The 56,474-nt window shown below is 73.3% G+C and carries 46 protein-coding genes and 2 pseudogenes; 23 read left to right on the top strand and 25 right to left on the bottom strand.

Going from position 1 to position 56,474, the window contains the following annotated elements:
• Positions 1–218: 218 nt before the first annotated feature.
• Positions 219–3,017, bottom strand: a complete 2,799-nt coding sequence (locus C7456_RS09610) for an autotransporter serine protease (protein ID WP_109723528.1) — start codon at positions 3,015–3,017, stop codon at positions 219–221.
• 194 nt (positions 3,018–3,211) lie between these two features.
• Here C7456_RS09610 and C7456_RS09605 point away from each other — a divergent pair, with 194 nt between their 5' ends.
• The 3 genes from C7456_RS09605 (at position 3,212) to C7456_RS09595 (ending at position 6,848) form a co-directional block, all read left to right on the top strand.
• Positions 3,212–4,396 carry a thiolase family protein gene (locus tag C7456_RS09605; RefSeq protein WP_109723527.1) on the top strand — a complete coding sequence of 395 codons (1,185 nt, stop codon included), beginning with the start codon at positions 3,212–3,214 and terminating at the stop codon, positions 4,394–4,396.
• A 142-nt stretch (positions 4,397–4,538) separates the two neighbouring features.
• On the top strand, positions 4,539–4,958 hold the full coding sequence (locus C7456_RS09600) for a hypothetical protein (RefSeq protein WP_109723526.1): 420 nt from the start codon (positions 4,539–4,541) through the stop codon (positions 4,956–4,958).
• A 282-nt stretch (positions 4,959–5,240) separates the two neighbouring features.
• Complete coding sequence (locus C7456_RS09595) at positions 5,241–6,848, top strand: carboxyl transferase domain-containing protein (protein WP_109723525.1); 1,608 nt, start codon at positions 5,241–5,243, stop codon at positions 6,846–6,848.
• A 3-nt stretch (positions 6,849–6,851) separates the two neighbouring features.
• Here C7456_RS09595 and C7456_RS09590 read toward each other — a convergent pair whose 3' ends face one another.
• The 9 genes from C7456_RS09590 to C7456_RS09550 all read right to left on the bottom strand — a co-directional run bounded on the left by C7456_RS09590 (position 6,852) and on the right by C7456_RS09550 (position 20,766).
• Positions 6,852–7,487 (bottom strand): TMEM175 family protein, encoded by a 636-nt coding sequence (locus tag C7456_RS09590; protein ID WP_109723524.1) that lies wholly within the window; start codon positions 7,485–7,487, stop codon positions 6,852–6,854.
• 136 nt (positions 7,488–7,623) lie between these two features.
• On the bottom strand, positions 7,624–9,489 hold the full coding sequence (locus C7456_RS09585) for a beta-galactosidase (RefSeq protein ID WP_109723523.1): 1,866 nt from the start codon (positions 9,487–9,489) through the stop codon (positions 7,624–7,626).
• A gap of 42 nt (positions 9,490–9,531) precedes the next feature.
• Entirely contained in the window at positions 9,532–10,749 is a 1,218-nt protein-coding gene (locus C7456_RS09580; RefSeq protein ID WP_109723522.1) for a purple acid phosphatase family protein, read from the bottom strand.
• Between the two features lie 126 nt (positions 10,750–10,875).
• Entirely contained in the window at positions 10,876–13,890 is a 3,015-nt protein-coding gene (locus C7456_RS09575; protein WP_109723521.1) for a TonB-dependent receptor, read from the bottom strand.
• A gap of 123 nt (positions 13,891–14,013) precedes the next feature.
• Positions 14,014–15,468: a hypothetical protein gene (locus C7456_RS09570; RefSeq protein WP_109723520.1), complete on the bottom strand. Its 1,455-nt coding sequence runs from the start codon at positions 15,466–15,468 to the stop codon at positions 14,014–14,016.
• A gap of 46 nt (positions 15,469–15,514) precedes the next feature.
• A complete protein-coding gene (locus C7456_RS09565) occupies positions 15,515–17,545 on the bottom strand; it encodes an enterotoxin (protein ID WP_211306301.1) in 2,031 nt (676 codons plus the stop codon).
• Between the two features lie 169 nt (positions 17,546–17,714).
• A complete protein-coding gene (locus C7456_RS09560; RefSeq protein WP_109723519.1) occupies positions 17,715–18,647 on the bottom strand; it encodes a 1-phosphofructokinase family hexose kinase in 933 nt (310 codons plus the stop codon).
• Entirely contained in the window at positions 18,644–19,570 is a 927-nt protein-coding gene (locus C7456_RS09555) for a carbohydrate kinase family protein (protein ID WP_109723518.1), read from the bottom strand. The genes C7456_RS09560 and C7456_RS09555 overlap by 4 nt, the downstream gene beginning before the upstream one ends.
• Positions 19,567–20,766 (bottom strand): SIS domain-containing protein, encoded by a 1,200-nt coding sequence (locus C7456_RS09550; RefSeq protein ID WP_109723517.1) that lies wholly within the window; start codon positions 20,764–20,766, stop codon positions 19,567–19,569. Before C7456_RS09550 ends, C7456_RS09555 begins: the two co-directional genes overlap by 4 nt.
• Positions 20,767–20,830: 64 nt before the next feature.
• On the opposite strand from C7456_RS09550, the gene C7456_RS09545 reads away from it, so the two are divergent.
• From C7456_RS09545 to C7456_RS09525, 5 genes are all read left to right on the top strand, one after another.
• Positions 20,831–21,748, top strand: coding sequence for a class I fructose-bisphosphate aldolase (locus C7456_RS09545; RefSeq protein WP_211306300.1), 918 nt, complete (start codon positions 20,831–20,833; stop codon positions 21,746–21,748).
• 16 nt (positions 21,749–21,764) lie between these two features.
• Positions 21,765–23,018 (top strand): amidohydrolase family protein, encoded by a 1,254-nt coding sequence (locus C7456_RS09540; protein ID WP_109723516.1) that lies wholly within the window; start codon positions 21,765–21,767, stop codon positions 23,016–23,018.
• Positions 23,015–23,815: a transcriptional repressor AgaR gene (gene agaR / locus C7456_RS09535; protein WP_109723515.1), complete on the top strand. Its 801-nt coding sequence runs from the start codon at positions 23,015–23,017 to the stop codon at positions 23,813–23,815. Before C7456_RS09540 ends, agaR begins: the two co-directional genes overlap by 4 nt.
• Before the next feature lie 70 nt (positions 23,816–23,885).
• The gene (locus C7456_RS09530) at positions 23,886–25,574 is read left to right on the top strand and encodes a molecular chaperone HscC (protein ID WP_109723514.1); all 1,689 of its coding nucleotides are present in this window, start codon (positions 23,886–23,888) and stop codon (positions 25,572–25,574) included.
• The gene (locus C7456_RS09525) at positions 25,469–27,025 is read left to right on the top strand and encodes a J domain-containing protein (protein WP_211306306.1); all 1,557 of its coding nucleotides are present in this window, start codon (positions 25,469–25,471) and stop codon (positions 27,023–27,025) included. Before C7456_RS09530 ends, C7456_RS09525 begins: the two co-directional genes overlap by 106 nt.
• Positions 27,026–27,073: 48 nt before the next feature.
• Here the strand turns inward: C7456_RS09525 and C7456_RS09520 are convergent, their stop codons facing one another.
• Genes C7456_RS09520 through C7456_RS09510 form a run of 3 tightly spaced genes read right to left on the bottom strand, consistent with a single transcriptional unit; the run spans position 27,074 to position 29,453 of the window.
• On the bottom strand, positions 27,074–27,373 hold the full coding sequence (locus C7456_RS09520; protein WP_109723512.1) for a DUF6587 family protein: 300 nt from the start codon (positions 27,371–27,373) through the stop codon (positions 27,074–27,076).
• A complete protein-coding gene (gene feoB, locus C7456_RS09515) occupies positions 27,370–29,211 on the bottom strand; it encodes a ferrous iron transporter B (protein WP_109723511.1) in 1,842 nt (613 codons plus the stop codon). The genes C7456_RS09520 and feoB overlap by 4 nt, the downstream gene beginning before the upstream one ends.
• Positions 29,208–29,453: a FeoA family protein gene (locus tag C7456_RS09510; RefSeq protein WP_109723510.1), complete on the bottom strand. Its 246-nt coding sequence runs from the start codon at positions 29,451–29,453 to the stop codon at positions 29,208–29,210. The genes feoB and C7456_RS09510 overlap by 4 nt, the downstream gene beginning before the upstream one ends.
• Positions 29,454–29,655: 202 nt before the next feature.
• On the opposite strand from C7456_RS09510, the gene C7456_RS09505 reads away from it, so the two are divergent.
• From C7456_RS09505 to C7456_RS09465, 9 genes are all read left to right on the top strand, one after another.
• The gene (locus tag C7456_RS09505; RefSeq protein WP_109723509.1) at positions 29,656–30,462 is read left to right on the top strand and encodes an enoyl-CoA hydratase-related protein; all 807 of its coding nucleotides are present in this window, start codon (positions 29,656–29,658) and stop codon (positions 30,460–30,462) included.
• A gap of 258 nt (positions 30,463–30,720) precedes the next feature.
• A complete protein-coding gene (locus tag C7456_RS09500) occupies positions 30,721–32,709 on the top strand; it encodes an acetyl/propionyl/methylcrotonyl-CoA carboxylase subunit alpha (RefSeq protein ID WP_109723508.1) in 1,989 nt (662 codons plus the stop codon).
• A 75-nt stretch (positions 32,710–32,784) separates the two neighbouring features.
• The gene (locus C7456_RS09495; protein ID WP_109723507.1) at positions 32,785–33,087 is read left to right on the top strand and encodes an antibiotic biosynthesis monooxygenase family protein; all 303 of its coding nucleotides are present in this window, start codon (positions 32,785–32,787) and stop codon (positions 33,085–33,087) included.
• Positions 33,088–33,314: 227 nt separating this feature from the next.
• The gene (locus tag C7456_RS09490; protein ID WP_109723506.1) at positions 33,315–34,217 is read left to right on the top strand and encodes a hydroxymethylglutaryl-CoA lyase; all 903 of its coding nucleotides are present in this window, start codon (positions 33,315–33,317) and stop codon (positions 34,215–34,217) included.
• Positions 34,218–34,542: 325 nt separating this feature from the next.
• Positions 34,543–35,808 carry a metal-dependent hydrolase family protein gene (locus C7456_RS09485; protein WP_245889827.1) on the top strand — a complete coding sequence of 422 codons (1,266 nt, stop codon included), beginning with the start codon at positions 34,543–34,545 and terminating at the stop codon, positions 35,806–35,808.
• Positions 35,805–36,293, top strand: a complete 489-nt coding sequence (locus C7456_RS09480; RefSeq protein WP_109723504.1) for a GNAT family N-acetyltransferase — start codon at positions 35,805–35,807, stop codon at positions 36,291–36,293. The genes C7456_RS09485 and C7456_RS09480 overlap by 4 nt, the downstream gene beginning before the upstream one ends.
• Before the next feature lie 82 nt (positions 36,294–36,375).
• Entirely contained in the window at positions 36,376–36,960 is a 585-nt protein-coding gene (locus tag C7456_RS09475; RefSeq protein ID WP_109723503.1) for a YdeI/OmpD-associated family protein, read from the top strand.
• Positions 36,957–37,424, top strand: coding sequence for a GNAT family N-acetyltransferase (locus C7456_RS09470; RefSeq protein WP_109723502.1), 468 nt, complete (start codon positions 36,957–36,959; stop codon positions 37,422–37,424). Before C7456_RS09475 ends, C7456_RS09470 begins: the two co-directional genes overlap by 4 nt.
• Positions 37,421–37,999 carry a GNAT family N-acetyltransferase gene (locus C7456_RS09465; protein WP_109723501.1) on the top strand — a complete coding sequence of 193 codons (579 nt, stop codon included), beginning with the start codon at positions 37,421–37,423 and terminating at the stop codon, positions 37,997–37,999. Before C7456_RS09470 ends, C7456_RS09465 begins: the two co-directional genes overlap by 4 nt.
• 161 nt (positions 38,000–38,160) lie before the next feature.
• On the opposite strand, the gene C7456_RS09460 is transcribed toward C7456_RS09465, so the two are convergent.
• Positions 38,161–38,532: an RcnB family protein gene (locus C7456_RS09460; protein ID WP_109723500.1), complete on the bottom strand. Its 372-nt coding sequence runs from the start codon at positions 38,530–38,532 to the stop codon at positions 38,161–38,163.
• Positions 38,533–38,744: 212 nt separating this feature from the next.
• Between C7456_RS09460 and C7456_RS09455 the strand changes: the two genes are divergently transcribed.
• The 6 genes from C7456_RS09455 (at position 38,745) to kynU (ending at position 45,528) form a co-directional block, all read left to right on the top strand.
• Positions 38,745–39,512 carry an SDR family NAD(P)-dependent oxidoreductase gene (locus C7456_RS09455; RefSeq protein ID WP_109723499.1) on the top strand — a complete coding sequence of 256 codons (768 nt, stop codon included), beginning with the start codon at positions 38,745–38,747 and terminating at the stop codon, positions 39,510–39,512.
• Positions 39,513–39,625: 113 nt separating this feature from the next.
• Positions 39,626–40,189 (top strand): elongation factor P-like protein EfpL, encoded by a 564-nt coding sequence (gene efpL / locus C7456_RS09450; RefSeq protein WP_109723498.1) that lies wholly within the window; start codon positions 39,626–39,628, stop codon positions 40,187–40,189.
• Between the two features lie 328 nt (positions 40,190–40,517).
• Positions 40,518–42,635, top strand: coding sequence for an FUSC family protein (locus C7456_RS09445; RefSeq protein WP_109723497.1), 2,118 nt, complete (start codon positions 40,518–40,520; stop codon positions 42,633–42,635).
• Positions 42,636–42,693: 58 nt separating this feature from the next.
• Positions 42,694–43,728: an amidohydrolase family protein gene (locus C7456_RS09440; RefSeq protein WP_109723609.1), complete on the top strand. Its 1,035-nt coding sequence runs from the start codon at positions 42,694–42,696 to the stop codon at positions 43,726–43,728.
• Positions 43,725–44,237 carry a hypothetical protein gene (locus tag C7456_RS09435; protein WP_109723496.1) on the top strand — a complete coding sequence of 171 codons (513 nt, stop codon included), beginning with the start codon at positions 43,725–43,727 and terminating at the stop codon, positions 44,235–44,237. The genes C7456_RS09440 and C7456_RS09435 overlap by 4 nt, the downstream gene beginning before the upstream one ends.
• 13 nt (positions 44,238–44,250) lie before the next feature.
• A complete protein-coding gene (gene kynU, locus C7456_RS09430) occupies positions 44,251–45,528 on the top strand; it encodes a kynureninase (RefSeq protein WP_109723495.1) in 1,278 nt (425 codons plus the stop codon).
• 13 nt (positions 45,529–45,541) lie between these two features.
• Here the strand turns inward: kynU and C7456_RS17515 are convergent.
• The 11 genes and pseudogenes from C7456_RS17515 to C7456_RS09380 form a co-directional block, all read right to left on the bottom strand.
• Positions 45,542–45,739: pseudogene (locus tag C7456_RS17515) on the bottom strand (integrase core domain-containing protein); the annotation flags it as partial.
• 291 nt (positions 45,740–46,030) lie between these two features.
• Positions 46,031–46,510: pseudogene (locus C7456_RS17510) on the bottom strand (sulfotransferase); the annotation flags it as partial.
• Between the two features lie 101 nt (positions 46,511–46,611).
• Complete coding sequence (locus C7456_RS09420; RefSeq protein ID WP_109723493.1) at positions 46,612–47,874, bottom strand: glutamate-5-semialdehyde dehydrogenase; 1,263 nt, start codon at positions 47,872–47,874, stop codon at positions 46,612–46,614.
• Positions 47,871–49,049, bottom strand: coding sequence for a glutamate 5-kinase (proB, locus tag C7456_RS09415; protein ID WP_109723492.1), 1,179 nt, complete (start codon positions 49,047–49,049; stop codon positions 47,871–47,873). The genes C7456_RS09420 and proB overlap by 4 nt, the downstream gene beginning before the upstream one ends.
• Positions 49,046–49,405 carry a cupin domain-containing protein gene (locus C7456_RS09410; protein WP_109723491.1) on the bottom strand — a complete coding sequence of 120 codons (360 nt, stop codon included), beginning with the start codon at positions 49,403–49,405 and terminating at the stop codon, positions 49,046–49,048. Before C7456_RS09410 ends, proB begins: the two co-directional genes overlap by 4 nt.
• A 12-nt stretch (positions 49,406–49,417) precedes the next feature.
• Positions 49,418–50,713 (bottom strand): argininosuccinate lyase, encoded by a 1,296-nt coding sequence (gene argH, locus C7456_RS09405; protein ID WP_109723490.1) that lies wholly within the window; start codon positions 50,711–50,713, stop codon positions 49,418–49,420.
• An 82-nt stretch (positions 50,714–50,795) separates the two neighbouring features.
• A complete protein-coding gene (argC, locus tag C7456_RS09400; protein WP_109723489.1) occupies positions 50,796–51,776 on the bottom strand; it encodes an N-acetyl-gamma-glutamyl-phosphate reductase in 981 nt (326 codons plus the stop codon).
• A complete protein-coding gene (locus C7456_RS09395; protein WP_109723488.1) occupies positions 51,773–52,375 on the bottom strand; it encodes a GNAT family N-acetyltransferase in 603 nt (200 codons plus the stop codon). Before C7456_RS09395 ends, argC begins: the two co-directional genes overlap by 4 nt.
• A gap of 2 nt (positions 52,376–52,377) precedes the next feature.
• Positions 52,378–53,703, bottom strand: a complete 1,326-nt coding sequence (locus C7456_RS09390; protein ID WP_109723487.1) for an acetylglutamate kinase — start codon at positions 53,701–53,703, stop codon at positions 52,378–52,380.
• A gap of 89 nt (positions 53,704–53,792) precedes the next feature.
• Positions 53,793–55,070: an acetylornithine deacetylase gene (locus tag C7456_RS09385; protein WP_109723486.1), complete on the bottom strand. Its 1,278-nt coding sequence runs from the start codon at positions 55,068–55,070 to the stop codon at positions 53,793–53,795.
• Positions 55,071–55,212: 142 nt separating this feature from the next.
• The gene (locus C7456_RS09380; protein WP_109723485.1) at positions 55,213–56,445 is read right to left on the bottom strand and encodes an argininosuccinate synthase; all 1,233 of its coding nucleotides are present in this window, start codon (positions 56,443–56,445) and stop codon (positions 55,213–55,215) included.
• Positions 56,446–56,474 lie beyond the last annotated feature (29 nt).

Raw genomic sequence — 56,474 nt, 5'->3', positions numbered from 1 at the left:
GGGAGCGGGCTGGCGACGACGCCTCGTGCAGGCGGGCTTCGTTGGCGATGGCTCCGCAAGTGCGGCCCCTCACCCCAACCCTCTCCCCGGCGGGGAGAGGGAGAAGCACCCCCGCCGCGGCGTCAGCTTGTCGCGCATCCTCTCCCCGGGGGAGAGGGAGCAGAGCACCGCCGCAATGCAGGCTTGTCGCGCAGACTCTCCCTTCTGGAGAGAGAAACTCAGAAGCTCAGGCGATAGTCCAGCGTCGCCATGCGCCCGCGGTCGCGCTGGCCGAGGTACTGGTCGTAGCCGAGCTGCAAGGCGCTGCGCGGCGAGGCCGTCCAGGCCAGGCTGGCGCCGGCCACGCCCTCGTAGCGCGACAGGCCGACGCCGCCCAGCGGCGCCCATTGCTCCAGGCCGGTGAAGCTGGCCTCGAACACGTCGCCGCGCATGGCGAACGCGCGCTGCCACGACAGGTGCGTCTGCAGGTCCAGGCGGCCGCCGCCGGCCAGCGTCCAGCGGCGGTCGGTGCGCAGGCCCAGGCCGGCCTGCCAGCGCGCCACGCTCTGCGCGCCGGACTTCAGGCCGAAGCCGTAGCCGCCCAGCTCGCCGAAGCCGTCGCGGCGGATCTGCGCGTACTCGACGTCGGCGTAGGGCGTCAGCCGCAGGGCGCCGAGATCGAGGCGATAGCCGCCCTCGCCGTAGGCCACGCCGTAGCGGCCGTCGGCGTCGCTGCCCACGCCGGCGGCCAGGCCGCCCAGCTGCAGCTCGCGGCGCATGTCCTCGCGATAGTGGCCCACGCCGAAGCGCCCCAGCGCATACCAGTCGTCCTGCACCAGGCCGCCGTAGAGCATGCCCTCGATGGCGCGGCTGCGGCCCTGGTCGGCGCTCTCGGCGAGGCGGCCGAGCCCGCGGCTCTGGTTCACCGCGTAACCGACCACGCCGTTGGCGCCCACGCGGCGGTCGGCGCCGCTCATCCAGCCGTCCAGGTCGTAGCCGACGCCGGCGTAGCCGCTGCGCGACAGGCCGCCGTGGTAGCCGAGGTTGCGCGACCAGCCGGCGACGGCGGCGCCGTCGAGCAGCTCGTCGAAGCGCGCGGACAGCGCGCGCGTGCCGGCGTCGATCGCCTCGAAGATCATCGCCGCGCTGGCCGCGTGCAGCTGGCCGGACAGGCTTTCCAGCGAGCGCTGCAGCGCCGCCGTGGTGGCGGTGCGCTGCAGGCTGGCGGCGCCCAGCAGCATCGCGCCGTCGGCCGTCGCGCCGCCGGCGGCGACCTGCGCGTCGAGCTGCTGGAACGCGCCCTGCACGCGCTGCGCGGCGCCGTAGGAGGCCACGGTGTACGTCGCGCCCTGCACCGCGGTCACCTGCACCTGCTGCACGTCGAGCCAGGCGCTGTTGGCGTCGTAGCCGAGCGAGGCGGTGAGCAGCACCCCGGGCGCCTCGCTCAGGCCGGAGAAGGTGCCGGTGAGGCCGCCCTGCGCGCTCAGCACGTCGGTGTGCGCGCTGACCACGTAGCCCTGCTCGGTGCCGATCACCTGCACGTCGCCGCCGCCGAGCGTGGCCTTGCCCGCCACGCGCAGCGCCGAGCCCAGCGACACCGCCAGCCGGCCGCCGCCCTGCTGCGCGTAGTCGCCGCCGACGCTGACGTCGCCGCCCGCCACCGCCAGCACGCCGCCGTTGGCGACGCTGCCGCCGATGCTGTGCGTGCCCTGCACGGTGCCGCCCGCGCCGATGCTCAGGTTCGCCGCCAGCGACCTGGCGATCAGCGTGCCGCCCTGCACCTGGGTGAGGCCGGTGTAGCTGGCCGGCTGGGTGAGCTCCAGCGTGCCGTCGCCCTGCTTGACCAGGCCGCCGGCGCCGGAGATCGGGTTGTTCCAGCTCGACGTGCCGCTGAAGCTCACGGTGACGTCGCCCCAGTCGAACCTCATCGGCCCGTTCACCGCCTTGCCCACATCCAGCTCGCCGTAGCCGAACACCGGGTCGGGACCCGGCGCGCCGAGGTCGTCGGCGGTGCCGAGCAGGGTCTGCCGCACCAGGTCGTTGCTGAAGTACGGGTAGGCCTGCCACACCAGTGCAGCCGCGCCGCTGACCTGCGGCGCGGCGAACGAGGTGCCCTCGACGATGTAGTAGCTCGGGTTGGCGGTGCTGGCGGTGGCGTCCTTGTCCAGCACGATCACGTCGCCCGGCGCGGCCAGGCAGTAGTCCATCGCCACGCCGCACTTGTTGGAATAGCTGTCCAGCTGCGTCGGGTGGCTGCTGTCCACCGCCACCACCGCCAGCCAGCCCTTCTCCAGGTCCGGCGCCAGGCTGGGCAGCGCGGCGATGGTGCTGGGGTTGCCCTGCGAGTCGTTGCCCGCGGCGAACACCACCAGCCCGCCCCAGTCGTTGACGAACCTGGCGTAGGCGTCGTGGAAGCCCTTGGTGGTGGCCGTGTCGCCGGAGCTCCAGGTGATGCCGCCCCAGGAGTTGTTCATCACCTTGACGCCCGCGGCGATCAGGTCGTCGTTGATGGCGCCGAACGGCGCCGCGTCGGCCGCGCTCACCTGCGAGGGCGGGGTCTTGCCGTCGTCGCTCGGCGCCTTGTCGCCGATGATCCGCGCCGAGACCAGGCTGGCGCCCGGCGCGATGCCGCCCGGGAACTGCGCGAACGCCGCGCCCGCGGCGATCTGCGACACCCAGGTGCCGTGCCCGACCACGTCGTCGACGGCGGTGTTGTTGGTGGCGGGATCGACGTAGACCAGCTCCTCCCGCACCCGCCCGGCCAGCGCCGGGTTGCTGCGCATGATGCCGCTGTCGACCACGCCGATGGTGACGCCCAGCCCGGTGTAGCCCTGCCCGTGCGCCGCGTAGGCGCTGGTGAGGGCCAGCTGCGCGTCGATCGGCGGCTGCGGCGCCGACGGCGTGCTCGGCGGCGGCGAGGACGGCGCGCTGCTGGGCCGGACGTTGCCGCCCCCGCCGCCGCAGGCGGCCAGTCCCAGGCTCGCCGCCACCAGCGCCGCCAGGCGGCGCCCGCGCAGGACCACGCTCGGTTCTCTCATGTCTTCCGCTCCCCGTTCGGCCCGGCCGGCGGCGCCGGCCCTTCCTCCCTTTCCCGGCGCCCATTATTGGCGCGACGAGGGCGGCGCGGAAGCGCCGCCGGGCGTGCGGTTTGCCGGGGTCTTGCCGCCGCTGCGATAATCCTCGGGCTACCGACCGGGCCATCGCGCCCCCCAGGCTTCCCCCGGAGACTCCCATGTCTGATGTCAGCGTCGTCATCGCCGGTGCCAAGCGCACCGCCATCGGTTCCTTCCTCGGCCAGTTCACCGGCGTGCCCACCCCCACGCTGGGCGCCACCGCCATCAGGGCGGCGCTGGAGCAGTCGGGCGTCGCCGCCGGCGAGGTGGGCGAGGTGATCATGGGCTGCGTGCTGCCGGCCAACCTCGGCCAGGCGCCGGCGCGCCAGGCCGCGCTGGCCGCCGGCCTGCCGGCGAGCACCGGCTGCACCACCATCAACAAGGTGTGCGGCTCGGGCATGAAGGCGATCATGCTGGGCCACGACCTGATCAAGGCCGGCTCGGCGGCCGTGGTGGTGGCCGGCGGCATGGAGTCGATGACCAACGCCCCGCACATGGTGCAGGCGCGCACCGGCATCCGCTACGGCGACGGCCAGCTGGTCGACCACATGGCCTGGGACGGCCTGACCAACCCCTACGACGGCAAGGCGATGGGCGTGTTCGGCGAGCTGTGCGCCGACAAGTACCACTTCACCCGCGAGGAGCAGGACGCCTACGCCGCCGAGTCGGTCAGGCGCGCGCTGGCCGCGCAGCAGAGCGGCGCCTTCGCCGGCGAGATCGTCCCGGTGACGGTCAAGGGCCGCAAGGGCGACGTGGTGGTGGACACCGACGAGCAGCCCGGCCGCTCCGACATCGCCAAAATCCCCACCCTCAAGCCCGCCTTCCGCAAGGAGAACGGCACCATCACCGCGGCCAGCTCCTCCAGCATCTCCGACGGCGCCGCCGCGGTGGTGCTGCTGTCGGCCGACGACGCCAGGGCGCGCGGCCTCAAGCCGCTGGCGCGCATCGTCGCCCACGCCACCCAGTCGCAGGAGCCGGAGTGGTTCACCACCGCCCCGGTGGGCGCGATCCGGAAGGTGCTGGACAAGGCCGGCTGGAAGGTCGAGGACGTGGACCTGTTCGAGGTCAACGAGGCCTTCGCGGTGGTGGCGATGGCGCCGATGAAGGAGCTGGGCATCCCGCACGCCAAGCTCAACGTCAACGGCGGCGCCTGCGCGCTGGGCCACCCGATCGGCGCCAGCGGCACCCGCCTGGTGGTGACCCTGCTCAACGCGCTGGCGACCCGCGGCCTCAAGCGCGGCGTGGCGTCCCTGTGCATCGGCGGCGGCGAGGCGACGGCGGTCGCGGTGGAACGGCTGGACTGAACCTTCCGGTTTACCGATGAAAGCCGGTTAACCGGGTTTTTAATCGGTACTGAAGCCGGCTTATAAAGTTGTGGCGCAATTAACCCGAAAGCGCTATTAATAACGCCGCCAAACGGCATTTCCACGGCAAAGGAGATCCACCATGAAGTTCACGCGTACCCTACTCGCCTCTGCGCTTGTCGCGCTGCTGGCGGCTTGCAGCAACGGCGCGCAGGATTCCGCGCAGGACGCCCAGAAGTCGGCTGACCAGGCTCAGCAGGCCGCTGAGCAGGCGCAGCAGGCTGCTGCCGCGACCTCGGCCGCCGCTCCGGCCGCCGAGCAGGCCACCGCCGCCGCCAACGCGGCCGGCCAGGCCGCCGACCAGGCTCAGCAGGCTGCTGCTGCCGCCTCGGCCGCCGCCCCGGCTGCCAGCTCCACCGCCGGCGATGCCACGTCGCAGGCCAAGGACGCTGCGGCCAACGCCGCCGACCAGGCTTCCAAGGCGGCCGACGCCGCCAAGGATGCCGCCGGCCAGGCCAAGGACGCTGCCGACAAGGCCAAGGATGCGATGAAGGGTCACTGATCCCTTCGCGTTCCGGGAAAGACCAAAAACCGGCCGCCTCGCGCGGCCGGTTTTTTTTAATGGCCTGCCGAAGCCGGATCGAAACGGACGCAGCATCCGCTGAATCGGCCGGAATGTCCTGCCATGGGAATCCGGACTCGGCTCGCCCGGATTCCCATGGCAGGCGGACGACTGTCCATGTCCGTCCGCGCGGGCGACGGGCCGCCACTTTGCGGCGGTGCGTTTGGGGCCCCAGCGGGGCGCCGCTATCATTGCGGTTTCCCTTGCACGGCCGTCCTGTCCATGAGCGTAATCGCCTCGCAGATCGATGCCCGTTCGCCCGAGTTCCAGGCCAACCACGCGCAGCTGCGCGCCGCCGTGGACGACCTGCACCGGGAACTGGCCAGGGCGGCCGAAGGCGGCGGCGCCAAGGCGCGCGGGAAGCACGTCGCGCGCGGCAAGCTGCCGCCGCGCGAGCGCATCCGCGCCCTGCTCGATCCCGGCTCGCCCTTCCTCGAGCTGTCGCCGCTGGCCGCGCACGGCATGTACGACGACGCCGCGCCGGCCGCCGGCATCATCACCGGCATCGGCCGGGTCAACGGCATCGAGGTGGTGGTGGTGGCCAACGACGCCACCGTGAAGGGCGGCACCTACTTCCCGATGACGGTGAAGAAGCACCTGCGCGCGCAGGAAGTGGCGCTGGAGAACCGCCTGCCCTGCGTCTACCTGGTCGATTCCGGCGGCGCCTACCTGCCGCTGCAGGACGAGGTGTTCCCCGACAAGGAGCACTTCGGCCGCATCTTCTACAACCAGGCGCGCATGTCCGCGCTCGGCATCCCGCAGATCGCGGTGGTGATGGGCTCGTGCACCGCCGGCGGCGCCTACGTGCCGGCGATGAGCGACGAGACGGTGATCGTGCGCGGGCAGGGCACCATCTTCCTCGGCGGCCCGCCGCTGGTGAAGGCCGCCACCGGCGAGGTGGTGGACGCCGAGGCGCTGGGCGGCGCGGACGTCCATACGTCCGTTTCCGGCGTGGCCGACCACTTCGCCGAGAACGACGCGCACGCGCTCGCCATCGCCCGCGACATCGTGGCCAGCCTCAACCGCAGGAAGGCGATGCCGCTGGCGGTGCGCGAGCCGCGCGAGCCGCTCTACCCCGCCGAGGAGCTGTACGGCGTGATCCCGCAGGACACCCGCCGCCCGTTCGACGTGCGCGAGGTGATCGCGCGCATCGTCGACGGCTCGGAGTTCCACGAGTTCAAGGCGCGCTACGGCAAGACCCTGGTCACCGGCTTCGCACACATCCACGGCTACCCGGTGGGCATCGTCGCCAACAACGGCATCCTGTTCTCCGAGAGCGCGCTCAAGGGCGCGCACTTCGTCGAGCTGTGCAACCAGCGCAACGTGCCGCTGGTGTTCCTGCAGAACATCACCGGCTTCATGGTGGGCCGCAAGTACGAGAACGCCGGCATCGCCAAGGACGGCGCCAAGATGGTGACGGCGGTGGCCTGCTCGCACGTGCCCAAGTTCACCGTGGTGATCGGCGGCAGCTTCGGCGCCGGCAACTACGCGATGTGCGGCCGCGCCTACGGCGCGCGCTTCCTGTGGATGTGGCCGAACGCGCGGATCAGCGTGATGGGCGGCGAGCAGGCCGCCTCGGTGCTGGCGACGGTGCGCCGCGACGGCATCGAGGCCGCCGGCGAGGCGTGGAGCGCGGAGGAGGAAGAAGCCTTCAAGGCGCCGATCCGCGAGCAGTACGAGCGCCAGGGCCATCCCTACTACGCCAGCGCGCGGCTGTGGGACGACGGCATCATCGACCCGGCCGACACGCGCCGCGTGCTGGGGCTGGCGATCTCGGCCTCGCTCAACGCGCCGATCGAGCCGCAGCGCTACGGCGTGTTCCGCATGTAGGGCCTAGGCGGCGACGGCCTGGCGCCGCCGCGCGCGGCGGCGGCCCTGCGCGGCCAGCAGGCGCGTCAGGAACGGGATCAGCGCGTAGCACAGGTAGCTGAGCGGCGGCGCCGTCCAGGCCACCAGCAGCGCCGCCAGCGCCGCGCACGGCAGCGCGAGGGTGCGCCAGCGCGCCGCGGCGATCTCCGCGGGCTCGACCTGCGGCCGCACCCGCGGCGCGCGCAAGGCCCGGGTGAACAGCCAGCGCTGCAGCAGCCCGGCCAGCAGCAGGCTGGCCGCGTAGAAGAGCGCCGGCACCCGGCCGTTCACGTCGCCGCTCATCAGCGCCGTGGCGAACGGCATGAAGGCGATCGACAGCAGGAACAGCAGGTTCGGCCAGACCAGGCCGTCGTCGTGGCCCTGCAGCATGCCGAACACGCGATGGTGGCTGGCCCACAGGGCGCCGATCACCAGGAAGCTCAGCACGAAGCCGAACAGGTGCGGCAGCAGCCCGTACAGGGCCTGCAGGTAGGCCTGGTCGCCGCCGCCGGGCAGGTGCGGCACGTGGATCTCGATCACCAGCAGGGTGATGGCGATGGCGAACACCGCGTCGGAGAAGAACGTCAGGCGTTCGAGCTGCTGGGCGTGATGGTCGCTCATCGCGGCCGTTCCCCTTGCGAAAGATGGCGCTGGCCCTCCCCGCGACGGCCATGTGGCCGGCAGTCTAGGCCGAAGCCCGCCGCGACGGCCAGTCCTGGCCGCTGCGCCGGCGCGATGCGGCCCGCATGGCCCCGGCTCAACCGTGCAGGCGGCCGGCGCCGCGGATCGGCGCGGCCCCGGTGCGGTGCAGGTCCAGCACCAGCACCTCGTTGTCGCCGGGCCGCAGCCAGCAGCCGGGGCAGTACAGCCGCTGCTGCGGGCCGATGCGCCAGAAGCGCCCCAGCAGGTGGCCGTTGACCCACAGGTAGCCCTTGTCCCAGCCGCTCATGTCGAGGTAGACGTCGCCGCCGCGCTCCAGCGCCAGCGTGGCGCGGAAGAAGCGGCCCGGCCGCGCCGTGCGGCCCGCGGCGGCGGCGGCGCGGCGCAGGTGCTCCGCGTCCAGCGGCAGCGGGAACGCCTGCCAGTCGCCGAGCGCGCGGCCGTCCAGCGTGACCGGGCCGGCCAGGCCCTTGCGGTCCTGCATGAAGTCGCCGTAGCCGACGTGGCCGCAGCTGTCGATGAGGATCTCCAGCGTGGCCTCGCCCGGCGTCGCCGGCAGGTCCAGCCAGTCCTCGCGGCGCAGCCGCGCGTGCTTCACCCGCGAGACGTGGCCGACGCAGCGGCCGTCGAGGAACACCGTGGCGTAGTCGCGTACCGCCGGCAGCGCCAGCCGTCCACCGCGCGGCAGCGTGACGCGGCGGCGGTACAGCACCAGGCCCTGCGTCTGCCCGGTCAGCAGCTCGTTGGGCAGCGGCGTCGCCGCGTGCACCGGCGCGGGCAGCGCGTCCCACAGCGAGGCCGCCGGCTGCGGCACGAAGTCGGGCAGCACGAGGCGCGGCGGCGGCTCCGGCAAGGCCGGCGGCGCATGTCGCGTGGCCGCCGCGATCGCCGCGCGGAAGGCGTGGTAGGCGGGCGTGGCGCCGCCCTGCTCGTCGATCGGCGCGCCGTAGTCGTAGCTGGTGATCACCGGCTGGAAATGGCTGCCGTCGCCCTTGGCGTTCGCCCCCGCGCCGAAGCCGAAGTTGCTGCCGCCGTGCACCACGTAGAGGTTGAACGAGCGCCCCTCGGCCAGCAGCCTGCGCAGCGTGGGCAGGTAGTCGGCCTGCTGGAAACGGGCCTCGCCCCAGTGCGTGAGCCAGCCCGGGTAACCCTCGCCCACCCACACCGGCGCCTCGCCCGCGATCGCCTGGCCGCCGGCGAAGTCGGTGTCGCCGTCCAGGCCCAGCGCGGCGCCTTCGAGATAGGTTTTCGCCGCGCGGATCTGCGCGAGCCCGTCGGATACCGAGAACGGACCGGCGACGCCGCGCTCGGTCCACATCCGGCGCAGCGTCTCCGGGTACGCGCGGTCCCTGCCGAAGGAGGCGTACTCGTTCTCCACCTGCACCATCAGGATCGGGCCGCCGTTGGCCGCCATCAGCGGCGCCACGCGCGGGGCGACCGCGTCCAGGTAGCGCGCCACGGCGTCCATGTAGCGGCGGTCGCCGCGGTCGCGCACGCGGAGGTCCGGCGTGCGCAGCAGCCACGGCGGCAGGCCGCCGAAGTCCCATTCGGCGCAGACGTAGGGGCCGGGCCGCAGGTACACCCACAGGCCCTCCTGCCGGCACAGCTCGATGAAGCGCACGAAGTCGTTGCGGCCGGCGATGTCGAAGACGCCGGGCGACGGCTCCAGCGCGTTCCACATCAGGTACAGCGCGACGGTGTTGAGCCCCATCGCCTTCGCCATGCGGATGCGGTGCGTCCAGTACTCGGCGGGGATGCGGACCGGGTGCATCTCGCCGCTGCGGATCTGGAACGGCCGGCCGTCGAGCAGGAACTGCCGCCGGCCCAGCGCGAAGCGGCGCGGCCGGCCGTCGGGCACGGGCTCGGCGGCGCGCCGCGGCGATACGGCGCCGACCACCGGCGACGCGATGCCGGCGGCCAGCGGCGCCAGCACGGAGAACTTGAGGAAATCACGGCGCCGCATGCGGCCTCCTCCATCCAGCCTCGCGGGAACGCACCGCCAAGGCTACTTGCGCCGGCGCGGCAATTCGAAGGCGTCGACCACCCTGCCCGCGGCGTCCGTCACCTTCACCTTCAGCGTGCGCGCGTCGGCCTCCACCCAGGCGACCTGGTCCTGCCCCACCACCAGGATCGGGAAGTCGTTGCCGCGCTCGCCGGGCCGGATGTGCATGAAGCGGTGCTCGTGGCCGGCGATGAACAGGTCCACCCTGGCCCGGTTGGCCAGCCGCGTCCATTCGGCGTTGTCGCCGCCGGTCCAGCCCCAGTCGGGCTGGTGGCCGAGCACCACGGTGAACGGCGCGCCGCGCGTGCGCGCCCCGGCCAGCGCCGCGCCGAAGCGGGCCAGCCCCTCGCGGCGGTAGTCGCGCAGGTCGTCGAGGCCGGCGTAGACGTTGGTGTCGTCCGGCTTGTCCTCGCCGGTGTCGACGGCGACCAGGTGCAGCGGGCCGTCGTCGCGCACGAAGTCGTAGCGGTCGTCCTGCGCGTGCAGGTAGGGCCCCAGCGCGCGGGCGAACGGGCCGCGGTACTCGTGGTTGCCGCGCACGTAGAGCAGCGGCACGGTGCCGCCGAGGTCCCCGGCGGTCGGCGCCAGGAACACGTCCTCCAGCTGCTGCTCGCTCGCCGCCCAGTTCACCGCGTCGCCGAGGTGCGCCACGAAGTCCTCCGGCGTCCTGCGGACCGCGCCCAGCAGGGCGTGGATGCGCGGCACCTTCTCGTGGGTGTCGGTGACCACCGCGAAACGCGCGGTGGCGCGCGCCGGGTCCAGCGTGGTGAAGCGGCGCACCTCCCCCTGCACGGTATTGCCGCGCTCGGGCCAGTACGGCCGCACCGCCACCACCCGGCGCGAGACGACCTGGTACTGGTAGGTGTGGCCGGGCTCCAGGCCGTCGATCACCACGCGGTGGAAGCCGCCCACGTCCACCAGTCCCTCGTGCCCGGCGATGGCCGTGTGGTCCAGCCCGTGCTCGCCGTAGCGCACGATGCCGTCGGCGTCGCCGTCGGTCATCCATTCGACCACCACCGAGCGGTCGGACACGTCGAGCAGCAGCGGCGGCATGGTGATCGCCGGCGTGCTGTCCCACACCTTGTAGGGCGCGTCCGCCTCGTCGTCGTGGAAAGGCCGGGTCTGCTTCGTGGCGGCAAGCGCGGGCAGCGCCAGCAGCAGGCCGGCGGCGGCCAGGGCGAGACGCGCGCGCCGCGGCGCGGCCTTGGGAAACTCGTGCATGGGTCTGGACCCTCCTGCGTTGCGGATGCCGAGGGCGCACGTCTTCCGCCCGCGACCAGGCCATGCGGGCGGAGCGTGCGCCCGGAGCGGCCCGCGCCGTGCGCGGCGCGGGCCGGCCTTCCCGGCTCAGTAGTCGTAGGTGACCGACAGCCGCGCGTAGCGCGGCGCCTGGGTCACCCGCGCCGTGCCGTACAGCGGGTTGGGCGAGCCGCTGGAGTCGCGGTAGTAGCTCGGGTAGATGTTGACCACCTCCTGCGCGTCGAGCACGTTGAACACGTCCAGGTGGAAGGCGAGCCGGTGCGCGGCGAAGTCCGGCGCGTACTGCACGCCCAGGTCGAGCTGGCGCTGCCACGGCAGGCGGCCGGTGCTGCCCGGCGGCGTCGGCTGGCCGTCGCAGAAGTGGTAGGACGAGCCGTAGCCGGCCGGGTCGACGTTGCCCGGGTACAGGCCCAGGCAGACCTTGGGCTGGCCGGAGACCAGCCGGAGGGTGCCGGACACCAGCCACTCGGGCGTGAGCTGGTAGTAGCCGAAGGCCTTGAACTGGTGGCGGTGGTCGTTGCCCTGGTCGCCGTTGCTCCACAGCATGATCGGGCCGTTGTCCCAGTCGGCCGATTCCTGCGGGCCGTCGGACTGCACGTCGGACTGCGTCATGCCCTCGGTGTTGCCGTAGCTGCGCGAGAAGGTGTAGTCGAAGCGGCCGTACCAGCGGCCGTCGAACGGGTGCTCCAGGAACAGGTCCAGCGCGTAGTAGTTGCGCTTCATCTTCGGGAAGCCCAGCTCCTGCCGCGTCATCGGCACCTCGCGCAGCCGGCCGGCGTCGTCGGTCACGATGAAGGTGTTGCCGGTGCCCGCGTTGATCAGGTGGCAGCCGTTGTTGTCCGGCCCCAGCGTGATGCCGAGCTGCGCGGCCTTGGCCACGATCGCGTCCAGGTCGCAGAAGTCGTCGATCGAGCTGCGCAGGATGCGCCGCGTGGCCTTGGCGCCGTACACCCAGTCGGTGCCCAGCATCTTGCTGAAGCCCAGCATGTACTCGTCCTGGTACATCGCCTTGAGGTCCTTGGCCACCACCGTCTTGGGATCGGGCAGCTGGCCGAAGTTGCTGTTGGCCGACACCGGGCCGGACATCGCGGTGAGCCCGGTGGGCGTGCCGTCCGCGGCGATGCCGCCGTAGGTGAAGTACTGGGTGGTGCTGAGCTCGGCGCTGCCGGCGCTCAGCGCGGGCTCCAGCGGCGAGGCGAGGAAGTAGCGCCCCGCGTTGCCGTACACCTTGAAGCTGGCGTCGCCGTTCACGTCCCAGGCGAAGCCCAGGCGCGGCGCCCACTGGTTGCGCTGCTTGATGTACGCCTTGCCGGCGGCGTTGTAGTTGGTGAACTGGTCGTCGCGCAGGCCCAGCGACAGCAGCAGGCGGTCGGTGACCTGCCAGTTGTCCTCGACGAACTGCGCGTGCTCGGTGGTGCGCACGTTGTTGAGCGCGTAGTCCACGTCGCGGGTGACGTAGTAGCCGTCCGCGCCGTTCGGGTAGTCGGCGGTGGCGCCCACGCCCAGGCCGGTGTTGAGCGGGTTGTGCGGGTTGTCCGTGTGCTGGTAGGTCCACGAGTAGCCGGGGCCGGAGCTGATCGAGCCCTGCTTGAGCGCCGCCGCGGTGAGGTTGTCGATGCCGGCGGTGAGCGTGTGGTCGCCCAGCTTGTACTCCAGGCTCAGCCGCAGGTTGGTGGTGCGGTTGCCGCGGCCGGGGGAGGTGATGGTGTCGACCGTCTGGTTGGTATAGCGCGGCGTGCCGCCGTTGAGCGCCGGGTTCTGCTGGTCGGGGCTGCCGATGTAGACCAGGCCCGGGTCGTAGCCGGCCACCTCGCTGTAGGCGGTGGTGTGCATCTTGCCGTACAGCGCGGTCAGCGTGAGGTCGTCGGTGAGGTAGCCGGTGTACTTGGCGGTCCACAGGTTGCCGCCGGTCTTGGTGTTGGCGGCGTGGCCGAACAGGTCGCCGCGCTGGAAGTCCTGGTAGTCGTAGCGGTAGGTGTCGGCGCTGTACTCGCGCTTGCTGGAGGCGCCGGTCAGCTCGAGGATGTTGCTGTCGTTGATGTTCCAGTCGAGCTTGGCGTACCACTTGGGCATGTCGTAGCGGTAGTCCGTGTACGGCGCGGTCGCGGTGACCGCGCCCAGCGTGTGGCCCTGCTGCTTGGCGATCTCGCCCGAGGCGAAGAAGAACAGCCTGTCCTTGACCAGCGGGCCGCCCAGGTAGGCGTCGTAGGTGGTGACCCAGTAGTTGCCCTCGCCGCGCGCGTCGTACAGGTCGCCGTACTTCTCCACCTGTCCCGCGGTGGTCGGCAGGCCGTTCCCGTAGTACAGGGTGGTCTGCCCAGCGCGCGCGGAGGCCGGCTCCCAGCTGGCCTGGCCGCCGAAGTGCCACTCGTTGGTGCCGCGCTTGCCGACCATGTTGATCACGCCGCCGTCGGAGCGGCCGTACTGCGCGCTGTAGCCGCCGGTGTAGACCTCCTCCTGCTCGATCGAGCCGTAAGGCAGGGTGATGCCGCCCTCGGACTTCAGCGGGTCGGTGGTGTTGAAGCCGTTGATGTAGTAGGCGTTCTCGTTGGCGCCGGCGCCGCCGAAGCTGACCAGCGAGCCGCCGGTGGCGGTGGTGAAGCCGCCGGTGTTGCCGGCCGCGCCGGGCGCCAGCTGCGCCACCGCCTCGGCCGAGAAGCCCAGCGGCAGCTTGCGCAGCTGCTCGGCGGTGATCACCGTGCGCGAGTCCACGCCGGTCACGTCGATCGGCGGCAGCGCGTTGGCGGTCACGTTGACGCCGGACAGGTTCTGCGCCGCCGCCCCGGCGAAGGAGACGTCCGTGGCCGCGCCCACGCGCAGGCTCACGTCGTCGCGCGTCTGCACCACCGCGCCGGCGCGCTTGAGCGTCACCGTGTACGTGCCCAGCGGCAGCTGGGTGGCGACGTAGCGGCCATGGCTGTCCACGGGCACCTCGCGCTGCAGGCCGGTGCTGCCCTGGATGGTCACCGTGTCGCCCATCCCGGCGGGGACCTGGCCGGCGATGCTGCCGGTGGTGGACTGCGCCAGCGCGCCGCCGCTGGCCAGCGCCGCCGCGATCAGCAGGCACAGCCTCGTCCTGCCCATGGAATCGTGTCTTTTCATGTCTACCGTTGCTCCCCGTCTGTCCGGATCTGAGAAATCACCAAGGCCGTCCCGCGTTCCTCCGCCGTCCCTGCGTCTTCCTCGCCGGCGCGCGCCGGCGGCCCGCGGCTCCGCCGCGACCCTTCAAGCCGTCCGGTTCCACTCCACCCAGGCGGCGCTGCCGCGCGGCAGCGCGAGGCGGCAGCGGCCGTGCGCGTCGGCGGTCGCCGTGCCGTCTTCCGCGAAGCTCACGCCGCGGCGGCTGTCCAGCGCGTCCGCGCGCAGGCGCATCACGCGGCCGGCCGCGCCGGCGGGCAGGCCGCTCACCGTCACCGCTGCGTCGCGCGCGGCGTCCTTGTTGAGCAGCGCCGCCTGCAGCGCGTCGCCGCGTCGCGCGGCGTAGGCGGTGAGGTTGGCGCCGCCGGCGTCGAGGCGGCCGGACAGCATGCGCGCGCCGGCGAAGCGCTGCGCCAGCTGCAGGCCGTGGTACAGCGGCCGCGGCTGGAAGCCGAGCGCGACGTCGCCGGCGATCGCCGAGTAGCGCGAGGCCGCCGCGTCGCGGCGGTCCTGCAGGTCGCCCGCCACGGCCGCGTTCGCGGCGCGGCCCAGCGAGGCCTCCACCGACCGCAGCGTGCCGCCGTGGAAATGGATGCCGGCCACGCCGCGCTGCGCCAGCGCCAGCATGAAGTCCGCGCCCCACAGCGCCGAGGCGAACACGTTGCTGACGCCGTCGCGCCCGCCGAAGTAGTAGGAGTTGGCCTCGGTGAGGCGCAGCGGCAGGCCGCGCGCGTCCGCCGCGCGCACGATCCGCTCGACCTCGGCGTAGAAGCCGGCGTCGCCGGACAGCAGGTCCGGGATCGAGCCCTTCGGCGCGGCGTCGCGGTAGTAGTGCCGGCTCAGGAACACGCTGGCGTCGCCGTGCCGGCGCGCGTGCTCGATCACCCAGTCGGTGTTGGCGCCGGTGTCGGGCCCGGCGGCCGGCAGGCCGGCCGCGCGCAGCGCCTGCGCGTAGGGCGTCCACGCGGCGTCGAAGGCGGCGTAGTCCGCCTCGTAGTTGTTCGCCTCGTTGCCGATCTGGATCGCCAGCAGGCGGTCGCCCACCGCCTGCCGCACCGCGCGGGCCAGCTCGACCGCCATCGCCGGCACGCCGATCTTCAGGTTCACGCCGAACACCAGCGTCCAGCCGGTGGCGCGCAGGAAGCCGGCCAGCGCCTCCAGCGCCTGCGGCTGCAGCGCGAACGGCCGCTGCGGGCCGCCCTCGTGCACCGGCTGCGGCGGCAGCGCGCCGCGGTAGCCGCTCCAGCTGGCGTAGTCGCTGGTGTTGCCGCCGATGCGCAGCACGCCCTGCGGGTTCAGCGCGCGGAACAGCCGCACCAGTTCGCGGTTGTCCGGCGAGAAGAAGGCCGGGTCGGCCAGCTGCAGCGTCTCGTAGCTCAGGCTCGCCAGCGTGGGGCTGACGGCGCGGCCCGGCCGGTCCGGCTGCATGGCGAAGCGTGCCTCGGCCGGCGCGGCGGCCGCGCGCGCGAACCCGCCCGTGGCGGCCGCCAGCGGCAGCAGCGCGGCGGCCTTCAGCAGCTGGCGTCTGCGCGGATCGAACATGATTCTCCCCTCTGCGTCTCGGATGGGCGCCGCCGGCGGCCGGCGGTCAGTCGTGCGGCACCAGTTCCAGCGTCAGCACCTGGAACGGCGCCAGCTCGATCGTTTCCGGACGATCCGCGTCCAGCTCGCGCGCGGGCTGCGCCGCGTCGGCGCGCCACGGGCTGCGCGCGCGGAAGCGGCGCGCGGCGCCCGGCGGCAGCTCCAGCTGGCGCGCGAGGTCGATCACCGCCAGTTGCGGCCTGTCGCCGGGGTTGCGCAGGGTGAGGATGGCCTTGGCCGGGGTCCACGCCGCCCAGCCGTAGACGTCCAGGCGTCCGGGATCGCCGCCCACCCAGTGGGTGTCCTTGAGCACCTGCGCGTTGGCGCGCGACCACTTCGCCGCCTCGGCCAGCATGTCCCAGTCCGCCCCGCCCAGCAGCGACGGGGTGATGTACAGCTCCTGCAGCTGCGTGCCGCTGCCGAAGTACGAGTGCACCTCGTTGGCGAAGTCGTGGCCCGGGTCGGTGTCGAGCCGCTTGTTCTCCTTGGCGTAGATGACGCCGTGGAGCATCAGCGAGTTGAGCGGGAACAGCGGCCCCTTCACCACGATGTTGCGGTAGGTCTCGCGGTCGCGGTAGGTGATCCAGCGCTCGCGCTCGGTGCCCACGCCGGCGTGCCAGTCGTCCTCGCCGTCGCGCCAGATCGAGTCGGCGTAGCGCAGCCAGAACGGCGAGGCCAGCGTGCCGGTGGTGAGGTTGATGTAGAGGTCCGGCCTGGCCTTGCGCAGGTCGTCGATCAGCGCGATCGCCGCGTCGAAGTCGCTGCCGAAGCGGCTGCCGGGGAACACCTTGTCGGCGTTGCCGGTGCCGTCGAACTTGAACTGGTTGACGCCGTCCTCGCGCACCAGCTGCAGCGTCACGTCGTGGAAGCGCTGGTAGTACTTCGGGCCGGACAGCGCCAGGCCGCCGTCGATGACCTCGTAGCCGGCCGCCCGGCCGTTCTTCACGCGCTCCTGCTTGGGCGGGCCGTAGCCGCCCCACGGCGACAGCCACATGCCCGGCGCGGCGCCGTACTTGGCCGCCGCGTCGCGCAGCGGCGCGAAGCCGCGCGGGAAGTCCTTGCTGAAGTTCCAGCTGCCGCTGCGATCGTCCCAGCCGTCGTCGAACAGGAAGGAGTCGAGCTTCACCCCGCGCTTGACCGACAGCTCCTCGCCGAAGGCGTGGATGCGGTCCAGCGCCTGGCGCTCGGTGTACGGCGTGAAGTAGCCGATGTCGTACCAGGAGTTGTAGTGCAGGAAGGTGCGGTAGGGATGCGCGCGCTCGCGCTCCACGTAGGCGAGGAAGTCGCGGCGCAGCTGGTTGTCGTGGGTGGCGCCCACCACCGCCGAGTAGGTCATCGACTGCCCCCTGGGCAGCGGCAGCCCGCGCTCGATCCACAGCTGCACGCGGTTGCCCCAGGCGTTGCTGGAGGACAGCGGGTGCTCGAAGCCGAAGTAGTCGGGGCCGCTCACCACCGGCGAGCCCGGCACGCTGCCGACCACCTCGGCCTCGTCGGCCTTCGCCTGCAGCAGGTCCACGCGCGCGATGTCCTCGTCCTGCCTGAGCGCGGTGACGGTGACGATCTCGCGCAGGTAGTCCGAGCCCTCGCGCTGCACCCACTGCCAGTCGATGCGCAGGCGGCCGTCGGCGTCGCCGAAGCGGGCGGTGATGGCGCGGCCCGGCAGCCGCTCCGACGCGCGCGAGGCGTGCGGGTCGGCCTTGAGCCTCGTTTCCTTCGGCGGCGCGAGCAGGCGCAGCCGGGAGGCGTCGAGCCTGCGGCCGTCGCGCCAGGTGAGCACGAAGGGCTCGGCGACCGGGATCGTGCGGCGGTTGACGCGGTCGGTGACGGCCATGTCGGCGAACCGGCCGTCGGCCAGCCGCCACTGCACGGCGATGGCGGCGTTGCCGAAGTCCCGCGTGGCGGCGAACGCGGGCGCGGCGAAGGCCACGGCCATGCCGCCGGCCAGCGCCAGCGCGGCCCACGGCCGCGGCGTGGCGGCGCCTTGCGTCCGCCGTGCCTGGATGCCGCCGCTGCGACCTGCGCCTGCCCTTGCGTTCATGCCGTCGACCTCGCTGAAGATGCCCCGGCCGCGCTCCGCGCGGTGCGGGAAAGGTGGGGTTGGAGCGCCGCGCTCCGCGCGGCTCGTGGTGCCGTGGACGGGCCGCCCGGCGCCATTCCCGCGAAAGCGGGAACGGCGGTCGCAAGCTGCGTGGCCGCCCGCCGGTTTCTCATGCGGCCAGCCTTCGCAGGCGCACTTCGCCGAGCAGCGCGTCGACCCGCGCGCGCCGCGCGTAGCCGGTTTCCTCGTCCATCGCGTTGGCCGCGCCGCAGGCCACGCCCAGGCGCAGCGCCTCCTCCAGCGGCTCGCCGCGCTTGAGCGCCACCGCCAGCCCGGCGAGCAGGCAGTCGCCCGAGCCCACCGCGTTGACGCTGCGCTCCAGCACCACCGCCGCGTGCCACGCCTGGCGGCCGTCGAAGCCCACCGCGCCCTCGGCGCCCAGCGTCACCACCGGCTGCGCGACGCCCTGCGCGTGCAGCGCGCGCGCCACCGCGGCGGCGGCCTCCGGCGCGTCGATCCGGCAGCCGCACAGCTCGGCGGCCTCGTCGCGGTTGGGCTTGAGCAGACGCGCGCCGGCGGCCGCCGCGTGGCGCAGCGCCTCGCCGCTGGCGTCGACCAGACAGGGCAGCCCGGCCGCCGCGGCCTGGCGCACCATGCGCGCGTAGGTGTCCGCGACGAAGCCGCGCGGCAGGCTGCCGGACAGCACCAGCAGCGCGCTCTCCTCGGCGCAGCGCCACCAGGTGCGCAGCAGTTCCTCCTGCGCGGCGGGCGCCAGCGCGGGACCGGGGCCGAGGATCTCGGTGACGCGGCCGTCGGCCTCGCGCACCGCGATGCAGCTGCGCAGCGGCGCCTCGATCTCGACGCCGTGGAACAGCACGCCGCGCCCGGCCATGCGCCGCGCGATCAGGTTGCGGTGCGCGGCGTCGGTCAGCCCCACCAGCTGCACGCGCTCGCCCAGCGCGGCCACGGTCTGCGCCACGTGCAGGCCCTTGCCGCCGGGGTACAGCTCGGCGCGCGCGGCGCGCTGCACCGCGCCGGGCGCCAGCGCGTCCAGCGTGAACAGGTGGTCGATCGCGGTGTTGAAGCCGGCGACGGTGATCATGGCGTCTCCGCCAGCAGCCGCCGCACGTCCTCCACCGTGGCCTGCGCGGCGGTGCCGCCGATGCCGCGGGTGGACAGGCCGCCGCAGGCCGCGCCCCAGCGCAGGCACTCGCGCAGCGGCAGGCCGCGGCGCCAGGCGTGCAGGAAGCCGGCGTCGAAGGAATCGCCGGCGCCGGTGCTGTCCACCGCCTCGACGCGGAAGGCCGGCACCGCCAGCGGCGCGCCGTCCTCGTCCAGCGCGAGGCAGCCCTCGCCGCCGAGCTTGACCACGGTGCGGGTGACGCCGTTCTCCAGCGCCTTCAGCGCGCGCGCCGCCGTGGGCTCGCCGCCGACCGCGCAGGCTTCCAGCGCGTTGGGCAGGAACACGTCGACCAGCGGCAGCAGTTCGAGCAGTTCCGCGCCCCAGCGCTGCGCCGGGTCGAAGCCGGGATCGAGCGAGGTGGTGAGGCCGAGCGCGCGGGCGCGCGCGAACAGCGCGCCCAGCCCCGGCTGCAGCGCGCGCTGCAGGTAGTAGGAGGACACGTGCAGGTGGCCGGCCCGCGCCAGCAGCGCGTCGTCGATCTCCTCCGCGCGCAGCGCGGCGATCGCGCCGGGATAGGTCACCAGCGCGCGGTCGCGCGCGTCCGACAGCGCCACGGTGATCCCGGTGCGCAACGCGGCGTCGCGGCGCACCGCGCCGGTGTCGATGCCGGCCGCGCGCAGCGCGCCGACGCAGTAGTCGCCCCAGCCGTCCTGCCCGGCCACGCCGGCGAACAGCACGCCGTCGCCCAGCCGCGCCAGGCCCATCGCGCAGATCATCGAGGAGCTGCCCGGCCCCTGGCGGAAACCCTCGGCGAGGATCTCGCGCCCGAACGCGGGCAGCCCCGCGCACCCGGTGAACACCAGGTCGGCGTTGATCTCGCCGGCGACCAGCACGGGTTTCATGCGCCGTCCCCCGCCGCGTGGATCGCGAAGGACTCCACCACGCGGGTGAGCACGCCCTGCGAGGGCGCGTCCGGGCGCTGCTCCAGCGCCAGGCAGCGGAAGAACGCCAGCAGCTGGCCCACCACGACGTGGATCATCTGCTGCTGCGCCTCCTCCAGCGCGTACAGGCCGGGCAGCTCGACCGCGACGCCGCCGGGCCCGAGCACGTCGCCGGGGATCGACTCGCCCACCACCACGCGCGCGCCGCCCAGCGCCTTGCGGTTGAGCTCGCGCAGCAGGTCGTACTCGTAGCCGCGCACGCTCGGCTCGCCCGACAGGTAGGCCACCGTCAGGCAGTCGTCGTCGAGCCAGGACATCGGCCCGTGGCGCAGGCCCAGGAAGGTCTCCGGCAGCACGCGCATCGCGCCGCCGGACATCTCCAGCATCTTCAGCGCCGACTCGCGCGCCGCGCCCAGCGCCGCGCCGCTGCCCAGGTACACCGCCGCCGCCGACGGCGCGCGGGCCACCCGGGCCAGCGCGTCGCCGTGGCGCGCGAACACCGCGCCGGCCACCGCCGCGGCGGCGTCGGCCACGCGCGCGTCGGCGTCGCCCGAGGCGACGTGGCGCAGGCCGCTGCCGGCCAGCAGCAGGTTGGTGAAGCTGCTGGTCATCACCAGGCTGCGGTCGTTGGTGCGCTCGTCCAGCAGCAGCACGTGCATGCGCGGCTCGTCGCGGTAGCGCGTGGCCAGCCGGCCCTGCGCGTTGCAGGTGATCGCCAGGTGCGCGTAGCCCGGCTCGGCGGCCAGCACCTGGTCGACCACGCCGGTGCTCTCCGGGCTGTCGCCGGAGCGCGCGATCGACACCAGCAGGCCGCGCCCCGGCGGCAGCACGCCGCGGCGCGAGGTCAGCAGCGTGCCGGCGGGGATCGCCAGGCACGGCACGCCCAGCGCCGCCTGCAGCACCGGCGCCAGGCACTCGCCCACGTACACCGAGCTGCCCGAGCCGGTGAACACGATGTGCGCCGGGCGCGCGGCGAGCAGGCCGCGCAGCATCGCGTCGGCGCCCTCCTCCGCCAGGCGCGCGGCGGTGCCCTGCCAGGTCTGCGGCTGCTGCAGGATTTCGCGCAGCGTGTCGGCGTAGCCGCGCCGCGCCTGCTCGGCGGCGGGCGCGTCGTGCAGCTGCGCGAGTTCAGGCGAGAGAGGGCATTTGACAGGCATGGGCGTCTGTTGAAAGATGACGGAAAACGAAACACATCGAAACTTTCATCCAAAGGTATTCGAAATGAAAGACAACTTGCAAGCCGCCCCCGCCAGCCGCTCCGTCCTGGCCTCCCTGCCGCTCCCGCACGGCAAGCGCACCCGGCTGTGGCGCCTGCTGTACGGCCACGGCCCGCGCAACGGCACGCTGCTGGTGCTGCCGCTGGACCAGGGCCTGGAGCACGGCCCCACCGACTTCTTCCCGCACCCGCCGGCGGTCGACCCGGCCTACCAGTTCGCGCTGGCCGAGGCCGGCGGCTTCTCCGCCATCGCGCTGGGCATCGGCCTGGCCGAGAAGTACATGGCCGGGCACTGCGGCCGCGTGCCGCTGATCCTCAAGCTCAACGGCAAGACCAACATCCCCAGCGACGCCGAGGCCACCTCGCCGCTGTTCGCCTCGGTGGAGGACGCCGTGCGCCTGGGCGCCGACGCGGTGGGCTACACGATGTACGTGGGCTCGCCGCGCCAGCACGACGAGTTCCGCCAGTTCGAGCAGGTGCGCCGCGACTGCGAGCGCTACGGCATGCCGCTGGTGCTGTGGTCCTACCCGCGCGGCAGCGCGATCAACGCCAGGGGCGGCACCAACACGCTGTACGCGCAGGACTACGCCGCGCGCGTGGCGCTGGAGCTCGGCGCCGACATCGTCAAGCTGCACGAGCCCAACGACAGCGTGGCCAACGTGCCGCCGCCCTACGACAAGCTGCAAGAGGACGCCGCCGCCCGCTGCGCCCGCGTGGTGCGCTCGGCCGGCCGCACCATGGTGCTGTTCTCCGGCGGCGAGAAGAACGACGACGACGAGGCGGTGCTGCGCAAGGTGGAGTTCTACATGCAGAGCGGTGCGAGCGGCGTGATGTTCGGCCGCAACATGTGGCTGCGCCCGTTCGACCAGGCGGTGGCGCTGACCCGTCGCGTGCATGACATCATGGCGCGCTATCCGCGCTGAGCGGAGGAACCGACGGATGGACGACGAGCGCGACGAGGACACCGGCAGGGCCGCGGACGAGGCACCGCGCCCGCGCTTCTGCGGCTGCTGCGCGCCGCCGCCGCGCGCCGCCGCGCCGGCCTCCGGCCAGGGCAAGAACCTGCTGGCCACCGCGCCGGACGCCGGCAAGCTGGCCATGCCGCTGGCCGAGTTCGCGCCGCGCAGCATGCTGCGCGTGCCGGCCACCCGCGTGGAGCGGCCGCGCTTCCCGGTGATCGACGTGCACACCCACCTGAGCTGGATGCGCGACGTGCGCGGCGCGGTGCCGGTGGGCGAGGCGATGACCTTCTTCACCGACCCCGCGCAGCTGCTGCCGCTGATGGAGCGCAAGGGCATCCGCGCCATGGTCAACCTCACCGGCGGCGTCGGCCGCGGGCTGGAGGAGACCATCGCGCGCTTCGACCGCGCCGCGCCGGGCCGCTTCCTCAGCATGACCGAGCCCTCCTTCGGGCTGTTCGCCGAGCCGGACTACCCGCGCCTGCAGGCCGAGGCGATCGAGCGCGCCCGCCGCGCCGGCGCGTGCGGGCTGAAGCTGCTCAAGACGCTCGGGCTGTACCTGCGCGAGGGCATCGACCAGGGCGCGCTGGTCGGCGTGGACGACGCCCGCTTCGACCCGATGTGGGAGACCTGCGCGGCGCTGGGCATGCCGGTGTTCATCCACACCGCCGACCCGCTGGCGTTCTTCCGGCCCACCGACCGCCACAACGAGCGCTACGAGGAACTGGCCCATCACCCGGACTGGTCGTTCTACGGCCCGGAGTTCCCCGGCCACGCCGAGCTGATCGCCGCGCGCGACCGCGTGATCGCGCGCCACCCGCGCACCACCTTCGTGCTGATGCACGTGGGCAGCCAGGCCGAGGACCTGGACGCCATCGAGGCCTGCCTGGCGCGCTTCCCCAACGTGCAGGTGGACATCAGCGCGCGCATCGCCGAGCTCGGCCGCCAGCCGCGGCGCAGCCGGCGCTTCTTCGAGCGCTTCCAGGACCGCATCCTGTTCGGCACCGACGCGGTGCCGCCGCCGTGGGGCGAGGACGTGCCGCAGCAGCTGCTCGGCGACGCGCTGTACGAGATCTACTACCGCTTCCTTGAAACCGAGGACGAATACTTCGACTATGCGCCGGCGGCCACGCCGCCGCAGGGACGCTGGTCGATCTACGGCCTGGGCCTGCCCGACGCGATCCTGCGCAGGGTCTACCACGACAACGCCGCACGCCTGCTGGGAATCGCATGAGCAAGAGCCGCAAGGCCGCCGCCCCGAAACTGCTGCTGGAGGAGCGCCGCCGCCTGATCGTCGAGCAGGTGGAGCGGCAGGGCCGCGTCACCGTCGAGGAGCTGGTCCGGCGCTTCGGCATCTCCGCCGTCACCATCCGCGCCGACCTGGAGGCGCTGGCCCGCGCCGGCGCGGTCACCCGCTCGCACGGCGGCGCCATCCCGGCGGCGCCGGTGCAGCAGGACACCCCGCTCACCGTCAAGGAGACCCGCCACCACGCGCAGAAGCGCCGCATCGGCATCGCGGCGGCCCGGCTGGTGCGCGACGGCGAGACCATCATCATCGACTCCGGCACCACCACCGTGGAGATCGCCCGCCAGCTGCGCCAGCAGCGCTGGAACGAGCTGACCGTGATCACCAACGCGCTCAACATCGCGCTGGAGCTGAGCGGCCTCGGCGGCGTGCGGGTGATGATGCTGGGCGGCCTGCTGCGCCAGACCTCCTACTCGCTGGCCGGCCCCGACGCCGAGCAGGCGCTGGCGCGGCTGTCCGCCGACCGCCTGTTCCTCGGCGTGGACGGCCTCGATCCCGCCGTGGGCGTGACCACCCCCGACCCGCTGGAAGCCTCGCTCAACGCGCTGATGATCCGCGTCTCGCGGCAGACCGTGGCGGTGCTGGACGCCAGCAAGTTCGGCCAGCGCAGCCTGTCGGTGATCGCGCCCATCGCCAGCCTGGACACGGTGATCAGCGACACCAGCGTCCCGGCCGACCACGTCGAGGCGCTGCGCAAGCAGGGCGTGCAGGTGCTGCTGGTCTAGCCTGCCCGCGTGCCGGGCCCGTCCCCGGCTGTGTAAACTCGCGCCGTTGGCTTGGGGGGAAACGGCAGGGATGATCGTCGGCATCGATCTGGGCACCACGCATTCGCTCATCGGCATCTATGCGGACGACGGTCCGCGCCTGTTCCCCAATCCGCTCGGCGACCTGCTCACGCCCTCGGTCGTGGGCGTGGACGACGACGGCCACGTGCTGGTGGGCCAGGCCGCGCGCGACCGCATGGTCAGCCACCCGCAGCAGGCCGTCGCCGCCTTCAAGCGCTGGATGGGCACCGACCGCGAGACCCGCCTCGGCCGGCGCACCTTCCGGCCGGAGGAGCTTTCCGCGCTGGTGCTGCGCGCGCTCGTCGCCGATGCCGAGGCGGCGCTGGGCGGGCGCGTCGCCGAGGCGGTGATCAGCGTGCCCGCGTACTTTTCCGACGCCCAGCGCAAGGCCACCCGCGCCGCCGGCGAACTGGCCGGCATCCGCGTGGAGCGGCTGATCAACGAACCCACCGCCGCGGCGCTCGCCTACGGCCTGCAGGAGCGACCCGACGGCTCGCGCTTCCTGGTGTTCGACCTGGGCGGCGGCACCTTCGACGTCTCCGTGCTGGAGATGTTCGAGGGCGTGGTGGAGGTGCACGCCAGCGCCGGCGACAACTTCCTCGGCGGCGAGGACTTCCTCGACGCGCTGGAGGCGGCCTGCCTGGCCGACCTCGGCCTCGCCCCCGACGCCCTCGATGCCCCGCAGCGGGGCCAGCTGCGCCGCCGCCTGGAGACGGCCAAGCGCGCGCTGAGCAGCGAGGAGGAGGTCCGCGTCGAGTGCCGGCTCGGCGAGCGCGCCATCGACTGGCGCATCGACCAGCAGCGCTTCGCCCACCTGGTCGAGCCGCTGCTGCAGCGCATGCGCGCCCCGCTGGAACGCGCCATGCGCGACGCGCGGCTGCAGCCGGAGCAGCTCGACGAGATCGTGCTGGTCGGCGGCGCCAGCCGCATGCCGCTGGTCGCGCGCCTGGTCTCGCGGATGTTCGGCCGCCTGCCGCTGCGCCATGTGCATCCGGACCAGGCGATCGCGCTCGGCGCCTGCGTGGCCGCCGGCATGAAGGCGCGCGACCGCCGGCTCGAGGAAATGGTGCTCACCGACGTGTGCCCCTACACGCTGGGCACCGAGGTGGCGCGGCGCGACGAGCAGGGCCGGCCGCAGAGCGGATTCTTCCATCCCATCATCCAGCGCAACAGCGTGGTGCCCACCAGCCGCGAGGACACCTTCTGGCCGGTACAGCCCGGGCAGAGCGGGATCGTGCTGCAGGTCTACCAGGGCGAGAGCCCGCTGGTGGCGAACAACATCAAGCTCGGCGAGCTCAAGGTGCCGGTGGACCCGCGCCTGCCGCCGGAGCAGAACGCGGTCGACGTGCGCTTCACCTACGACGTCAACGGCGTGCTGCAGGTGGAGGCCGCCGTGCGCGCCACCGGCAAGCGGCACGAGCTGGTGCTCGAACGCAATCCCGGCCTGCTCGACCCGCGGCAGATCCGCGAGCGGCTGGCGGCGCTCGCCGAGCTGAAGGTGCATCCGCGCGCCAAGCAGGAGAACGTCGCCCTGCTCGCCCGCGCCGAGCGGCTGTACGAGGAGCACCTGCACGCGCGCGAACAGCTGCAGCAGTGGATCGCGCGCTTCCGCGCGGCGCTGGAGACGCAGGACGAGCTGCTGATCCGCGAGCACCGCCGCGAGTTCGGCGCGGCGCTCGACACGCTGGAGCCGGCCTGATGTCGCCGCTGGAATGGTTCGGCCTCGGCGGGGACGCGGACGAGCGCGCGCTCAAGCGCGCCTATGCGCAGCGCCTGCGGCGGACACGGCCGGAGGACGATCCGGAAGGCTTCCAGCAGTTGCACGCGATGTACCAGCGCGCCCTCGCCCAGTGCCGGCGGAATCCTGCCCTCGCCCCTGCCTCCGCCGGCGATGGCGGCGGCAACGGCGGGCCGGCAGGCGATGCGCCTCCCGCCGCGGCCGCGGCGGCCCCGCCACGCGCGGACGGGGCCGCCCCCCGGATGCCCGCCGCCATGGCCGGGACCGACCTGCGGCCGCCCGCGGTGCGCTTCGACCTCGACGGCTTCTGCACGCAGGCGATCGACCGCGCCGCGTCGGGCGATGCGGACGCGCTCGGGCGCTGGCTGCAGGCGCGCCCGGAGTTCTGGTCGCTGCAGCTGAAGACGGAAGCCGGGCGCGCGCTGGTGCAGCGGCTCTACCGCGAACGGCCGCCGATGCCGGCGGCCTGCCTGGACGCCATCCTGCGCTTCTTCGACCTGCACCACGCGACGGCCGGACACGATCCGCTGGCCCTGCAACGCCTCGAACGGCACATGCAGCTGGCCTGGGAACTGCAGCCCGCCCATCGCGCGGCGTTGTGCGCCCGTCTCCGGCCCATGCCGACGGTCCGCACGCTGGACCGCCAGCTGGCCCTGCTGGAAGCACCGTTCCGCTGGAGCCGCGTGATCGCCCTGGCGGTCTTCCCCGCGCGCATCGCCATGTTCGTGAACACCCTGACCCGGGGGCATCCGGAAGACTTGCCGGAGCGCTTCGACCGGCGGGCCATCCGGTTCTGGCTCGACGCCGCCGACCGCACGCGCATCACCCGGGCGCGCCTGCTGATGGGCGGCATCCGCTGGCTGGCGGCGACCCTGCTGGGCGCCCTGCTCGGTTGTGCCATCGCCTGGCTGGACGCCGATCCGGCCGAAGCCGGCCGGCTCGCGCTGGGCCTGGGCGCGGTCGGCTTCACGATGGGCCTGTGCTGGCTGGCGTGGATGGCCTACCAGCCGCTCGACCGCTGGCACGGGCTACCCGAGCACGTCGCGGTGCGCTGGCCCTGGCTGAACCTGCTGCTGGTGCCGCTGCTGTGCGGCCTGGGCCTGGGCGTGAACGCGCTGCTCCCGCACAGCGTGCTTGCCCTGGTTGTGCCCGTCGTGGCCGCATGGCTGGCGATACGCCGGTGCTGGCGGCGTTTCCCGTCGCAACGCCGCCCGCACGCCGCGATCTTCCGCGTCGCGCCGTTCCTGATCTACCCGTTGGCCCGCGTCCTGTTCGTCGATGCCGACGACGTCCGCGGTGGCTTCGCCTACTGGCAGATCCTGACCGTCCCCATGCTGGCCTGGGGCCTCGACCTGTGGTTCCAGCGCGCGCACCTGCGCGTCAGGTCGCGGACGGCCGCGCAAGCCGACTAGCGCCGGCCGGCGAGCCGGGCGTGACGCGACGCATGCGCAGGCAAGCGGCTACTTGGCGCGCGGCCTGAACTCCAGCGGCATCGCCTCGCCGCGCGCCGCCGCCGGCGGCTTCGGGCCGCAGGCGCCGCAGGTACTGCAGCCGTCGCTGCAGTCGCCGGTGGCCTGCTTCGGCTGCAGCCGGCGGCCGAGCGCCTGCGCCAGGCGCGAATCCCGGCGCGCGAGGCGGATCGAGGCCGCCGCCAGCCAGCGGCTGCTGAGCTGCGGCGCCAGCTTGCGGAACGCGACCAGCGCGCTGGCCAGCACCGCCAGCCCGATCGCCGCGTACTGCGCGAGCAGGCCCGCGCTCATGCCAGCCACGCCGCCAGGTGGTAGGTGACGAACGAGGCCGCGTAGGCCAGCGCGAACATGTAGCCGAAGGAGATCGCCACGTTGCGCCAGGAGTCGGTCTCGCGGCGGATCACCGCCAGCGTGGACATGCACTGCGGCGCGAAGGCGAACCACACCAGCAGCGACAGCGCGCTGGCCAGCGGGAAGTTGGCGGCCAGCGCGTGGCCCAGCCCGCCCGCGTCGGCGTCGCCGCCCACCGCGTACACGGTGGCCAGCGCGGCCACCGCGGTCTCGCGCGCGGCGAAGGCCGGGATCAGCGACAGGCTGATCTGCCAGTTGAAGCCCAGCGGCGCGAAGATGTGCTGCAGCGCGCGGCCCATGTAGCCGGCGATGCTGTACTCGATCGCCGGCGCCGTCGCGCCCGCCGGCGGCGACGGGAAGGTGGAGATGAACCACATCAGCACGGTCAGCGCCAGGATCACGCCGGTCAGGCGCTTGAGGAAGACCATGCCGCGCTCCCACAGCCCGATCGCCACGTCGCGCGGCTTGGGCAGGCGGTAGGACGGCAGCTCCATCAGCAGCGCGTGCTCGCTGCGGTCGCGGCGCAGCCGCTTCATCACCCAGCCCACCGCCATCGCGCCGGCGATGCCGGCCGCGTACAGCGCGAACAGCACCACGCCCTGCAGGTTGAACACGCCCAGCACGCGCCGGGTCGGGATGAACGCGCCGATCAGCAGCGCGTACACCGGCAGCCGCGCCGAGCAGGTCATCAGCGGCGCCACCAGGATCGTCGCCAGGCGGTCGCGCGGGTCGGTGATCGAGCGCGTGCCCATGATGCCGGGGATGGCGCAGGCGAAGCTGGACAAGAGCGGGATGAACGAGCGCCCGGTCAGCCCCACCGACACCATCAGGCGGTCGAGCAGGAAGGCCGCGCGCGGCAGGTAGCCGGACTCCTCCAGCGTGAGGATGAAGAAGAACAGCACCAGGATCTCGGGCAGGAAGCCCAGCACCGTGCCCAGGCCGCCGAACAGGCCGTCGGTGACCAGGCTCCGCAGCGGGCCGTCCGGCATCCAGGCGGCGACGTGCGCGCCGAGCCAGTCGAAGCCGTCGGCGATGGCGTCGGTCATCGGCTTGCCCACCGAGTACACCGCCTGGAACACCAGGAACATCACCGCCGCCAGGATCGCCAGGCCGAACACCGGGTGCAGCGCCCAGCGGTCCAGCGCGTCGTCGCGCGCGTCGGTGGCGCGCGGCATCACCACGGTGGCGGCCAGCAGCGCGCGCACCTGGTCGTGCAGGTCGGCGCGGCTGGCCGCGTCGTCGGGCTGCGCCGGCGCGGCGGCCGGCACCTCGCCGTCCACCTGCGCGACCAGCGCCCGCACGCCGTCGCGCCGCACCGCCACCGTCTCCACCACCGGCATGCCCAGCCGGCGCGACAGCTCCGCCACGTCGATGGCGATGCCGCGGCGGCGCGCCGCGTCCATCATGTTCAGCGCCAGCACCACCGGGCGGCCCAGCCGCTGCACCTCCAGCACGAAGCGCAGGTGCAGGCGCAGGTTGGTGGCGTCGGCCACGCAGACGATCAGGTCGGGCGGCGCCTCGCCGGGGTAGTTGCCCTCCAGCACGTCGCGGGTGATCCGCTCGTCCGGGCTGGCGGCGTCGAAGCTGTAGGTGCCGGGCAGGTCGAGCAGTTGCAGCACGCGGCCGGACGGCGCGGTGAAGCGGCCCTCCTTGCGCTCCACGGTGACGCCGGCGTAGTTGGCCACCTTCTGCCGGCCGCCGGTGAGCTGGTTGAACAGCGCGGTCTTGCCGCAGTTCGGGTTGCCGACCAGGGCGATGCGCAGCGTGCCGGCGCTCATGCCGCCTCCTGCGCGCGCACGCGCACGCGCGCCGCCTCGGCGCGGCGCAGGGCGAAGCGGGTGGAGCCGATCTGGATCAGCAGCGGATCGGCGCCCAGCGGGCCGCGCGCGACCAGGCGCACCGGCTCGCCGGCGACGAAACCCAGGTCGCGCAGGCGCTGCGCGATCGCATCGTCGGCATGGGCATCTTCCACTCGTTCCACCACGGCACTGGCACCCTTCGGCAGCTCGGTCAGACGCACGGCAACCACTCAAATAAGAATGGTTCGCATTGTACGCCCATTTCGCATTCGCTGCAGGGCGCGGGCGTCGCGGCCGCAGGCCGCTTGCGGATGCCTTGGAGGGAACCTTCTCGCGGCCGGAGGCCACGATGCGGAACACGATGAGCCTGATCGCCCCCGGCGACGATTTAAGATGCACGCCTTTCCCCGCAGGAGCCGCACGATGACCGCCGTGCAGATCACCGACCGCGCCGGCGTGCGCGAACTCGCCCTCGCCCGCCCCGAAGTGCACAACGCCTTCGACGACGCGCTGATCGCCGAGCTCACCGCCGCCATCGAGGACGCCGGCCGCGACCCGGCGGTGCGCGCGCTGGTGCTCACCGGCCGCGGCGCCAGCTTCTCCGCCGGCGCGGACCTGAACTGGATGCGCGGCATGGCCGCCGCCGGCGAGGCGGACAACCTGGCCGACTCGCTGCGCCTGGCGCGGCTGATGCGCAGCCTGCAGTTCTGCCCCAGGCCCACCCTCGCCCGCGTCAACGGCGCCGCCTACGGCGGCGGCGTGGGGCTGGTCGCCTGCTGCGACATCGCCATCGGCGTCGAGGGCGCGAAGTTCGGCCTCACCGAGGTGAAGCTCGGCCTGGTGCCGGCGGTGATCTCGCCCTACGTGGTGGCCGCCATCGGGCTGCGCCACGCACGGCGGCTGTTCCTCACCGGCGAGGTCTTCGACGCCGCCGCGGCGCAGCGCATCGGCCTGCTGCACCGGGTGGTCGCGCCCGACGCGCTGGACGAGGCGGTGCAGGCCGCTCTGGCGCTGCTCGCCAAGGCCGGCCCGCTGGCGCAGGTCGAGGCCAAGCGGCTGGCGCTGGGCATGGCCGGCCTGGACGAGGCCGCCGCCGAGCGCATCGACCGCGACAACGCCGCGCTGATCGCGCGCCTGCGCGTGTCGCCCGAGGGCCAGGAGGGGCTGGGCGCCTTCCTCGCCAAGCGCGCGCCGGCGTGGGCGGCGGCCGCCCCGTCGGGACGCGCGTAGGATTCGCGGGCGCCACGGCGACCGGCGACCGCGGCCATGCCGGCTTCGGCCGCGGCGGCAAGCCTTCGCTGCGGGTCGTCGGGGCATGGATGGGGCATCGCGGCCGGAGGCCGCTCCCACAGGGTCGCGGCAATCCTTCGCGGGAGCGGCCTGCGGCCACGATGGCCAGATCCCCCCATGCTGCGCCGCGCATCGGCCCGCCCCCGGCGATCTGCTAGCTTTGCCGGCCGCCCCGACGAACGGCCGCAAGGACCCCGCATGTTCGAACGTGTCTTGATCGCCAACCGCGGCGAGATCGCCTGCCGCGTGATCCGCACCTGCCGCCGGCTCGGCATCCGCACCATCGCGGTGTACTCCGAGGCCGACCGCGACGCGCAGCACGTGCGCCTGGCCGACGAGGCCTGGCCGATCGGCGGCCCGCGCCCGGCCGACTCCTACCTGCGCTCCGACGCCATCCTGGACGCGGCGAAGAAGAGCGGCGCGCAGGCGGTCCACCCCGGCTACGGCTTCCTCTCCGAGAACACCGCCTTCGCGCGCGCCTGCGCCGGGGCCGGCATCGCCTTCATCGGCCCGCGCCCGGAGAGCATCGAGGCGATGGGCTCCAAGGCCGCCGCCAAGGCGCTGATGGAAAGGCACGGCGTGCCGCTGGTGCCCGGCTACCACGGCGACGACCAGCGGCCGGAGCACCTGGCCGAACAGGCGCGCCGCACCGGCTTCCCGCTGATGGTCAAGGCCGCGGCCGGCGGCGGCGGCAAGGGCATGCGCATCGTGCGCGGCGAGGGCGAGTTCGCCGCCGCGCTGGCCGCCGCGCAGCGCGAGGCGCAGTCCTCGTTCGGCGACGCGCGGGTGATCCTGGAGCGCTACGTGGAGCAGCCGCGCCACATCGAGTTCCAGGTGTTCGGCGACATGCACGGCCATGTCGTCCACCTCAACGAGCGCGAATGCTCCGCGCAGCGCCGCTACCAGAAGGTGCTGGAGGAGACGCCCTCGCCCTTCCTCACCCCGGAGCGCCGCCGCGCGATGGGCGAGGCCGCGGTGGCCGCGGCCCGCGCGGTGGACTACGTGGGCGCCGGCACGGTGGAGTTCATCGTCGCGCCCGACGGCGAGTTCTTCTTCATGGAGATGAACACGCGCCTGCAGGTGGAGCACCCGGTCACCGAGCTGACGCTGGGCCTGGACCTGGTCGAGTGGCAGCTGCGCGTGGCCGCCGGCGAGCCGCTGCCGCTGGCGCAGGAGCAGGTCCGCGCGCGCGGCCACGCCATCGAGGTGCGCCTGTACGCCGAGGACCCGGAGCAGAACTTCCTGCCCGGCTCCGGCCGCCTGCGCACGCTGCGCCTGCCCGCGCCGTCGGCGCACGTGCGCGTGGACGGCGGCGTGGCCGAGGGCGACACGGTGACGATCTTCTACGACCCGATGATCGCCAAGCTGATCGTGTGGGACGAGGACCGCCCGCGCGCGCTGCAGCGCCTGCGCGAGGCGCTGGCCGGGTGCGAGATCGCCGGGCCGAAGTCCAACGTCGCCTTCCTCGAACGGCTGGCGCGCCACCCGGCGGTGGTCGAGGGCCGCATCGACACCGGCTACCTGGACCGCCACCTGGACGAGTTCCTCGCCGGCGACGCCGCGCCGCCCGAGCGCGTGCTGTTCGCCGCCGCCACCGCCGCGCTGCTGCACGAGGAGGCGGACGCGCGCGCCGACGCCGCCGACCCGCACTCGCCCTGGGCGAGCGCCGACGCCTGGCGCGTGGGCCACGCCGGCAAGCGCATCGTCGCGCTGGCGCTGGGCGGCGCGCGCCTGGAGATCGAGGCCCACGGCCACGCCGGCGACTACCGCCTGCGCCACGGCGAGGCCGCGTGCGAGGTGCGCGGCGCGCGGCTGGACGGCGCGGCGCTGTGCGCGCGCTTCGACGGCGAGGCGCTGCGCCTGCCCGCGCGCGCCGACGCGCGGCGCGTGCTGCTGCACGACGCCGGCGGCCGCCGCTGGTCGTTCGAGCGCGCCGCCGCCTTCGCCTGGGTGGCCCGGGACGCCGCCGGCGGCGACCGGATCGTCGCGCCGATGCCCGGCCGCATCGTGCTGGTCCGCGCGCAGGCCGGCGACGCGGTCGAGGAAGGCCAGGAGCTGCTGGTGATGGAGGCGATGAAGATGGAGCTGGCGCTGAAGGCGCCGCGCGCCGGCACCGTCGAGAGCGTGTCGGCCGCGCAGGGCGACTTCGTCGAGGCCGACGCGGTGCTGGTGCGCTTCGCCGGCTGATCCCGCGCGGCGCGTCATGACAGCGCCATCCGCGCGGGACCATACTCCCGCCCCGGATCCACGCGGGGCATCGCCATGTACGTGATCATCCGGCGGTACCGGGTCGCCGAGGAACACCAGGCCTCGTTCCTGCGGCACTACAACGACGACGGCGACTGGGCCGCGCTGTTCCGGCGCGACCCGGCCTTCAAGGGCGCGCGCCTGCTGCGCGACGCGCAGGGCGGTGGCGCCTACCTCGGCATCGAGTACTGGGAAAGCCTCACCGCCTACGAGCGCTTCATGCGCCTCAACGCCGCGGCCTGCGCCGAGCTGGACGCCCGCTGCGAGGCGCTGGCCAGCGAGCGGACCCTGCTGGGGCGCTACATCCATCCGGCCTGAGCGCCTGTTCACGATCTCCAAATGTCCCCCCATGGAACGTCATCCCGGCGAAAGCCGGGATCCAGCGTCGCTGACTTTCGAGGGAACGTCACCGGATGACCAGCCCTTCGGCTGTTGAAAAGCGCCTCCTGCTTTCGCAGGAATGACCGAGAGGGAATAGCCGGGTCGACGGTAGGTCGGAACAGGCTCTGAGCGCGCCGAGGCGCGGGCGGCTATGCTTGGGGACCATGAACGCTTCCAGCGACCACGTCCGCATCGTCGAGGTCGGCCCGCGCGACGGCCTGCAGAACGAGCGGGCCCCGCTCCCGGCCGAGGTGAAGATCGCGCTGATCGACCGGCTCTCCGCCACCGGCCTCGAGACCATCGAGGCGACCAGCTTCGTCAGCCCCAAATGGGTGCCGCAGCTCGCCGACGCGGCCGAGGTCTACCGCGGCATCCGCAAGGTGCCCGGCGTGAGCTACCCGGTGCTGGTGCCCAACCTGCAGGGCTACGAGCGCGCGCGCGCGGTCGGCGCCGCCGAGGTGGCGGTGTTCACCGCCGCCAGCGAGGCGTTCAACCGCAGGAACGTCAACGCCTCCATCGACGAGTCCATCGAGCGCTTCGTGCCGGTGCTGGAACGCGCCAGGGCCGACGGCGTGGCGGTGCGCGGCTACGTCTCCACCGTGCTCGGCTGCCCCTACCAGGGCGAGGTGCCGGTGGGCGACGTGGTGCGGGTGGCCAGGCGCCTGCACGAGCTGGGCTGCCACGAGGTCTCGCTGGGCGACACCATCGGCGTGGGCACGCCGGCCAAGGCGCGCGCGATGCTGCGCGCGGTGGCGCAGGAAGTGCCGATGGCCACGCTGGCGGTGCACTTCCACGACACCTACGGGCAGGCGCTGGCCAACATCCTGGCCTGCCTGGAGGAAGGCGTGCGCGTGGTCGACAGCGCCGTCTCCGGCACCGGCGGCTGTCCCTACGCCAAGGGCGCCACCGGCAACGTCGCCAGCGAGGACGTGGTGTACATGCTGCACGGCATGGGCCTGCACACCGGCGTGGACCTGGACCTGCTCGTCGCCACCGGCGCCTGGCTGGCCGCGCAGCTGCACAAGGAGACCGCCAGCCGGGTGACGCGGGCGCGCACGGCGGCGTGACTTTCGCAGGCCGGCTTCGCGGATGGCCCGGTCCGTGCCGGCGCGCTTATGCTCGTCATTCCGGCAAAGGCCGGACGAGCGCGCAGCGCGACGAACGCCTGCGAAGCGGACGGCCCCGAAGGGGCGAGCGCGGCGAGTCGTCCAGTCAAGTGAACCGTGCGAAGCACGCAAAACCTGTTTCGAGCGCTGCGCACGACGCATTTCACTGGATTCCGGCTTTCGCCGGAATGACGATGCTGGTTATTTCCACGCAGCCGAAGAGACGGGAACGAGCATGAGAGCATGGCACCGATACGCGCTGGCCTGCGCCGCCCCGCTGTGCGCGATGCTCGCCCACGCCGCGTCGCCCGCACCCACGCCCAAGGGCGACTGGCTGCTGCTCCCCGACCGCGTCTGGACCGCCGACGGCGACGCCGCGCACGCCGGCTGGGCGGTGCTGGTGCACGACGGCGCGATCGCCGCGGTCGGCCCGCGCGACGGCATCCGCGCGCCCGCCAATGCGCGGCGCGTCGAGCTGCCCGGCGCCACCCTCACGCCCGGCCTCGTCGACCTGCACTCGCACCTGTTCCTGCACCCGTACAGCGAGACGCTGTGGAACGACCAGGTGCTCACCGAGCCGCAGGACTACCGCACGCTGGAAGCCGCCGCGCACGCCAAGGCCACCCTGCTGGCCGGCTTCACCGCCGAGCGCGACCTCGGCACCGAGGGCGCCGGCTTCGCCGACGTGTCGGTCAAGCGCGCGATCGAGGAAGGGCTGATCCCCGGCCCGCGCATGTTCGTGGCCACCCGCGCGATCGTCGCCACCGCCAGCTACGGCCCCGGCCCGCGCGGCTTCCGCCCCGACCTCAGCCTGCCCGGCGGAGCGCAGGAGGTGAGCGGCGTCGACCAGGCGATGGCCGCGGTGCGCGAGCAGGCCGCGCGCGGCGCGGACTGGATCAAGATCTACGGCGACTACCGCGTCGGCCCCGGCGGCGGCACCGCGCCCACCTTCACGCCCGCCGAGCTGAAGGCGCTGGTGGAGACCGCGCACCTGCTCGGCCGCCCGATCGCGGTGCACGCGGCCAGCGACGCGGGCGTGCGCATGGCGGTGGAGGCCGGCGTGGACAGCGTCGAGCACGGCTACGGCGCCAGCGAGGCCACCTTCCGCCTGATGAAGCAGAAGGGCGTCGCCTACGAGCCCACGCTCACCGCGGTCGAGGCCACCGAGCAGTACTTCAACCACTACGTGCCCGGCCGCGACGCGCCCACCGCGCGCATGCAGGAGGCCGCGCGCGCCTTCCGCACCGCGCTGAAGGCCGGCGTCACCATCGGCAACGGCAGCGACGTGGGCGTGTTCGCGCACGGCGAGAACTGGCGCGAGCCGGCGGCGATGGTGGCCGACGGCATGACGCCGGCGCAGGCGCTGCACGCGGCCACCGACGTCGCCGCGCGCATCCTGCGCCAGGACGGCTTCGGCCGCATCGCGCCGGGCCTGCGCGCGGACCTGGCCGCCTTCGCGGGCGATCCCAGCACGCACATCGGCGACCTCGCCCACCCGGTGTTCGTGATGAAGGACGGCGCGGTGTACCGCGCGCCGGCGGGCGCGCCGTGAGCGAGGCGTTCCTGATCCGCCCGATCGAGCCGCGCGACGACGCCGCGGTGGCGGCGGTCATCCGCGCGGTGATGCCCGAGTTCGGTGCCGACGGCCCCGGCTTCGCCATCCACGACGCCGAGGTGGACCGCATGTACGAGGCCTACGCGCGCCCGCGCTGCAGCTATTTCGTGGTCGAGCGCGGCGGCGCGGTGGTCGGCGGCGCCGGCATCGCCCCGCTGGAGGGCGGCGGGGCGGACGTGTGCGAGCTGCGCAAGATGTACTTCCTGCCCGGGGCGCGCGGCATCGGCGCCGGCGCGGCGATGATGCGGCGCTGCCTGGACGCGGCCCGCGCGCACGGCTTCCGCCGCTGCTACCTGGAGACGCTCGCCGGCATGCACGCGGCGCAGGCGCTGTACCGCCGCAGCGGCTTCACCCCGCTGTGCGCGCCGATGGGCGGCACCGGGCATTTCGGCTGCGACCGCTTCTTCATCCGCGAGCTGTGAGCCCGGCCACGCGGAAGGGGCCGGCGCCCGCCGTCCCTGCCCGGGCGGGAACGCCGCCCCGGTGAGGTATCCTGCAACCTCCATGAACGGTCACGATCCCCGCGTCGACGCCTACATCGCCCAGGCCGCGCCGTTCGCGCGGCCGATCCTGGAACGGCCGCGCGCGGCGGTCCACGCCGCCTGCCCGGATGCGACCGAGACCATCAAGTGGCGCATGCCGTTCTTCGAGTACCGGGGCCGGCCGCCGTGCCGCCTCGCCGCGTTCAAGCAGCACTGCAGCTTCGGCTTCTGGCAGGATGGCGGCGACGCGGACGAGGCCGGAACGCCCGGCCGGCTCGCCTCCCTGGACGACCTGCCGCCGCAGGCGACGCTCGTCGCGCTGGTGCGCAAGGCCGCCGCGCGCGGCGAGGCCGCGACCAAGGCGAAACGCCCGGCCGCGCCCAAGCCGCCGCCGGCGGTGCCGCAGGACCTCGCCGCCGCGCTCGCTCGGCGCCAGCACGCGGCCGCGCGCATGACCTGGGAGGCGTTCACGCCCGGCATGCGGCGCGAGTACGTCGAGTGGATCGGCGAGGCCAGGACCGAACCCACCCGCCAGAAGCGCCTGGCCACCACGCCGGAATGGCTGGCCGAGGGCAAGCAGCGCAACTGGAAATACCGGAAGCAATGAAACCCGCGCCCCGCCTGACCTTCGCCGTGGACGACCCCGGCGCTCCCGACGTGCTGCCGCTGCTGCGCGAGCTGGACGGCTACCTCGCCCGGCTCCATCCCGCCGGCACGCTCCAGCCGGTCGCGCTGGAGGCGCTGCGGCGCGCGAACGTCAGCGTGATCACCGCCCGCGTGGACGGCCGGCCGGTGGCCTGCGGCGCCTGCGTGGACGAGGGCGACTACGTCGAGATCAAGCGCATGTACGTGCTGCCGGCCTGCCGCGGCCTGGGCCTGGGCCGCCAGCTGCTGGACGCGATGGAAGACCACGTCCGGCGCCACGGCGGCCGGCTGGTGCGGCTGGAGACCGGCACCGCGCAGGCCGAGGCGCTGGAGCTGTACGAGCGCGCCGGCTACCGCCGCTGCCCGCCGTTCGGCGAGCACCACGCCAGCCCCCGCAGCATCTGCATGGAGAAGCGCCTCGCATGATCCGCATCGCCCGCCCGGAGGACGCCGGTGCGATCCATGCCATCTACGCGCCGCACGTCGAGGCCGGCGCGGCCACCTTCGAGACCGGGCTGCCGGGCGCGGCGGCGATGCGCGAACGCATCGCCGCGCGGCTGGCGCACTATCCCTGGCTGGTGTGGGACGAGGCCGGCGAGGTGCTCGCCTACGCCTACGCCAGCCGCTTCCGCGAGCGCGCCGCCTACGACTGGATCGCCGAGACCTCGATCTACGTGGACCCGCGCGCGCAGCGCCGCGGCATCGCGCGCCGGCTCTACGGCGCGCTGCTGGAGGCGATGCGCCTGCAGGGCATCCACCAGGCCGTGGGCGTGATCACCCTGCCCGGCGAGCCCAGCGTGGCGCTGCACGAGGCGATGGGCTTCGCGCCCGCGGGCGTGTGGCGCAAGGCCGGCTACAAGCTGGGCCGCTGGTGGGACGTGGGCGTGTGGCAGCGCGAGCTGATGCCGCCGGCCGTGCCGCCCGTGGCCGTGGTGCCGTTTCCGGCGCTGGCCGGGGAGGAGGCGTTCCTGCGGATGCTCGGGGAGCGCGGGCGCCTCTGAGCCTGGGCGGCTTGAAGGCCGTACTGCCGCAACGATTTCGCGGCCGGAAGGCCGCTCCCACCAAGCTTGTCGCAACCCTGTGGGAGCGGCCTTCCGGCCGCGATGATGCGCCCGGACTCCTGCCCGTCGGCTCCGGCGCGCGCCGGAGCCGACGGACGCCATCACTGGTTGAGCAGGATGTCGGTGATGATGCCGGTGGCGACCGCCACCAGCAGGAAGTCGCCGTTGTCGCTGCGCACCCACTCGTAGCCGCGCGGCGGCTCGCGCAGGTGCGCGTGGCGCCAGTCGGTCACGACGTAGTGCGGCCCCCGGTACTCCGGCGGCAGCCGGCCGCCGCGGCGGTACCAGCCCTCGTGGCGGCCGCGGTCGTGCATGCCGTTGTACGGCGGATGACGGTCGTGGTCGTGATCATGATCGCGGTCATGGCCGTAATGGTCATGATCGTGGTCCTGGTCGTACGGCTGCGCCAGCAGCGCCGGGCTCGACGCCAGCATGGCGGCGCACAGCGCAACGATGCCCAACTGCTTCTTCATGGTCCGCTCCTTTGCGAGGCTGCGATGCCGGGCCCGGGGGGAACATCCCGCCGGCCGCCGCGGCGCCTGCGCAGGCACGTTGCCTCCGCCCCGCCCAAAGGAACATGAACGGGCCGCGCCGCGCGCGGCCGGCGTTCAGCCGGCGATGCCGTGGCCCGGCGGAACGGCGCTGGGATACCATGGCGGTTTTCGGCACGCCGGAGAGGGATTCCATGCAGCTCGACCAAGTCAAGGCCGTCGTCACCGGCGGCGCCTCGGGCCTCGGCCATGCGGTGGCGCAGCACATCGTCGCCCACGGCGGGCGGGTGGCGCTGTTCGACGTCAACGAGGAAAAGGGCCAGGCCGCCGCGCAGGCGCTGGGCGCGGCCGCGCGCTTCCACCGCACCGACGTCACCAGCGAGGACGGCGTGGCCGCCAACGTGGCCGCCGCGCGCGAGGCGATGGGCGGGCTCAACGTGGTGGTCAACTGCGCCGGCATCCTCGGCGCCGGCCGCGTGCTGGGCAAGGAGGGGCCGATGGCGCTGTCGCAGTTCCAGGCCACGGTGATGGTGAACCTGGTCGGCAGCTTCAACGTGGCCAAGGCCGGCGCCGCGCTGATGCAGCACAACGAGCCCGGCGAGGACGGCGAGCGCGGCGTGATCGTCAACACCGCCAGCGTGGCCGCCTACGAGGGCCAGATCGGCCAGGCCGCGTACTCGGCCTCCAAGGGCGGCGTGGTCGGCATGACGCTGCCGATGGCGCGCGAGCTGGCGCGCTTCGGCATCCGCGTGGCGACCATCGCGCCGGGGATCTTCTGGACCCCGATGGTGGACGGCATGCCGCCGCAGGTGCAGGAGTCGCTGGCCGCCTCGATCCCGTTCCCCTCGCGGCTGGGCAAGCCGGAGGAGTTCGCGCGGACGGTGGCCTTCATCCTCGGCAACCGCTACGTCAACGGCGAGACCATCCGGCTGGATGGCGCGGTGCGGCTGCAGTCCAAGTGAGGCGGGAATAGGGAATCGGGAATCGCCAAAGGCCGTTCCCTCGCCCTTCCGGTTCCCTCGCCCTTCCCGCTCTTCCTGTTCCCTATTTTCCCCATTCCCGATTCCCTTTCCCCATGAAAGCTTCCGACATCAAGAAAGGCAACGTGGTCGAGCACGAGGGCACCGTCTACCAGGTGCGCGACATCGAGCGCAGCGCGCCCACCGCGCGCGGCGGCAACGTCACCTTCCGCTTCACGCTCTATTCCATCCCCGGCGGGCGCAAGTACGACCTCAGCCTGCGCGCCGACGACGACCTGAGGGAGATGGACCTGGTGCGCCGCGCCGCCCACTTCTCCTACATGGACGGCGACACCTACGTGTTCATGGACGCGGAGGACTACACGCAGTACCCACTCGGCCCCGAGCTGGTCGGCGACAATGCCGGCTACATCGTCGAGGGGCTGGAGGGCTACTACGTGCAGCTGATCGACGACGCCCCGGTCGGCCTGCAGGTGCCCACCAGCGTGGCGCTGACCGTGGTGGACACCGCGCCGGAGCTGAAGGGCGCCAGCGCCACCAAGCGCACCAAGCCGGCCCGGCTCAATACCGGCATCGAGATCCAGGTGCCCGAGTACATCAGCAACGACGACAAGGTGTGGGTGAACACCCTCACCGGCGAGTTCGCCGGCCGCGCCTGAGGCCGCGGTCTTGCGGCCGTATCGCCCCCGCGCGGCCAGGGCGGGGCGTCAGCGCGAACGGGGCCGGACCCGGCAGAACGGTTCCGGGGGACGCCCGCCGCAAACCCGGCCACTCCCAGACCCGGCTGTCATTCCCGCGCAAGCGGGAATCCATCTTCCGGGGTGGCAAGGGCAAAAATGGATTCCCGCTTGCGCGGGAACGACGCCGCAGGGTGACGCGCCCCGCGCCTTCGCGTCCGCGGGCGCGCCCGCGCCCTCGCATTCGGCCACGCGACAGCCGCGCTGGTGCAGAATCGCCGGACCCTCGACCCAGCACGGATGACGGGACATGCCGGCCAACGGCTACTCGCTGCGCGCGAACGTTCTGGAAAGCCTCACCAAGACCAAGCGGCCCGACGTGCCGCTGCCGGTGGTGCTGCGCAATACCGCGGCGGTGATCCTGCCGCTGGCCGCCGGCCTGGCCACCGGCCACACGGCGATCGGCCTGGGCGTCGGCGCCGGCGCGCTGGACACCATGTTCTCCGACCAGCCGGGGCCCTACCGCCAGCGCGTGTGGCAGCTGGCGCTGGCCTCGCTGGCCGCCGGCTTCTCCGCCCTGCTCGGCTTCCTGATCGGCGACCAGCTGCTGCCGATGCTGGTGGCCACCGCCGCCTGCGGCTTCCTCGGCGGCCTGCTGGTGGTGTTCGGCACCGACATCGCGCGGCTGGGCATGACCAGCATGATCCTGCTGGTGGTCACCGCGGCCAGCCCGATCCATTCGCTGGGCGGCGCGCTCGGCGCCTCGGCGCTGATCTTCGCCGGCGGCCTGCTGCTGATGGCGTTCTCGGTCGCCGCCTGGCCGCTGCAGCGCTACCGCCCGGAGCGGCTCGCGCTCGCCGCGGTCTACCGCGGGCTGGCCGCGCTGGCGCGCCAGCAGGCGCACGACGACGCCGACGCGCCGGCGCTGTCCGAGGCGATGAACGCGCTGCAGCACACCCTGCTCGGCCGCCACCACGCGCACGGCCGCGCGATGGAGGCCTTCGGCGTGCTGCTGGAGCTGGCCGAGCGCATCCGCCTGGAGCTCACCGCGATGGCCGAGCTGCGCGCCAGCGCCACCATCCACGCGATGTTCCGCGCCGACGCCGCGCGCGTGCTGGCGGCGATCGGCGACGCGCTGGACGCCGGCGATCCGCCCCTGCAAGCCGAGCGCGCCCTGCAGACCCTGCAGGCCAGCGAGAACGCGCTGCTGCGCGACGGGGAAAGCGACGGCGACGGGCTGGGCCCGCACATCCACGCGCTGTCCGGCCAGCTCGCCGCCGCCGTGCGCAACGCCAACTGGGCCGGCAGCCGCGGCGAACAGCGCGCCGCGGCGGTGGAGCTCTCGCTGCCGGCGGCGCTGCGCGGCGGCTCCGCGCTGGACACCCTGCGCGCCAGCCTCACCCCGCGCTCGGTGGCGTTCCGCCACGCGGTGCGCAGCGCGCTGTGCCTGAGCGCCGCGCTGTGGATCTCGCGCGCGCTGCACCTGCCGCACGGCTACTGGCTGCCGATGACGGTGGCGATCGTGCTGCGCCCGGACTTCGCCGCCACCTTCAACTTCGGCCTGCTGCGCGTGGTCGGCACCGTGCTCGGCCTGGTGCTCACCACCGCCCTGCTGCACGTGGCGCCGGACGAGCCCTGGGCCCACCTGGCGCTGATGGCGGTGCTGTGCATGGGCTTCCGCTACCTGGCCACCGCGCACTACGGCGTGGCGGTGGCGGCGCTGACCGGCACGGTGGTGATCCTGCTCTCCTTCGAGGGCGTGGCCCCCGGCGCCGCGGTGACGGACCGCGTGATCAACACCGCGCTGGGCAGCGGCATGGCGCTGCTGGCCTACCTGCTGTGGCCCACCTGGGAGCGCGGCCGCGCGCGCGCCGCGCTGGCCGACATGCTCGACGCCTACGCCGACTACCTCGCCGCGCTGGCCCACCCGGGCCGCCGCGCCGCGCACCGCGAGATGCGCACCGCCGCGCGCACCGCCCGCGGCAACGCGCAGGCCTCGCTGGAGCGCATGCGCGCCGAGCCCGCCACGCCGCCCGCGCTGCTGGAGCTGGCGCAGGCGCTGTTCGCCAACGGCAACCGCCTGGCGCGCACCGCGATGACGCTGGAGGCCCTGATCGCCAACCACGCCGCGCTGCCGGAACAGGCCGAGACGAGCGCCTTCGTCGACCGCGCCGCGACCGCGCTGCGCGACGTCGCCGACGCGCTGCGCAAGGGCCTGGCGCCGGCCCCGCCGCCGGACCTGCGCGCCCTGCAGCGCAGCCTGGCCGCCCTGCTCGGCATGGCCGACGACCGCGCCGTCGCCGCGCAGCTGGTCCGCGTCAGCGACCGCCTGGTGGACAACGTGGACACGCTGGCCCACGTGGTCGGCCGCAGCCGCGCCGAGGCGAACGGCGCGGCCGGGCGGCGGCGGCTGCGCTCCCCGCGCTGAGCCGCGCCATGTGCGCCCGCCGCACGACCGCGCGGCGCGCGGGACGTACACTGGCCGCATGCTCAAGATCGACACCCACGCCCACATCCTGCCGCGCGACTGGCCGGACCTGGCGGCCAAGTACGGCGACGCGCGCTTCCCGGTGATGACCCACAGCGACGGCCGCCACCGCATCTACAAGGACGGCCGCTTCTTCCGCGAGGTGTGGGAGTCCTCGTTCGATCCGCAATACCGCATCGACGACTACGCCCGCCACGGCGTGGGCGTGCAGGTGGCGTCCACCGTGCCGGTGCTGTTCTGCTACTGGGCGCCGGGGCACCAGGCGCTGGAGCTGCACCGCCACCTCAACGACCACATGGCCGCCGTGTGCCGCGAGCATCCGCGCCACTACGCGGGCATCGGCACCGTGCCGCTGCAGGCGCCCGCGCTGGCGATCCGCGAGCTGGAGCGCTGCATCGACGAGCTGGGCCTGGCCGGCGTGCAGATCGGCTCGCACTGCAACGACTGGAACCTGGACGCGCCGGAGCTGTTCCCGTTCTTCGAGGCCGCCGCCGACCTCGGCGCGGCGGTGATGGTGCACCCGTGGGACATGATGGGCGCCGCCAGCATGCCCAAGTACTGGCTGCCGTGGCTGGTGGGCATGCCGGCCGAGCAGTCGCGCGCGGCCTGCTGCCTGGTCTTCGGCGGCGTGCTGGAGCGGCTGCCGAGGCTGCGCGTGATGCTGGCCCACGGCGGCGGCAGCTTCCCGTGGACCATCGGCCGCATCGAGCACGGCTTCCGCATGCGCCCGGACCTGGTCGCCACCGACAACCCGCGCAACCCGCGCGAATACCTCAAGCGGCTGTACTTCGACTCCTGCGTGCACGACCCGCAGGCGCTGCGCTATCTCCTGGATGTGACCGGCGTCGAGCGCGTGATGCTCGGCACCGACTATCCTTTCCCGCTGGGGGAGCAGCAGCCCGGCAGCGGCATCGAGGCGCTGGGCCTGGCGCCGGACCAGCGGGCACGGCTGTTCCACGGCACCGCGCTGGAGTGGCTGGGGCTGCCCCTGCAACGCTATCTTTCCGACACCTCCACCCGGGAACCGGCATGAGCCTTTCGCGCACCCTCTTCCTGCCCGTCCTCCTGCTGCTGGCCGCAGGCGCGCAGGCCAACGACGTCAGCATGGCCGGCGGCACCGTCAACTTCAGCACGCCGGACAACTGGCAGGGCATCCTGGAGACCCAGGGCGACCCGGAGGTGCACGTGTTCCAGGTGCCCGACCCCTCGCCCACCGCCGGCAGCACGCTGGCGCGGGTCACGGTGACGGTGAAGCAGGTGGCCGACCTGGCCGGGTTCCAGGCCTACCTGGGCAGCGCCGCGCTGAAGGCCAAGTCGCTCGACGGCTACCGCCCGGCCGCCGCGGGCAGCGAGCCCAACAGCTTCGCCTACACCGCGCAGGAGAACGGCGCCGCCTTCAGCTACCGCGAGCGCTACTGGTTCAGGAACAACCACGCCATCCAGCTGCGCTGCGTGCGCCCGCAGCAGAGCCAGGCCGGCGCCGCCTGGATCGCCGCGTTCGACAAGGGCTGCGACCAGGTCGCCGCCGGCCTGCAGCAGTAAGAACCGGAAACGCATGCACGACTACCAAGCCACCGCCGCCTGGGCGCAGGCGCGCGACGCAGCCGATCCGCTGCGCGCCTTCCGCGACGAGTTCCTGGTCCCGCCGCACGAGGGGCGCGACAGCCACTACTTCTGCGGCAACTCGCTGGGCCTGCAGCCGCGCGCGGTGCGCGAGGCGCTGGGCGCGGAGCTGGACTACTGGGGCGAGCTGGCGGTGGAGGGCCACTTCAAGGGCCGCCTGCCGTGGATGGACTACCACGAGTTCGTGCGCGACGACCTGGCGCTGGTCACCGGCGCGCGGCCCTCCGAAGTGGTGGCGATGAACACGCTGGGCGTGAACCTGCACCTGCTGATGGTGAGCTTCTACCGCCCGACGCCGGAGCGCCACGCCATCCTGATCGAGGCCGGTGCCTTCCCCACCGACCGCTACGCGGTGGAGTCGCAGATCCGCTTCCACGGCTTCGACCCCGCCACCGCGCTGGTCGAGCTGGAGGGCGACGAGCCCAACGGCACGCTCTCGCCGGCCGCGTTCGAGCGCGTGCTGGCCGAGCACGGCGCGCGCGTCGCGCTGGTGCTGCTGCCGGGCGTGCAGTACCGCACCGGCCAGGCCTTCGACCTGGAGGCCATCGCGGCGCTGGCGCACCGGCACGGCTGCGCGGTGGGCTTCGACCTCGCCCACGCGGTGGGCAACCTGCCGCTGGCGCTGCACGACAGCGGCGCCGACTTCGCGGTGTGGTGCAGCTACAAGTACCTGAACAGCGGCCCCGGCGCGGTGGGCGGCGCCTTCGTGCACGAGCGCCACGCGCGCGCCGCGCTGCCGCGCTTCGCCGGCTGGTGGGGCCACGACAAGGCCACGCGCTTCCGGATGGGCCCCGAGTTCGTGCCCACGCCCGGCGCGGACGGCTGGCAGCTGTCCAACCCGCCGATCCTGGCGCTGGCGCCGCTGCGCGTGTCGCTGGAGATCTTCCGCCGCGCCGGCATGGCGCGGCTGCGCGAGAAGTCGCTGGCGCTGACCGGCTATCTGGAGTGGCTGGTGAACGCGCAACTCGCCGACCTGCTGGAAGTGGTGACGCCGGCCGACCCGGCGCGCCGCGGCGCGCAGCTCTCCATCCGCGTGCGCGGCGGCCGCGAACGCGGCCGCGCGCTGTTCGAGTACCTGATGGCGCACGGCGTGATCGGCGACTGGCGCGAGCCCGACGTGATCCGCATCTCGCCCGCGCCGCTGTACAACCGCTTCGCCGACTGCCTGGCGTTCGCGGAGGCGGTGAAGGCGTGGAGCGCAGGCGCCTGAGAGGGCGCGCGGCCTAGATGTGGAGCTTCAATAGGTTGTTTTGATCAAGCGTCAGTCGAGCCATGGGTGTCTGACCACCAAGTGCGCTGTGCGGACGGTGGCAGTTGTAGTGGTGCAGCCAGTCCTGCAGCGCCTCGCGCCGCTGCTGTGAGGTAGCGTAGCTGGCCGCGTAGGCCCATTCGCGCAAGGCCGTCTGGATGAAGCGCTTCGCCCAGCGGCGTGAAATGCCGCTGTTCGAGGTGCCCCGGGTTCTGCTCCAGCTGCACCAGCTCGAAGCCGGCACCGGCCTCGCGCCGGAACCGCCGGTAGAGGTCCGCGACGGCGGCGACGGCATCGCGCACGGCAGGCGGGAACGCATCCAGCGCGTAGTGCCGGACCCGCCCGCCGTCGTAGTAGCGCGCCGCGGCCGACAGGTCCAGGCCCAGCCGCCGGCCCAGCATGGCGAACGTCGCCTCGCCCACGTCCTCGTGGAATACCGCCGCCACGACGGCAGGTTGCGCAGCATGCGCAGGTACAGCGCCATCACCGCCAGGAAGCTGCGCAGCAGGGACTCGTGGCTGGCCGGCGCATCGCCGTGCAGCTCTGCCAGGCCGCGCGTCGACATGAGCACGTCCACCGGGTTGCGGAACGTGAAGACGTAGTGCGCCCGACAGAAATGCCGGCAGTGGAAATCGAAGACGCGCCGGCAGGTTCCGGCGGCGTTGGACGGGTTGACCACGATCTTGCTGCCGACGTAGCAGTACGGCCGCGCCAGCTGCTCCAGGTAGTCGGGCCGGCTGGCGTCCTCGGCGAACAGCGGCGGGCAGAAGCTGCTCTTGTCCTCCTGGTGTCCCCAGGAGCGGTGCATCGCGTTGTAGCGGGCGGCGAAATCCGCGCTGCCGGGATCGTCGTGGAACGCCGGCTCGCCGAACAGGAAGACGTGCGGCGAGTCGTTGAGCGCGTTCTGCAGCACCGTGGTGCCGCTGCGCGCCGCGCCGATCACGAACAGCGCCTGCCCGTCGATCTTCTGCAACCCTTCCACGTCCACCCCGCCAGCCTGCGCCGTCCCGAAGCGGCATCATGCGGGCCGGCGCGCGAAAGCGCTCAGTCCCGGCGCAGCGGGTGGCGCACCTGCCCTTCCCCGCGCACCACGAAGCGCTCCACCGTGAGCGCCTCGGCGCCCATCGGGCCGTAGGCGTGCAGGCGCGTGGTGGAAATGCCGATCTCCGCGCCCAGGCCCAGCTCGCCGCCGTCGCTGAAGCGCGAGGAGACGTTGACCATCACCACCGCCGAGCGCAGCGCGTGGACGAAGCGCTCGGCCGCGGCCGCGTCGCGGGTGGCGATCACCTCGGTGTGGTCCGAGCCGTAGCGGCGGATGTGCGCGATGGCCTCGTCGAGGTCGTCCACCACGCGCACGGCGAGGATCAGGTCGAGGAACTCGGCGGCGTAGTCGTCCTCGGTGGCGGGCCCGGCCGCGGGCAGCAGCGCACGGGTGCGTTCGTCGCCGCGCAGCTCCACGCCGCGCGCGCGCAGCGCCTCGCCCGCCATCGGCAGGAAGGCGCCGGCGGCATCGCGGTGCACCAGCAGCGTCTCCAGCGCGTTGCACACGCCGGGGCGCGAGGTCTTGCCGTCGAGCAGCAGGTCCAGCGCCAGCTGGAGGTCGGCGTCGCGGTCCACGTAGAGGTGGCACACGCCCTTGTAGTGCTTGATCACCGGCACGCGCGCGTGCTCGGCGACGAAGCGGATCAGTCCCTCGCCGCCGCGCGGGATGGCCAGGTCCACCACGTCGGTCAGCTGCAGCAGCTCGACCATCGCCTCGCGGCTCAGGTCGCGCATCAGCGCCACCGCCGCCTCCGGCAGGCCGTGCGCGCGCAGGGCGCCGTGCAGCGCCTCGGCGAGGGCGGTGTTGGAGTGCAGCGCCTCCGAGCCGCCGCGCAGGATCACCGCGTTGCCGGCCTTCAGGCACAGCGCGGCGGCGTCGGCGGTGACGTTGGGACGCGCCTCGTAGATCATCGCCACCACGCCTAGCGGGATGCGCACGCGCTCCACCCGCAGGCCGTTCGGGCGCGTCTCGCGCCGGGTCACCTGGCCGACCGGGTCGGGCAGCGCCGCCACCTCGCGCACCGCGGCGGCGATGGCGGCCACGCGCGCCGCGTCCAGCCGCAGGCGGTCGAGCAGCGCGCCCTGCACGCCCTTGGCGGCGGCCGCTTCCATGTCGCGCGCGTTGGCGGCGAGGATCGCCTCGCCCCGCGCCTCGATCGCCGCGGCCATGTCGCGCAGCAGCGCCGCGCGCGCGCCGGCGTCGAGCGCGGCGACGGCCGGCGCGGCGTCGCGGCAGGCCAGCGCCCGGGTTCGCAGTTCGCTCATGCGGGCGTCTCCTCCGCGACGGTCTCGGCGGCGTCGCGCACGGTGGCCAGGTCGTCGCGGTGCACCACCTCGGCGCCATGGCTGTAGCCGAGGATCGCCGCGATCTCGCGGCTGTGGCGGCCGGCCAGCCGGCGCACCTCGGCCGCGCCGTACTGGCACAGCCCGCGCGCCACCGCCCGCGCCGCGCCGTCCACGATCTCGACCAGGTCGCCGCGGTGGAACTCGCGGTGCGCCGCGACGATGCCGCCGGGCAGCAGCGAGGCGCGGCCGCCGGCCAGCGCGCGCGCGGCGCCGGCGTCGACCTCGATGCGGCCCGCCGCCGGCGCGTGGCGCAGCCAGTACTTGCGCGCCTGCATGCGGTTGCCCGGCGCGCGCACCAGCGTGCCGCGCAGCTGCCCGCGCGCCAGCGCCGCGAGCGTGTCCGCGTCGCGGCCGCCGAACAGCGCGGTGGGGATGCCCGCGGCGCTCGCCTTCGCCGCCGCCTCCAGCTTGGTGCGCATGCCGCCGGTGCCCGCCGCGCTGCCGCTGCCGCCGGCCATCGCCAGCACTTCCGGCGTCAGCGCCTCGACCAGGGCGACGGGGCGCGCCGCCGGATCGCGGCGCGGGTCGGCGCCGTACAGCGCGTCCACGTCGGAGGCGATCAGCAGCAGGTCGGCGTCCACCAGCGCGGCGACGATGGCGGCGAGGTTGTCGTTGTCGCCGAGCTTGAGCTCGTCCACCGCCACCGTGTCGTTCTCGTTGACCACCGGCAGTGCGTCCAGCGCCAGCAGCCCGCGCAGGGTGTTGCGCGCGTTGAGGTAGCGGCGGCGGTTGCGCAGGTCGTCGTGGCTGAGCAGCACCTGCGCCACCGGCCGCGCGGACAGGGACTGCCACAGCGCGATCATCGGCGCCTGGCCCAGCGCGGCCAGCGCCTGCCGCGCGGCCAGGTCGCCGGCCGCCGGCTGGCGCTCGCGCAGCAGCGCGCGGCCGGCCGCCACCGCGCCGGAGGAGACCAGCACCACCTGCCGGCCCTCGGCGTGGCCGGCCGCGACGAAGGCGGCCAGCGCCCCGGCGTAGCGCGGCGTGAGGCCGCCGCCGTCGGCGGCCAGCAGGTTGCTGCCGACCTTGAGCACGGCGCGGCGCCAGGGCGGCAGCGGCTGCTCGGGTGGCGTGCGTCCGGGCGGCGCCGCGTTCATGCCCCGGCACCCGCCGGAGCGGCGACGCGGTCGCCGTGGCTCTTCGGCGCCGACACCACCAGGAAGCGCGCGTCGGCGCCGCTGTCGTTGCGCATCTGGTGCGCCGCGCCGGGCGGCACGTGCAGGCCCTCGCCGCGACGCAGGCGGTGCGGCGTGCCCTCCAGTTCCAGCACGGCCTCGCCCTCCAGCACGTAGAAGAACTGCCGTGCGCGCGCGTGGCGGTGGCGCTGCTCCGCCGTGCCGGGCGGCATGCGCTCCTCGATCACGCTGAGGTCGTCACCGGCCAGCAGGTGCCAGCCGTCGCAGCCCTGCCCCCAGCGATAATGTTCGGCGTTTCCCGCCCCGACCGCGCCCATGGAATCCACCGTCTAGACGTCCAGACGCCCGAGTCTAGCGCGCAATTCGTCCAGGCGCAGGTCGTGGCCGGCGCCGGGCGAGACGCGCGCCGCCAGGCTGCCCTCGGGCGTGCGCCCCGCGCCGGCCAAGGCCGCCGCGTCGGCGGCGGCGCGGTAGGCGTCGCGGAACGGCACGCCGGCGGCGGCCTGCTCGATCGCCACGTCGGTGGCGTACATCGCCGGCTCGATCGCCGCGCGCATCGTGCCCTCGTTCCACGCGAGCCGCGCCAGCAGGTCCGGCGCCAGCTCCAGCGCCATCAGGCCGTGGCGCACGCCGTGGAAGATCGAGCCCTTGGAGTACTGCAGGTCGCGCTGGTAGCCGGAGGGCAGCGAGAGCAGCTGCTCGATCTCGGTGCGCGCCGCCGCCACGCTGGCGTAGCTGGCGCGCAGCAGCTCCACCACGTCCGGGTTGCGCTTGTTCGGCATGATCGAGCTGCCGGTGGTGTACTCGGCCGGCAGCGTCACGAAGTCGAACTCGGCGGTGGTGAACAGCGACAGGTCCCAGGCCAGCCGGCGCAGGTCCAGCAGCGCGGAGGCGATCGCCTCCAGCGCCGCCATCTCGAACTTGCCGCGCGAGAGCTGCGCGTAGACCGGCGAGACCTGCATGCGCGCGAAGCCCAGGCTGGCGGTGGTGTGCTCGCGGTCGAGCTTCAGGTTCACGCCGTAGCCGGCGGCGGTGCCGAGCGGGTTGGCGTCGATCCACTCGCGCGTCTGCCGCGCGCGCAGCGCGTCGTCGATGAAGCCCTCGGCGAAGCCGGCGAACCACATCGCGGTGGAGGACACCACCGCGCGCTGCAGGTGGGTGTAGCCGGGCAGCGGAAGGGCCGGCTGCGCGGCGCGGTCCAGGCAGACCTCGGCGATGGCGCGGCAGTGCGCCTCGAGCTGGCCGAGCTTCTCCTTCAGCCACAGCCGCGTGGCGACCAGGATCTGGTCGTTGCGGCTGCGCCCGGTGTGCACGCGGCGGCCGGCGTCGCCCAGCCGCTCGGTGAGGCGCGCCTCGATCGCCGAGTGGCCGTCCTCGTAGCGCTCGTCGAGCACGAAGGCGCCGCTCCCGAAATCCTCCGCCAGCGCGTCCAGCTCGCGCTTGAGCGCGGCCGCCTCGTCCGCGCCCACCACGCCGATGTTGGCCAGTCCTTCCACGTGCGCCTTGCTGGCGGCGATGTCGTGGAGGAAGAACTCGCGGTCGAGCAGCACGTCGTCGCCGGCGAGGAAGCGCATGATCTTCGCGTCGATGCGGATGCCGGACTTTTGCCAGAGGGGCTGGGACATAGGAGTGAGTAAACCAGGAGTGAGAAGTGGGAGAAGGGCAAGACCGGCAAGGTTACGAGGCTTGGGGAGTGCGTTCTTTCTCTCACTCCTCGCTCCGCTCCCCTCGCCCCCGCCTTACCGGTATCGCGGTGCATTCGTCCACGCCAATGGCACGGTTGATGTTCTGCATCGCCTGGGTGGCGGCGCCCTTGAGCAGGTTGTCCAGCGTGGCGACCACCACCACGCGCCTGCCGTCGGCCGACAGCGCGAAGCCGCCGACCTCGGCATGGTGCCGGTGCGCGATGCGGCTCACCCACGGCGCCTCGTCGAGCACCTTCACCAGCGGCTCGGCGTCGTAGGCGTGATGGAAGCGCGCCAGCACGTCCTCGCGCTTCAGCGGCCGCGACAGGTACAGGTTGGTGGTGACGGTGAGGCCGCGGAAGTGCGGCGCCACGTGCGGCATGAACTCCACCGGGACGCCCAGATGCCGGCTCGCCTCCTTCTCGTGCGCGTGGCCGGTGAGCGAGTACGGCATCAGGTTGTCGCGCAGCTTCTCCGGGTCGTTCCTGTCCGAGGGCGTGGTGCCCGCGCCGGAATAGCCGGACACGCCGAAGCACACCGGCGGCGCCGCCAGCAGGTCCTTCAGCGGCGCGACGGAGAGCTGGATCGCGGTGGCGTAGCAGCCGGGGTTGCTGATGCGCCGCTCGCCGCGCCACTTGCCGCGGGTGAGCTCGGGCAGGCCGTAGTACCAGCGCTCGTCGAAGCGGTAGTCGGCGGACAGGTCCAGCAGCAGCGTCTCCGGCGCCGCGGCGTCGATCGCCTCCACGTAGGGCGCCGCCTTGCCGTTGGGCAGCGCCAGGATCACCACGTCGGCGCGCCTGGCCGCCACCGCGGCGGGGTCGAGGTTCTCGTAGCGCAGCTCGCCCGCGTAGGCGTCGCTGTGCTCGCTCACGCGCTGGCCGGCCAGCTCGCGCGAGGAGACGAAGGCCAGCTCCAGCGCCGGATGCGCCGCGATCAGCCGGATCAGCTCCGCGCCGGTGTGGCCGCGCGCGCCCACGATGCCGATGCTCTTCTTGTCGCTCATGCCTGGTCGCCCTGCTCCAGCCTGAAGGCCAGGTGCCGCTTCACGGCCGGCCATTCGGATTCGATGATGGAATACACCACGGTGTCGCGGTAGCTGCCGTCGGGCAGGCGCTGGTGGTTGCGCAGCACGCCGTCCTGCCTGGCGCCCAGCCGCTCGATGGCGGCGCGGCTGCGGCGGTTGAGCCAGTGCGTGCGGAACTCCACCGCGATGCAGCCCAGCGTCTCGAAGGCGTGCCGCAGCAGCAGCGCCTTGCACTCGGTGTTGACCGCGCTGCGCTGCGCGCTGGCGGCGTACCAGGTGTAGCCGATCTCCACGCGCCGGTTGGCCGCGTCGGCGTGGCAGTAGCGGGTGCAGCCGACGATTTCGCCGGACGCCAGCGCGCGTACCGCGAACGGCAGCGCGCCGCCCTCGGCCTGCATCGCCAGCGCCGCGTCCACGTAGGCATCGACCCGCTCCGGCGCGGGCACGCTGGTGTACCACAGCTTCCACAGCTCGCCGTCGGCGGCGGCGCGCCGCAGCGCGTCGGCATGCGCCGTCGCCAGCGGCTCCAGCCGCACGTGGCGGCCCTCCAGCGTCACGGGTTCGAGGAACGCGCCCATGCTCAGTCCACCAGGGTCGGCTGGCGCCGCGCGCAGTGCGCCACGCAGCGGGCGATGGTGTCGAAGCTGCCGTCCAGGCCGTACCAGAACACCTTCCACTTCTCCTGCTTGAAGCAGCCGTCGGACTCGGCGTAGTAGAAGATGTTGACCTGGTTGTTGTGGCGCGAGCGCCAGAACAGCCGCGGGTTCTCCTCGCGCATCACCTGCCACACCGCGCGGCCCAGGCCCTCGCCCTGCGCGTCGTCGAGCACGGCGAACTTGTCCAGGTACGGCAGGCCGTCCTCCAGGGTGAGGATCATCGCGGTGCGGTAGTTCTCGCTCACGTAGACGCGGTACGGCGCGGTGCGCTCGAAGTAGTCCGGCACCAGCGTGCGGCCGAAGCTGGACTCGATCAGCGCGCGCAGGCGGTCGCGGTCGATGCCGTCCCACGAGGTGAAGCGCAGCACCTTCTCGCCGCGGCGCACCAGCGTGCCCGAGCCCTTGTGGGTGAACAGCTCCTTGGCCAGCTCCGACGGCCGCGTGATCGACACCGAGGAGGTCAGCGGCAGCTTGTCCAGCAGGTCGGCGATCTGCTCGATCTTCAGCCGCATGCCGCCGCTGATCCACGGCTGCGCCATCAGCTGCTCGTACTCGGTGGACAGGTTGATCGAGTCGATCACCCGCCCTTCCCCGTCCAGCAGGCCGCCGGTGCCGGTGAGGAAGATGATCTTGTACGGCTGCAGCACGCGCACCAGCTCGTTGGCGGCGAAGTCGGCGTTGATGTTGAGGATCTGCCCCTCGTCGGTCTCGCCCAGGCTGGCGATCACCGGGATCGAGCCCGCGCGCAGGCAGGCCTCGATCGGCTCCAGGTTGATGCGCTCGACCTTGCCGACCATGCCGTAGGTGTCGCGGTCCAGGTAGCTGGCCATGAACACGCCGGTGGGCACCGAGGTGGCGCGGGTGTCCATCGACTGCAGCGCCTCCACCAGCTTGAGGTTCTGCTGCTGGAACACGCGCCGCACGATGCCCAGCGCCTTCGGCGAGGTCACGCGCAGGCCGTCGACGGTCTTCTTCCCGATGCCGGCGGCGGCCAGCTCCTCGTCGAGCTGCGGGCCGGCGCCGTGCAGCACGATCGGGGTCAGCCCCACCTGCTGCAGGAAGGTCAGCGAGGAGGTGAGGTCGCCGAGCTCGTCGCGCAGCACCGCGCCGCCGACCTTCACCACGGCGAAGCGCTTGGCGTCGAGCTGCGAGAAGCGCTTGAGGTACTGCTGGATCTCCTTGGCGCTGCCCATCGCCGAGAGCAGCCGCACGATGGTCTGGCGCGTGTTCTTGTGCTTTTCCACGGTCATGTTTTCCTGTACGGCTTATCCTTTGCGTTCGTCCTTGAACGCGAGAATCAAAAAGCGGCCATCCATGGCCGCACTTTTCAAGTTTGCACTCACCCTCGAACGCAAGAACCGGAAAGCGACCTTCCGTGGCCGCACCGCTCGACGATGCGATGGATGGTCTCGGCGTAATGCTCGAGCTGGTCCAGCGCAACCCACTCGTCGGCGGTGTGCGCCTGCGCGATGTCGCCGGGGCCGTAGACGAAGGCGGTGTAGCCGGCGGCGGAGAACAGCGCCGCCTCGGTCCAGAAGTCCACCGCGTTGCCGACCGGGATGCCCAGCTCGTCGGCGAGGTCGCGCGCGGCCAGCCGGCGCGCCTCGGCGGCGGCGGTGTCGCCGGCCGGCAGCGAGGGGCCGCGGAACAGCTCCTCGAACGCCACCGGATGCGGCTCGACCAGGGTGCGGAAGGTTTCCAGCAGGCGGTCGGGGTCCATCGTCGGCAGCGGGCGGAAGCCGAAGCGCACGTCCGCCGTGGGCGCGATCATGTTGGCCTTGATGCCGCCCTCGACGCGGCCGATGTTGAAGCGCAGCCCGGTGAGCCCGCCGAAGCGCTCGTGCGCCTGCGCCTGCACGTAGTCCAGCGCGGCCGCGCCCCAGCGCACCAGCTGGTGCACCGCGCTGTCGCTGGGCCTCTGCTCGCCCGAGGCGTGGCCGGCCTGGCCGGCGAAGCGCATCTGCACCGAGTGGATGCCGCGGTGCGCCAGCACCGCCTCGCCCCTGGTGGGCTCGGCCACGATCACCGCCCGATAACGCCCCTCTCCCTGCCGATGGCTCCCCTCTCCCTGCGGGAGAGGGGCTGGGGGTGAGGGTTCGGCCAGAGCGGGAGTCCCCGCCCCGCCCGTACCCTCGCCCCGGCCCTCTCCCGGAGGGAGCGGGAGCAAGCCTTCAGGGCGCGGGGGAAAGGCGCGCAGGAAGCCGGCGATGCAGCGCGGGTCGTTGGCTTCCTCGTCGGTGGAGAGCAGCAGCGCCATGTCGCCGTCGCTGGCGTTCGCCACCGCGAGCAGCGCCGCCGCGGCGCCCTTGATGTCGCAGGCGCCGAGGCCGATCGCGCGGTCCGCCGTCACGCGCAGCACGTGCGGGTCGGCCGTCCAGTGCGGCGAATCGGGCACCGTGTCCAGGTGCACGTTGAACAGCACCTCCGGCCTGCCGCGCACCGCGTGCAGGGTCACCGCGCCGGCGCCGTAGTCGGTCACCGTCACCTCGAAGCCCGGCAGGTGGGCGCGCAGGTAGTCGAAGATGCCGCCGGTGCCGATCGCGCGCGGCGGATTGCGCGTGTCGTAGCCGACCAGCGCCCTGAGATGCTGCAGCGTGGCGTCGAGCAGCGCGTTCATGCCGGCACCCCACGCCGCTTAGCTCCTCTCCCTGCGGGAGAGGGATTGGGGTGAGGGTGCGGGCGGAGCAAGGCGTCGCGGCGAATCCGCACCCTCGCCCCCCGCCCCTCTCCCGCGAGAAGAAGGGAGCAGAGCGCAGCGTTCATGCGTCGTCGCTCCGATTGACCTCGGCCCACAGCGTGCTGCTCATGCCGAACAGCTTGATGAAGCCCTCGGCCTCGGCCACGCCCCAGTCGGCCGACTGCGCGTAGGTGGCGCCCTTGGCGTTGAGGATGTGCGGCGAGCGCACCTCCACCGCGGTGACCAGGCCGCCGCTGGTTTCCAGCACCACCTCGCCGTTGACGCAGGCCTGGCTGGAGGCGAGGAAGGCCTCCAGGTCGGCCTTGACCGGGTCGTGGAAGAAGCCCTCGTACACCACCTCCACCCACTTGCGCGCCACCTCCGGCTTGAAGCGGTTCTGCTGCTTGGTCAGCACGGCCTCCTCCAGCGCGCGGTGCGCGGCGAGCAGCGAGACCAGGCCCGGCGCCTCGTACACGATGCGGCCCTTGAGGCCGATGGTGGTGTCGCCGGTGTACATGCCGCGGCCCACGCCGTAGGGCGCGAACAGCGCATTGAGCTTCGCCAGCAGCCTGGCGCCCGGCAGCCTCTGGCCGTCGAGCGAGACCGCCTCGCCCCGCTCGAAGCCCACCGCGACCCGCAGCTTCTCCGCCGGCCACTCGGCGCGCGGCCTGCACCAGCCGCGCGCGCCCTCGCCCGGCGCCTTCCACTGGTCGATCTCGCCGCCCGAGAGCGTCACGCCGAGCAGGTTCTCGTTGATGGTGTAGCTCTTCTGCCTGGCGCGCACGCCGAAGCCGCGCTCCTCCAGGTACTGCTGCTCGTAGGCGCGCGTCTGCGTGTGCTCCTTCTGGATCTCGCGGATCGGCGCCACGATCTCGTAGTCGCCCAGCGCCTTCACCGCCAGGTCGAAGCGCACCTGGTCGTTGCCCATGCCGGTGCAGCCGTGCGCGATGGCCCTGGTGCCCAGTTCCCCGGCGCGCGCGATGGCGGCGTCCACGATCAGGTAGCGGTCGGACACCAGCAGCGGGTACTGGCCCTGGTAGGCCTCGCCGGCCCACACGAAGGGCTTGACGAAGCCGTCCCAGATCGCCGGGCCGCCGTCCACGGTGACGTGGCTGGCCACGCCCAGCTCCTTCGCGCGCTGCTCGATGTAGGCGCGCTCCTCGGCGTCCACGCCGCCGGTGTCGGCGAAGATGGTGTGCACGGCCCAGCCGCGTTCCTTGAGGTAGGGCACGCAGAAGCTGGTGTCGAGGCCGCCGGAGAAGGCGAGGACGATGTGCTTGGAGCCGGGACTCGGGGAAGCGGTTTGCAGCGTCATGTCGGATTCCTGAAAAGATGCCTTGAGGG

The sequence above is a fragment of the Fulvimonas soli genome (genome assembly GCF_003148905.1).
Lineage (GTDB): Bacteria > Pseudomonadota > Gammaproteobacteria > Xanthomonadales > Rhodanobacteraceae > Fulvimonas > Fulvimonas soli.
The sequence above is the reverse complement of the archived record's forward strand: the minus strand, read 5'-3'. Positions and strand labels throughout refer to the sequence as shown.

Excerpts from the sequence above, each read along its gene's own strand:
- efpL (WP_109723498.1), top strand. The coding sequence starts at position 39,626 with ATGAAAGCTTCCGACATCAAGAAAGGCAACGTGGTCGAGCACGAGGGC.
- C7456_RS09575 (WP_109723521.1), bottom strand. The coding sequence starts at position 13,890 with ATGAAAAGACACGATTCCATGGGCAGGACGAGGCTGTGCCTGCTGATC.
- C7456_RS09465 (WP_109723501.1), top strand. The coding sequence starts at position 37,421 with ATGATCCGCATCGCCCGCCCGGAGGACGCCGGTGCGATCCATGCCATC.
- C7456_RS09410 (WP_109723491.1), bottom strand. The coding sequence starts at position 49,405 with ATGGGCGCGGTCGGGGCGGGAAACGCCGAACATTATCGCTGGGGGCAG.
- C7456_RS09495 (WP_109723507.1), top strand. The coding sequence starts at position 32,785 with ATGTACGTGATCATCCGGCGGTACCGGGTCGCCGAGGAACACCAGGCC.
- C7456_RS09585 (WP_109723523.1), bottom strand. The coding sequence starts at position 9,489 with ATGCGGCGCCGTGATTTCCTCAAGTTCTCCGTGCTGGCGCCGCTGGCC.
- C7456_RS09470 (WP_109723502.1), top strand. The coding sequence starts at position 36,957 with ATGAAACCCGCGCCCCGCCTGACCTTCGCCGTGGACGACCCCGGCGCT.
- argC (WP_109723489.1), bottom strand. The coding sequence starts at position 51,776 with ATGAGCGACAAGAAGAGCATCGGCATCGTGGGCGCGCGCGGCCACACC.
- C7456_RS09530 (WP_109723514.1), top strand. The coding sequence starts at position 23,886 with ATGATCGTCGGCATCGATCTGGGCACCACGCATTCGCTCATCGGCATC.
- C7456_RS09435 (WP_109723496.1), top strand. The coding sequence starts at position 43,725 with ATGAGCCTTTCGCGCACCCTCTTCCTGCCCGTCCTCCTGCTGCTGGCC.
- C7456_RS09420 (WP_109723493.1), bottom strand. The coding sequence starts at position 47,874 with ATGAGCGAACTGCGAACCCGGGCGCTGGCCTGCCGCGACGCCGCGCCG.
- C7456_RS09565 (WP_211306301.1), bottom strand. The coding sequence starts at position 17,545 with ATGAACGCAAGGGCAGGCGCAGGTCGCAGCGGCGGCATCCAGGCACGG.
- C7456_RS09475 (WP_109723503.1), top strand. The coding sequence starts at position 36,376 with ATGAACGGTCACGATCCCCGCGTCGACGCCTACATCGCCCAGGCCGCG.
- C7456_RS09555 (WP_109723518.1), bottom strand. The coding sequence starts at position 19,570 with ATGAAACCCGTGCTGGTCGCCGGCGAGATCAACGCCGACCTGGTGTTC.
- C7456_RS09605 (WP_109723527.1), top strand. The coding sequence starts at position 3,212 with ATGTCTGATGTCAGCGTCGTCATCGCCGGTGCCAAGCGCACCGCCATC.
- feoB (WP_109723511.1), bottom strand. The coding sequence starts at position 29,211 with ATGAGCGCCGGCACGCTGCGCATCGCCCTGGTCGGCAACCCGAACTGC.
- C7456_RS09540 (WP_109723516.1), top strand. The coding sequence starts at position 21,765 with ATGGACGACGAGCGCGACGAGGACACCGGCAGGGCCGCGGACGAGGCA.
- C7456_RS09595 (WP_109723525.1), top strand. The coding sequence starts at position 5,241 with ATGAGCGTAATCGCCTCGCAGATCGATGCCCGTTCGCCCGAGTTCCAG.
- C7456_RS09460 (WP_109723500.1), bottom strand. The coding sequence starts at position 38,532 with ATGAAGAAGCAGTTGGGCATCGTTGCGCTGTGCGCCGCCATGCTGGCG.
- C7456_RS09455 (WP_109723499.1), top strand. The coding sequence starts at position 38,745 with ATGCAGCTCGACCAAGTCAAGGCCGTCGTCACCGGCGGCGCCTCGGGC.
- agaR (WP_109723515.1), top strand. The coding sequence starts at position 23,015 with ATGAGCAAGAGCCGCAAGGCCGCCGCCCCGAAACTGCTGCTGGAGGAG.
- C7456_RS09395 (WP_109723488.1), bottom strand. The coding sequence starts at position 52,375 with ATGGGCGCGTTCCTCGAACCCGTGACGCTGGAGGGCCGCCACGTGCGG.
- C7456_RS09380 (WP_109723485.1), bottom strand. The coding sequence starts at position 56,445 with ATGACGCTGCAAACCGCTTCCCCGAGTCCCGGCTCCAAGCACATCGTC.
- C7456_RS09490 (WP_109723506.1), top strand. The coding sequence starts at position 33,315 with ATGAACGCTTCCAGCGACCACGTCCGCATCGTCGAGGTCGGCCCGCGC.
- C7456_RS09520 (WP_109723512.1), bottom strand. The coding sequence starts at position 27,373 with ATGAGCGCGGGCCTGCTCGCGCAGTACGCGGCGATCGGGCTGGCGGTG.
- C7456_RS09390 (WP_109723487.1), bottom strand. The coding sequence starts at position 53,703 with ATGACCGTGGAAAAGCACAAGAACACGCGCCAGACCATCGTGCGGCTG.
- C7456_RS09500 (WP_109723508.1), top strand. The coding sequence starts at position 30,721 with ATGTTCGAACGTGTCTTGATCGCCAACCGCGGCGAGATCGCCTGCCGC.
- C7456_RS09560 (WP_109723519.1), bottom strand. The coding sequence starts at position 18,647 with ATGATCACCGTCGCCGGCTTCAACACCGCGATCGACCACCTGTTCACG.
- argH (WP_109723490.1), bottom strand. The coding sequence starts at position 50,713 with ATGTCCCAGCCCCTCTGGCAAAAGTCCGGCATCCGCATCGACGCGAAG.
- C7456_RS09590 (WP_109723524.1), bottom strand. The coding sequence starts at position 7,487 with ATGAGCGACCATCACGCCCAGCAGCTCGAACGCCTGACGTTCTTCTCC.
- C7456_RS09570 (WP_109723520.1), bottom strand. The coding sequence starts at position 15,468 with ATGTTCGATCCGCGCAGACGCCAGCTGCTGAAGGCCGCCGCGCTGCTG.
- C7456_RS09485 (WP_245889827.1), top strand. The coding sequence starts at position 34,543 with ATGCTCGCCCACGCCGCGTCGCCCGCACCCACGCCCAAGGGCGACTGG.
- C7456_RS09600 (WP_109723526.1), top strand. The coding sequence starts at position 4,539 with ATGAAGTTCACGCGTACCCTACTCGCCTCTGCGCTTGTCGCGCTGCTG.
- C7456_RS09550 (WP_109723517.1), bottom strand. The coding sequence starts at position 20,766 with ATGCCTGTCAAATGCCCTCTCTCGCCTGAACTCGCGCAGCTGCACGAC.
- C7456_RS09580 (WP_109723522.1), bottom strand. The coding sequence starts at position 10,749 with ATGCACGAGTTTCCCAAGGCCGCGCCGCGGCGCGCGCGTCTCGCCCTG.
- C7456_RS09505 (WP_109723509.1), top strand. The coding sequence starts at position 29,656 with ATGACCGCCGTGCAGATCACCGACCGCGCCGGCGTGCGCGAACTCGCC.
- C7456_RS09610 (WP_109723528.1), bottom strand. The coding sequence starts at position 3,017 with ATGAGAGAACCGAGCGTGGTCCTGCGCGGGCGCCGCCTGGCGGCGCTG.
- C7456_RS09440 (WP_109723609.1), top strand. The coding sequence starts at position 42,694 with ATGCTCAAGATCGACACCCACGCCCACATCCTGCCGCGCGACTGGCCG.
- proB (WP_109723492.1), bottom strand. The coding sequence starts at position 49,049 with ATGAACGCGGCGCCGCCCGGACGCACGCCACCCGAGCAGCCGCTGCCG.
- C7456_RS09445 (WP_109723497.1), top strand. The coding sequence starts at position 40,518 with ATGCCGGCCAACGGCTACTCGCTGCGCGCGAACGTTCTGGAAAGCCTC.
- C7456_RS09385 (WP_109723486.1), bottom strand. The coding sequence starts at position 55,070 with ATGAACGCGCTGCTCGACGCCACGCTGCAGCATCTCAGGGCGCTGGTC.
- C7456_RS09545 (WP_211306300.1), top strand. The coding sequence starts at position 20,831 with ATGAAAGACAACTTGCAAGCCGCCCCCGCCAGCCGCTCCGTCCTGGCC.
- kynU (WP_109723495.1), top strand. The coding sequence starts at position 44,251 with ATGCACGACTACCAAGCCACCGCCGCCTGGGCGCAGGCGCGCGACGCA.